Below are 57,671 nucleotides of genomic sequence, written 5' to 3'. Positions count from 1 at the left end.
TCCAGGATGAGACACTTCACAGAAAAGTATAACCTCACCTTAAGGGCTGTCAAACTCTCATCCGGCGAGTTGTAACATTATAATGAATCCCTCGTCGCGGTATTCCGCACACGCCTAAAGCATGGGTGACCGCCTTTTGCCCAGGAACTCCAGGGTCTTCTGCGCCTGGTCGTGGCCCTGCTCGGCAGCTTTCTGGAACCAGACCAGCGCCTCTATCTTGTTCTGCTTCACCCCGAATCCGTTGAAATACATGAGCCCGAGGATGAACTGGGCCTGATCGAGCCCCTGCTCGGCAGCCTTACGATACCACTTGAACGCCTCTTTGCGGTCCTGCTTGACCAGTTCCCCTTTGTCATAGATCTGCCCAAGGAGGAACTGGGCATCGGCCTGCCCCTGTTCGGCAGCCTTGCGATACCACTTGAGCCCCATCTTCAGGTCCTTCTTGACCGAGATCCCCTTGACATATGCCTGGGCCACGGCAAACTGGGCGTCGGCATTCCCCTTGTCCGCGGCCCGCCGGAACCACTTCAGAGCCTCCCCGTTGTCCTGGGGAACACCGTCGCCGCGATCATAGAGGAGCCCGAGATTGTACTGGGCCAGGGCATATCCCTGCTCGGCAGCCTTGCGATACCATTTTAAGGCTTCCTTTTTATCAAGGAGAACGCCGTCACCTTTGTCATAGAGGTGCCCCAGCAGGTACTGGGCACGGGAAATCCCCTGCTCGGCAGCCTTCTGATACCACTTGGCCGCCTCTTGCTTGTCCTTCTCAACCCCTTCGCCGTTATCGTACTTTACCCCCAGGTTCAGCTGGGCATTGGCATGTTTCTGCTCGGCAGCCTTCCGGTACCATTTTGCAGCTTCCGCGCGGTCCTGATGCACCCCTTCGCCCCGGTCATAGATCTGTCCGGTGGCAAACTGGGCATCTGCCAGCCCCTGCTCGGCTGCCTTGCGATACCACTTGGCCGCTTCCTTTTTGTCCTGGCGAACCTCGTCCCCCAGGGAGTACATCAGCCCGAGCGTTACCTGAGCCTTGCCGAAACCCTGTTCGGCCGATTTGCGGTACCATTTGACCGCTTCCCGCCGGTCTTTCTTGACACCCTTGCCGTTGGCATACATAAGACCGATCTGAAAAAGGGATTTTGCACTGCCGTCGGCCTTGAATTCGCGGAAGGCTGTAGCAAAATCCCCCTCGTTGTACGCCTTCTGTGCCGATACGCTGTCAGCGTACACAGGCATCGCCGTCGTCAGCAACGCAAGCAGGATTGATGCATGGATTCGTTTCATTTCCTCGACCTCACAGCAGATATGCCTTCGAAATCGGAATTGTAGCGCTTTTGGCTGCGGGCAACAACAGTAAATTCTTTCCTCTGGCTCCCGCACAGGCTAACACGCCATGAATCGTTCAGATGCAATCCACGGCAGAAGGTGATATACATTCATTCTAAGGAACCATCAATCACCAGCAACATCGGAAGAAGGAGCCCGCGTGACCGCTTCCCGACGCATCATTGTTGCCGCTGCCGTCGTTATCCTTGTGGCCGTGGCGATCATCATACTGTTTCGACACCCTTCCCCCTCATCGTCCACACTCACGGTTTCAGGAACTGTGGAAGCCACCACAGTGACGGTGGGGTTCAAGGTAAATGGCCGGCTCAAGGAGCGGCTGGTCGATGAGGGCGCGACCGTAAAGGTGGGCCAGCTCCTGGCCAGACTGGAGACCGACGACCTCGAGCAGGAGGTTGCCCTGCGCCGGGCAGAACTTGAGGCAGCCATGGCAGTTCTTGCCGAACTGGAGGCAGGTTCGAGGAGCGAAGAGATTGCCCAGGCCCGAGCCGCCCTTGACAGGGCTGAAGCCGAGGAAAACCGGCTGACAGCCGATTTCGCACGACAGGAAGAGCTCTACCAGCGGGAAGTCATATCAACCCACGATTTTGAAGCTGCGCGTAGCGCCTTTTTGATGGCCAAGGCCCAGGCGCGCGAATTGCGCGAACGGCTGGGCATGGTCAGGAAAGGTCCGCGCATCGAGACCATCAGGCAGGCACGGGCCAGGGTGGGAAGCGCTCGGGCGGCCCTGGAGCTGGCCAGCAATCGCCTGGATGATGCCGCCCTGTTTTCCCCTACTGCAGGAAGCGTCCTGGCCAAACACCAGGAACCGGGTGAACTGGTGAATACGGGCACGCCGGTACTGACCATCGGCGATCTCGAATCGGTCTGGATCAGGGCCTATATCCCCGAAACCGACTTGGGCAGGGTGAAGCTGGGCCAGACAGCCCGGATCACCGGCGATACCTTTCCGGGTCGTGCCTACCAAGGTACCGTCAGTTTCATCTCCCCCGAAGCGGAATTCACACCCAAGAACGTCCAGACCGAGAAGGAGCGGGTCAAGCTCGTCTACCGCATCAAGATCACCGCCCCCAACCCGCACCATGAGCTGAAACCGGGGATGCCGGTAAACGCCGAACTGACACTCAAGTAACGCGTGGTGCCCCGTATGGATGCGGTCAGGATAGACAACCTCTGCAAACGCTTCGGCACCAACACGGCCGTCGACAACCTGACCCTCTCCGTTGCGCAAGGGGAACTGTTCGGCCTGGTCGGCTCCGACGGCGCAGGTAAGACCACCACCATGCGCATGCTCGTCGGCATCATGGACCCCTCTGCTGGCTCGGCATCGGTCATGGGGCGGGATACGGTCCGCGAGTCCGAAGAGCTCAAGGACGACATCGGCTACATGAGCCAGCGCTTCGGCCTCTACCAGGACCTGACGGTCCTCGAAAACATCCACTTCTACGCCGACATCTTCGGCATCCCGAAGCAAGGCCGGGAGGACAAGGTCGAACGCCTCCTCGCCTTCAGCAACCTGACGCCGTTCAAGCGCCGGCAGGCAGGAAACCTCTCCGGCGGGATGAAGCAAAAGTTGGGACTTGCCTGCGCCCTGATCCATACCCCCAGGGTGCTCTTTCTCGACGAACCGACCAATGGCGTCGATCCGGTCTCCCGCCGCGATTTCTGGCGCATCCTCTACCAGCTCCTCAAGGAGGGGGTCACCATCTTCGTCACCACCGCCTATCTCGATGAGGCGGATCGCTGCAACCGGGTCGGTCTCATCCACAAGGGGAGGCTTTTGGCCTGCGACACCCCGGATCGTCTGCGCAGCCTCATGAGGGGGACCATCCTGGAAATCAGGTCCGATAATGCCCGGCTCACGGCACGGCTGTTACGCGACCGTTTTCCCGACACGTCTGTCGGTCTCTTCGGCGACCGTGTGCACCTGGTCTCCGCTGATCCGGATCGGGTGACGGACTTGGTGAATGGGCTCCTTACGGCAGCGGGGGTCACCCTCCAGGGGATACGCCCCATCGAACCGAGCCTGGAGGATGTGTTTGTCTCCGTCCTGCAGGAGGAAGAGTCAGGAGCCGGGCATGACCAAGGATAACGAGGAGTTCGCCGTATCGCTGCGCGATCTCTCGAAGCGCTTCGGCGATTTCCAGGCGGTCAGCCATGTCAGCCTGGATGTGAAGCGGGGGGAGATATTCGGCTTCCTCGGTCCCAACGGCGCCGGCAAATCGACCACCATCCGGATGCTCTGCGGCATCCTGACCCCTTCCGACGGAACCGGAACCGTGGCAGGTTTCGACATCAACCGGCAGGCCGAAGAGATCAAGTCCAACATCGGCTACATGAGCCAGCGTTTTTCCCTCTACGAGGATCTGACGGTAGAGGAGAATATCGACTTCTACAGCGGCATCTACCGGATTGCACCGGACAGGAAGCGAGAGCGCAAGGAATGGGTCGTCGAGATGTCCGGGCTTGCCGAACACCGGCACTCCAGGACCGCCACGCTCTCCGGCGGCTGGAAGCAGCGGCTGGCGCTGGGGTGCGCCATCCTCCACGAACCTCCCATCATCTTCCTCGACGAGCCGACCTCCGGGGTGGACCCGATCAGCAGGCGCAATTTCTGGGACCTGATCTACCGCCTGGCCGGCGAAGGGGTCACGGTCTTCGTCACCACCCACTACATGGATGAAGCCGAATACTGCGACCGCCTCGGCCTGATCTACCGCGGTGAGCTGATAGCCCTCGGTTCGCCGGGAGAACTGAAAACAGACCAGATGGGGGAGGAGATCGTGGAACTATCCTGTGACCGCCCGCAGGATGCCCTGGAGATCATTGAGGCGCTCCCCGGCGTGCGCCATGTCGCCCTATTCGGCCGGGGGGTGCATGCGGTGGTCGAAGATGCCGGCGCAGCGATCCCGCTCATTGCCGACAGTCTCATGCAGGCCGGATTCCCGGCTCTGCGGCCGGAGCGGATCGTCCCCTCGCTGGAGGATGTCTTTGTTTCGCTCATCGAAGCGCGCGACCGGGCGGAAGAGCCACAACGGGAATTTGCCCGCTAGGAGAGCCCTGAGTCATATGAAGCTGCAACGGGTACGGGCCGTCGCCAAAAAGGAATACCTGCACATCATCCGCGATGTGCGCAGCCTGATCATGGGGCTAGCCCTGCCGATGCTGCTCCTGTTCATGTTCGGCTACGCTCTCACCCTGGATGTGGACAAGGTGCCGCTGGTGGTCTGGGACCAGAGCGAAACCCCGGCCAGCCGCGATTTCATCGGTCGTTTCAGCGGCTCACGCTACTTCCAGCTCGTAGAGCACGTCAGCGACTACCAGGCCGTGGAACGGGCCATTGACCGGCGCGACGCCCTCATCGCCCTGGTGCTGCCGGTCGATTTCGGCCGGGCAGGCACGTCCGGCAAACCTATCCGCATCCAGGTCATCGTGGACGGCAGCGACTCGAATACCGCCACTATTGCCCTCGGCTATGCGGAAAACATCGTCCGGCTCTATGCTGCCGACATCGTTGTTGCCCAGAGCCGGCGCATGACCGGAACCGCACCGCGACCGCCGCTGGACATACGGCCGCGGGTCTGGTTCAACGATGACATGATCTCGCGCAACGCCATTGTCCCCGGCCTCATCGCCGTCATCATGATGGTTATCGCCGCCTTTCTCACCTCCCTGACCATTGCCCGCGAGTGGGAAACCGGCACCATGGAGCAGCTGATCTCCACCCCTCTGCGCGGCCCGGAGCTGATCCTCGGCAAACTGCTCCCCTACTTCGTCATCGGCCTGATAGACCTGGCACTGTCCGTGGTGGTGGGGCGTTTCGTGTTTGACGTCCCGCTCAGAGGAGAGCTCTGGCTGTTGCTCGGCATGGCGATCCTGTTCCTGTTCGGCGCCCTCTCCCTTGGGATGCTGATCAGCATCGTCGGGCGGAGCCAGTTCGCCTCCAGCCAGTTCGCCATGGTGGCGACACTGCTGCCAGCCTTTCTCCTTTCCGGCTTTGTCTTTCCCATTGCCAACATGCCCAAGTTCCTCCAGATCGTCACCCATATCATCCCGGCCCGCTATCTGGTCACGATCCTGCGTGGCATCTATCTGAAGGGGGTGGGGCTTTCCGTCCTCTGGCGTGAAGCGGCATTGCTGGCACTGTTCGGAATTACGGTGCGGATCCTGGCAATCCTGAAGTTCCGGAAAAAAATCGAGTGACCATGTTGCGAGGTTTCACGTGTTCGACCGCCTGAAGGCCATGCTGATCAAGGAGTTTACCCAGATCCTCCGCGATCCCAAGATGCGCTTCGTCATCTTCGGCGTGCCGGTGGTGCAGATCGTCCTGTTCGGCTACGCCGTGAACACCGACGTCAAACACATCACCACAGCAGTCTATGACCTGGACAAGAGCGCCACCAGCCGTGAGCTGGTTGCCCAACTGCAACGTTCCGGCTACTTCGATATCACGGAACAGATAGAGCGTGTCGGACGGATACGGGAGCTCATGGACCAGGGGGAGGTCCGGGCGGCAGTCCAGATCGACCCCGGTTTCGAGGACGACATCAGGGGAGGCCGCACAGCCTCCCTGCAGATCATCGTGGACGGCACCGACCCGAATACCGCTGGCATCGTCCTCTCCCATGCGGTCAAGATCGCCAGCCGTTTCAGCGACCAGATCCTGACCCAGCGCATGGTCCGGCAGGGAGACCTCCTCCGGACGCTGCCGCAGGTCGACCTGGAAAGCCGGGCCTGGTTCAACGATAACCTGGAAAGCCGCAACTACTACGTTCCCGGCGTGACCGCCCTGATGGTGCTCATCACCACCATGATGCTCTCCAGCATGGCCGTGGTGCGGGAAAAGGAGATCGGCACCATGGAGCAGATCATCGTCACCCCGATCCGGCGCTGGGAGTTCATCCTCGGCAAGACAATACCGTTCATCATCATCGGCTATATCAACCTCTCAATCGTCGTCCTGATGGCGCGGTTCTGGTTCCAAATCCCCTTCCGCGGCAGCCTGCTCCTGCTCTTTGCCGCAACCGGTCTCTACCTGATGAGTACGCTCGGCTTCGGACTCTTCATCTCCACCATCAGCCGGACCCAGCAACAGGCGATGATGAGCTCCTTCATGTTCACCTTTCCGGCCATGCTCCTCTCCGGTTTCGCCTTCCCCATCGAAAACATGCCGCCCGCCATTCAGTACGCGACCTACATCAATCCGCTCCGCTACTTTCTGGTCATCATCCGCGGAATCTTCCTCAAGGGGGTCGGGCCGGACATCCTCTGGCCCCAGCTCCTGGGGCTTTTCATCCTTGGCTCGATCATACTCGCCTTTGCGGTACAGCGTTTCCGCAAGCAGCTGTCATGAAACCGGGCGGCCTCCTTGACAGTAGGGGGGTATTTCTGTATAACCATGCTAGCTGTCCGACCTCGCACCAATCGGGGACCACATGTTCATCATTGCCAACTTCATCAATGCCATAGCCTACATCCTGGACTTCGCCCTGACGATCTACATGTATATCCTGATCGCCCGGGCCATTCTCTCCTGGGTGAACCCCGACCCCTACAACCCCATTGTCAGCTTCCTTTACCGGAGTACCGAACCGGTCCTGCAAAGGGTCCGCCGTGTGCTCCCCAATACCGGAGGACTCGATCTCTCACCGCTTCTGGTGATCCTTGCCATCTTCTTCCTGCAGAAATTCATGGTAGCCTCACTCTTCGAACTGGTAAACCGTATCAAATTCGGCTTCGGGGGCTAATAGTGCAGATATCGCCGCTCGACATCCAGCAGCAGCAGTTCAAAGGGAAGATGCTCGGCGGGCTCGACCCCGACGATGTGGATTCCTTCCTGCAGCAGGTCTCCCAGGAGATGGAAGGCCTCATCCGGGAAAATACCGAGCTGAAGGAACAGCTGCGCAAGGCGTCGCTTGAACTGGAAGATGTCCGCCTGCGCGAGACCTCGCTGCGGGAAACCATGCTGGCAGCCCAGAAGATCTCCGAGGAGATGAAGGCCAATGCGCAGAAGGAAGGGAATCTGCTCATCTCCGAGGCCGAACTCAAGGCAGACCGGATCGTCGCCGAGGCGGAAAACCGGCTCATGCAGCTGAACAACCAGATCCAGGAACTGCGCCGGGAAAAACTCCAGTTTGAAACATCGTTCAAGGCCATTCTTGAAAACCACCTCAAACTCCTCAACGTCAACGGGGAATGACCCGTCCCAGCTCCCGTTCAAAGTGAGCCGGGCCGCAGACGGCGTCTGCTTCGTCGTCCATGTCCAGCCGCGTGCCAGCCGGACCGAGATCTGCGGGCTGCAGGGAGATGAACTGAAGGTGCGTCTCACCTCCCCCCCCGTGGACGATGCCGCCAACCGGCAGCTGGCCGAATTCATCGCCAAGAGCCTGGGGCTCGCCAAGTCCAGGGTTACCATCGTAGCCGGCACCAAATCCCGTCACAAAACAGTCCTTGTCACCGGTGTCGAACCCGGCCTGCTCCGTACCCTGCTCCCCTGCCCCCCCTGACCCTGGCGCATTTTTCCCGTTGAACACTCTTGACAAAATCGTCATGGAATCATTATAGTTACGAGAGAAAATTGCTTCAGGGGGTAGAGATCGAAATGCCTGTCTACGAATACCAGTGCACCGCATGTGACCACCAGTTCGAGTTGCGCCAGAAATTTTCCGACGAGCCTGCGAAAGAATGCCCTTCCTGCGGCGGCGAAGTGAAGAAACTCATCTCGTCTACCGCGTTCACCCTCAAAGGTGGGGGCTGGTATGCTGAAGGATATGGCAACGGATCGAAGAGCCCGGCCCCGTCCTGCCCGGCCAGCACCGGCGGCAGCTGTGCAGGGTGCCCTTCGGCGGCAGCAGCCTGAATCACGTGCAGCTTGACGTCAGTTTTACTAAACCTCCCGTTCGTGGAGGTTTTTTTATGCCGGATTTCCCCTGGCCACTTTACAAACCAATTCCATATCCCGTATGATGCAGGCAAAATTTCGCGAGGAGCATGAAGCCCATGGCACAACTGATCGACGGCAAGGCAATTGCGGCAAAGATTCGAAGCGAAATCACCGCTGAGGTTACCGACCTCAGGGCAAAGGGGATCGTCCCCGGCCTGGCAGTGGTCCTGGTGGGTGATGACCCGGCCAGCGCAGTATATGTTCGGATGAAAGAAAAGGCCTGCCAGGACGTGGGTATCTTTTCCGACGAGTACAAGCTCCCGGCGGATACCAGCGAGCAGGAACTTCTCCGCCTCATCGACAAGCTCAACTGCGATCTCCGCATTCACGGCATACTGGTACAGCTCCCGCTCCCCCGACAGATCAATACTGAGAAGGTGCTGGAGGCGATCTCCCCGCACAAGGATGTGGACGGATTCCACCCCTACAACGTCGGCCGCCTGATGGTTGGCAAGCCGCTGTTCCGTCCCTGCACCCCCTATGGCGTTATGGTGATGCTGAAAGAGACCGGTGTCGACCTGGCCGGCAAGGAAGTGGTCATTGTCGGTCGCTCGAATATCGTCGGCAAACCGGTTGCTGCCATGTGCCTGGCCCAGCATGCCACAGTCACGATCTGCCACTCCAAGACCAGGGATCTGGCCGCCAAGGTAGGACAGGCGGATGTCCTGATTGCCGCCGTAGGCCAACCTGAGATGATCAAGGGAGCATGGATCAAGGAGGGTGCGGTGGTCATCGATGTGGGTGTCAACCGGGTCGGGGAAAAGAAACTGGTGGGAGACGTGGAATTCGCTGCAGCCAGCGAACGGGCATCGGCCATCACCCCGGTTCCGGGAGGGGTTGGCCCCATGACCATCACCATGCTCCTCTACAACACGGTCGAGTCGGCAAAACATACCTGCAAAGGCTGAAAATACCGCTGAAAGCGGTTGCCTCACGCAACCATTTGAATATGATAAATATAGGGCGGATCAGATCTGGATCACCTGAGAGGAGTATCATTCATGCAGGTAAAAAAGGCGGTCTTTCCCGTTGCGGGCCTCGGCACCCGCTTCCTCCCAGCCACCAAGGCATCCCCCAAGGAAATGCTCCCGCTCATCGACAAGCCCCTGGTGCAATACGTGGTCGAAGAGGCGGTTGCCTCAGGGATCGAGCAGATCCTGTTCGTTACCGGTCGTGGCAAACGTGCACTGGAAGACCACTTCGACATTGCCTTTGAACTGGAAGCCCACCTCTACGATAAAGGGAAAGAAAAGGAACTCTCCCGCATCCGTGAGATTTCCGACATGGTCGATATCTTCTATGTCCGCCAGAAAGAGGCGCGCGGACTCGGCCATGCCATCCTCTGTGCACGGGACTTCGTGGGTAAAGAGCCCTTTGCCGTGCTTTTGGGCGATGACATCATCGATTCGGAGCGGCCATGCCTGGCCCAACTGCTGGATGTCTACCGGAAATATCGCGGACCGGTGCTCGCGCTGGAAAAAGTCCCAATGGAACTCATCTCCTCCTATGGCTGCGTCCGGGCGAATCACATCTCCGACCGGGTCTACGAGGTGATCGACATGGTGGAGAAACCGAAGCTGGAGGAAGCTCCCTCAGACCTGGCCATCATCGGCAGGTACGTGCTCACCCCGGAGATATTCCCGATCCTGGCAACCCAGGAGCCGGGCAAGGGAGGGGAGATACAGCTCACCGACGCCATCCTCAAGCTTTCACGGGAGGAGGCGATCTATGGCTGCCAGTTCGAGGGGATCCGGCACGACTGCGGAGACAAACTCGGCTTTCTCAAGGCTACCGTGGACATGGCCCTGAAAAGGGAAGAGTTCAGCAAGGATTTCAGGGAATTTCTGGAGATGCGGATTTCAAATCAATAGAGCCTGCCGCGGCTGGACCCGCTGACAATACCATAATGGAAAAACGCGATGAGATGGAACTCGTCCTTGCCGTAGCCTTTGGGGAGAGCTCCGATCGGGCCGATCTGCCGTAACGCGCGACGCACCTCGTCATCGAGGATGATGCTCCCCGAGCTCTCCAGGACTACCGCCTTTTGTATCTCGCCCTTCCGGTTGAAGGTGATCCTGACCGGGACCACCCCTTCTATTCCCAGCCGTGCAGCATCGGGTGGGTATCGCCAGACATTATAGACCGCGGTTTCAAATCTCCGCAGGAACGAACCGAACAGGATATCATCGGTATTGAGAAACTTGGTGTCATTTTCCTTCACCTCGTCCTCATATTTCCTGCGATAGTTCTCCTCTAGCCGCTCCAGACGGTTGGCGGAAGGAAGGAGCTTTGCCAGATCGGGCAAGTCCTCTTTCTTCGCCCTGAAGAGGCTGTCTCCGGGCATCTCACTTTTCGCTGGCTTTTGCCTCGAAGGTTCGGCGATCCGGGGTGAAGGCACGGCTTGCGGCTGCCGTGGCGCCACAGGAGGGGGAGTGATGCGATTACGCAGCTGGTCCCCGCGCGGGGCAGATTCGACCGGCACCCGTTGCCTGGTCTCTGCCTGCCGTTTTGCCTTTTCGTCCCCGCGAGGGAGTTGCTCTTTCAGTTGCGGCAGATCCTCAAGGTCAACCATGATCGGTTCGGTCTCTTTCTTCTGCTCGGCCGGGGGAAGGTAGACAAGGAGCAGCAGAAACAGGACATGCAACAGAAACGATATGGTCAGCGTTATGTTAAGGGATTTTTCTTCTGAACCGAGTGACATGCATTCTCTGTGCGGGCTGGGATACACTGCGGAATGAATTGTATGCCTACCTCTGCCAAAAAGCAACCCTCCGGGGGGTATTGCACCATCAATCCACTATTTGAAAAAACTTTGACAGTGCACCGCCAATCACCTATCATCCGCAGGACTTCAGCGGCTGCCAGCCACCAGACCAGAGCATACCCCAAGGATTTGCATTCATGACAGGACAGACAACCATGTGGCTCGGCTTCGGGATCGTAATAACGGTAATGTTCGTCCTCGACCTGGGCGTCTTTAACCGGAAAAGCCATGAGATCCGTTTCCGCGAGGCCCTTGCCTGGACACTCACCTGGGTTACCCTGGCGCTGGCGTTCAATGTCTGGATCTACTACAGTATGGGACCCACCAAGGCGATCGAGTTCTTCACCGGCTATCTCATCGAAGAATCGTTGTCAGTGGACAACCTGTTTGTCTTCATCATGATCTTCTCCTATTTCCACATCACCAAGGTCCATCAGCCCAAGATCCTCAAATGGGGTATCATCGGCGCCCTGCTGATGCGGGCCGTCTTCATCTTCACCGGCATCGAGCTGATCGAACGGTTTCACTGGATGATCTATCTGTTTGGCGTCATCCTGGTGGTAACCGGCATCAAGATGGCCTTTGGAGGGGAAGAGAAGATCGAACCGGAAAAGAACCTGCTGGTCAGACTGGTCCGCCGGTTTGTCCCGATTACCAAGAGAATTCGCGATGACCGCTTCTTTATCCGCCGCCAGGGGATCTTGGCCGCGACTCCCCTCTTCCTGGCCCTGCTGGTGATAGAGTCGAGCGACGTGATCTTTGCCGTCGACTCCATCCCGGCAGTCCTTGCGGTCACCCACGATCCCTTTATCGTCTATACCTCCAACGTATTTGCCATCATGGGGCTCCGCTCGCTCTACTACCTTCTTGCCCACGTCATGGAAATGTTCGTCTATCTCAAGCTCGGCATCTCGTTCATCCTGACCTTTGTCGGCGTCAAGATGCTGCTGGTGGATGTCTGGCACATCCCGATCTATTTCTCCCTCGGCGTGATTGTCGGCTCCCTGGCCATTGCCATTCTCACCTCGATCACCATCGGACGTCATCGACATCAGACGCAACACTGAAAAAAAGGAGGGGCCAAAAGCCCCTCCCGGATTCCGCACAGAGGTTGTCTCGATTCAGGGAGTCGCCTCCTCTTCTCGTTTGCTGATCCGTACGCGAACAATGGCGGTTGTCTTCACCTCTTCGCAAATGAAACGAAATCCCTGCCACGACACGGATTCACCCCGTTCCGGGAACCTGCCCAACTGATCGAGAATGAGGCCGGCAAGGGTATCATACTGCAGGTCCTCACCCAGCTTGATCCCCAGCAGATCCTCCAGGTCGCTCAACGAGATGAGTGCGTCAACGATCAGCGAGCCATCGGCCAGTTTCTGCACCCGACGCGGTTCTCCGACATCATGCTCATCCTCAATCTCTCCCACCAGTTCCTCCAGCAGATCTTCGGTGGTAGCCAAACCGCTGATCCCGCCATATTCATCTACCACCAACGCCATATGAATCCGTTTGCGCTGCATCTCCTTCAGCAGTTCATTGACCTTTTTCCCTTCCGGGACATAAAAGGGCGGCCTGATGATCGCTTCGATAGCAAAATCCTGGTCATTGACCATCCTGCCGAGGAAATCCTTGCCATGGACAAAGCCGACAATCTTCTCAATACTGCCGCTGAATACCGGGTACCGGGAATACTGGTTTTCCAGAATAAAGCGAAGCATTTCTTCCCGCTGCCAGTCGAGATCGAGTGCCGCGATTCTGGTACGTGGTACCATAACTTCGCGCACTGCCGTGTGGGTAAAGTCAAAGATGTTTTTGATATATTCATGTTCGCTGGCGCTGAAGACTCCGCTTTCGTGGCCCTCGGCAACGATGAGTTGGACTTCTTCCCTGGTTATGAAGGCACGCTCTTCCCCCTTGATCCTGAACAGACGGAGAACGGCCTTGCTGGAAACGGTCAACACGCTCACCACTACCCCGCATAACCGCTCCAGAAACCTGATGGGACCGGCAACCCGCAGAGCCATGGTATCGGCATACTGGAGACCGATGGTCTTGGGAACCAGTTCCCCCAGAATCAGTGAAAAATAGGAGACCAGGGCAACCACGATGGTAACGGCGATCGGTTCAGCCGCATTGCTGATCAGTGCAACCGAAGAGAGACGTAGCGCAGGCCGAAGGTGTTCAACAGCAATAATACCGCCGACTGTCGAGGCGGTTGAACCGACGACGGTCACGCCGATCTGGACTATGGCAAGAAGGCGATGAGGGTCTTGCTGCAGCTCTTCCACCGTTTTTGCCCGTTGATCACCTTCTTCAACCAGTTGCGCAACCCGGCTTTTCCTGATGGAGATAATGGCAAATTCGGAGCAGGAAAAAAAACCGTTAATGATTATCAGGACGAAAATCAGCAGCAATTCCAGAGTCACGGTATCCAAGCATTCCTCACCTTCGGTTCTGCGTCTCTTGCAGCACGGATAGTTCTATCTGTGTATTTTTATCATCCACATGGCCTAATGTAAACAGAACCGTTGCTCTCACGAGCCGTTTTGCCCGAATTGCGGGGAAAAAGCTGTTGACAAATCAGACCTCCGGGTCTATAGATTTCCCATAATTCCTCGTTAGGAAGAGGCGTTAGCACAAACAGAAGCTACTGCCCAGAAACGTCGAAAGACGCCAATGTGGTAGACCAAGTCTGGCCGGATTAAGGCTTTACTTAAGGTAGCTGGTGAAAACCTACGTTGTGCTCTGCCGAAACTCAACCAGGGGGAAATGGTGGTGTCGTCGTGCGCAAAGGCCCTTTCTCCCCGGAAGGGCTTTTTTGTTTTGGAGACGGTCATGAACGGCATCGTCAGCGAACTGTTTGTCAGCTCTCTCTTGGGTAAGACCGTGCTCAGCGATCTCGGCCAGGAAATCGGTACGCTCCGCGATCTCATCATGGTACCCGGCGAAACCTTTCCCATTGTCTCCCACCTTCTGCTGAAAAATCGCCAAGGCCTGTGTACCGCAAGCTGGGAGCAGATTTCCCTCTTCAACCGGGCGGTTATCTCGTTATCACAGGCGTCTGCCACTTCTCTGCCGACCTATTGTCCCTCCGAAGGGGAGATCCTGATCAAACGCGACATCCTTGACAAACAGATCGTCGATGTTGATGGTGCCAAGGTTGTACGGGTCAATGACGTCAAGCTGGGACGCTTTAACGACCAGCTCTGCATATTCTCGGTAGACATCGGCTTTCGCGGGCTATTGCGAAGATTGGGCTACGAAGGGCTGGGAGAATCGGTGGCCCATCTCCTCAAGCAACAGATCCCCACCACTGAGATCAGCTGGCAGTTCGTGCAACCACTGGAGATGCACACGTCGCGACTGGCACTCACCGTGGCACGCGATCAGATGAAGGAGCTGCATCCGGCCGACCTTGCGGATATCATCGAGCAGATCCCGGTAACCAACATCCAGACCGTTCTGTCGACCATCGACACCGAGACCACCGGCGACACATTATATGAGCTGGAACCGGAATTCCGCAATATGGTGATCCAGCAGTTGGGAAGCGAGCAGGCCTCGGATATCCTCGAAGATATGGCACCTGATGAGGCTGCAGATGTTCTTGCCGACCTCCCGGAAGAAACGGCCCAGGAGCTTCTGGGGCTCATGGAAACCGACGAAGCCGAAGAGATCCAGGAACTGATGGAGCATGAGGAAGACTCTGCCGGCGGTCTCATGAATTCCGAGTTCCTCGCGCTCGCAAGTGACATGACCGTTGCCGAAGCCCTGCGCCAGGTGCGCCTCGTCGCTCCGGATGTGGAAACCATCTACTACGCCTATCTGCTGGATGCAGACGAGCGGATTGAAGGGGTCGTCAGTCTGAAGGAACTGCTCGTCAATCCGCCGGACTGCCCTTTGACGGAAATCATGATCGACAATGTCAAGAGCGTGAAGATCGATGCCGAACCGGAAGATATCTACGAGATTCTCTCTAAATACAATCTCATTGCCGTTCCCGTTCTCGATGAAGACGGGAAAATGGCGGGGATTGTCACTGTCGACGATATCCTGCAGCATTTCCTCTCTGCCATAACCAGACGCAAGCGCAATCTCTACCACTGAAAGCCGAGGAGTTGACGGCATGTTCACCGGCATCAGTCTGCTGAAATTTTTCAAGCCCCTGGGAAAGGTCAACAGAAAGAACATCCTGCTCTTTCTGGCCATACTCGGCCCCGGTGTCATAACTGCCAACGTCGACAACGACGCCGGCGGGATTACCACCTATTCCCTTGCCGGGGCGCATTTTGGCCATACCATCCTCTGGGTGATGATCCCCACGACTGTTGCGCTGGTGGTGATCCAGGAGATGTGCGCCCGGATGGGCGCTGTTACCGGCAAAGGCCTTTCCGACCTGATCCGGGAAACCTACGGTGTCAAGGTCACCTTTTACGTCATGGTTGCCCTGCTCCTCACCAACCTCGGCAATTCAGTATCGGAGTTTGCCGGGATTGCTGCCAGCCTTGAAATATTCGGCATCAGCAAATATCTGTCCGTTCCCTCCGGAGCCTTGCTGGTCTGGCTGCTCATCGTCAAAGGATCGTACCGGCTGGTTGAAAAGGTCTTTCTGGTTGCCTGCATGGTCTATATCGCATACCCCATTGCGGCATTCATGGCAAAACCGGACTGGCATACAATCATGACTGCAACAATTGTCCCCACGATCAAATCTGACAGTGCCTACCTGATGACCATCATTGGCCTCGTCGGCACCACCATTGCCCCGTGGATGCAGTTCTACCAGCAGTCATCGGTGGTCGAAAAGGGAATTACCATCGAACACTACGGGTTCTCCCGGCTCGATGTATTCATCGGATGTATCATGGCCATAGTGGTCGCATTCTTTATCGTTGTTGCCTGCGCATCGACCATCCACACCCAGGGCCTGCGGATAGAGACCGCTGCCGATGCTGCCGTGGCGCTGAAGCCTCTGGTCGGGAACTATGCCGCTAGCCTCTTTGCGTTCGGCCTTTTCAATGCCTCACTCTTTGCCGCCTGCATCCTCCCCTTGTCGACCACGTACTACATCTGCGAAGGGATGGGCTGGGAATCCGGGATCGACAAGGATTTCCGAGAGGCCCCCCAGTTCTTCTGGCTCTTCACGTTCATCATCATCCTGAGCGCCGCACTCATTCTCATCCCCAATACCCCGCTGATAACCATCATGTTCCTCTCCCAGGTGGTTAACGGTGTCATGCTCCCTTTCGTTCTGATTTTCATTCTGCTGCTCGTCAACAACAAACGACTGATGCAGAAATACCGGAACGGAATAATTTTCAATATTATCGCCTGGACCACGGTAGTAATCATGATCATCCTCACCCTGCTCATGACCCTGGATATGATTATCCCCAATGCAATCAACATGTTATTCGCGTTGTAACTGCCATTGGCCACCCTTTTCACCTTCACTTCTGACATCTGATATTTTTTTACCCAAACTTGACAATAGTTCTTGTCCAGCTATACTCTGGTTAAAGTTCTCTGATAATTGCTCTGGGGTGCAGGTAAGACGAGTTGAGGGCTCTGACTATTAATAACCTATCGACCCCCGGTTCAGACGCGGTGAGCAGGCCCTCATCGAAGAGGGAAGCCTGAAGTGTCTCCACGGGAAATGATGAAACCATGGTCAGTGACGTAAGCTGCTACGGTACTCTGGAGCAACGAATACAATTGGTGGTGACGGGATCACGACTGGATCTGTTATTCTCATCCGCCAGGCGCGTGAAACCGCTTGAAAAAGGGGGAAACCGACTGCACCACCCTCCGGGGATGATCGCCAAAGAGAGTTACCGAAGGCTGCAGTAAGGTCCTACCGACGGATGTCACAGAATGCCGATTACCACCAATTGTTGCTGAAAGAAAAAGCCCGCTCTTCGCGAACGGGCTTTTTCTTTTGAACGCATCGCTCTCCGATCAGCGAAGATCTGGCGGCACCCCCGCCTTTTGAGCATCTGCACTCAATTTCTCAAACCTGTTCTTAGCGGCAAGCTGCTGTTCTTCCAGCAGTTTTCTCGTATTTTCCAATATCCGGTATTCGGAACGCGACATCTGATCGGATTTGGCAAGCCGGGCATTGACCGCATCGATCTGGTCCTGGATAGATTTCAATTCTGCCTTGAGCATGGCAAACTCCTGTTGCCACACACGTTCGTCCTTTCCACCAAAGACTTTCCTGCTGTCAGAAGCTGCTGGAGACACCTCTTTGGGCAGACCATCGGACGTCCTGGGCTTCTCCTTGACGTTCGGTGCAGAAGATTCACTCTCTAATGTCTCATCGGCAGAATCCTCGCCGACGATTCGCGCCTTTTTCCGGAACTTCTGCGGAATTTTGCCATAATCCTCCGCAAAATTAACCACTCCCCGTTCATCTTCCCAGGTATAGATGGCTGCCATGGACGGCACAGCCATAATAACGGTCATGAGAACGGCAATCAGCACTGATGCTCTCATCCATCCCTCCACTCATTCAGGGGTATGCTAGCCCGGAGGCCAGGTGAACGTTCGACCTGCCAACAGATGGAAATGTATGTGGAATACCGATTGACCGGCACCGGCGTTATTGTTATTGACGATCCGGAAGCCATTCTCTGCTATTCCCTTGCTACGGGCAATTTCGGCAGCGACCAGGAAGATATGGCCGACCAGTTCCCGGTCGGAAACCTGCATATCAAGGGAATTGACAAAATGGCGCTTGGGAATGAGCAGCAGATGGACAGGTGCCACAGGGGATATGTCTTCTATAGCTATGATCAGTTCGTCTTCGTACACCTTTTTTGCCGGCAGTCTTCCATCAACGATTTTACAAAATATGCAGTCCTCCATACCCCTCCTTTCATGCGTGCTCAGTGCACTGACCAATGTTTTCGCCATCTCTGACAAGGTAGATCAAAAACTCCCGGTTTCCTTTCGGTCCCTGGATCGGCGATTCAACGACCCCGATGACGCACAGAGAGAGAGACCCGGCAAGCTGCGTCACCTTGGCAACGACCGCCCGGTGCTTCTCTTCATCACGAACCACGCCCCCCTTCCCCACTTCTCCCCTGCCGACCTCGAACTGGGGCTTGATGAGCGCAACTATCCGCCCCGTGGGCTTGATTAGCATTATAACGTGCGGAAGAATCTTGTCGAGCGATATAAATGAGGCGTCGATCACTGCCAGGTCAGGGATTTCGTCGAGTCGCGCCGGTTCAAGATAGCGGATATTGGTTTTTTCGAGGTTCACAACCCGCTCATCCTGACGAAGGCTCCACGCCAACTGGCCGTAGCCGACATCGACGGCGTAGACCTTTCGCGCGCCGCGCTGCAGCAGGCAGTCGGTGAAGCCTCCGGTGGATGCCCCCACGTCGAGGCCCACCGCCCCTGTCACATCGATATGAAATGCATCGAGAGCTTGCTGCAGTTTGAGGCCACCCCGGCTCACAAACGGATGGTCCGCCCCTTTCAAGCGGATCTCCGTCTCCGCTGCGACCGAGTGTCCGGCCTTTGTCTCAACATGATCGCCAACAACCACCAGACCCGCCATGATGAGGGCACGAGCCCGTTCGCGAGAAGGCGCCAGTCCACGTTCCACAAGCAGTTTGTCGAGCCGTTCCTTCTTCGGGTTCACTGCTGTTCCTTTGCTTCACTCCACAGATGCATGGCAAGAAAGATTGACATCAACACAAACCTCAGTGTATTAAAGCTGTTACATATTCCATCTCAAAGGAGTAAGTATCATATCTCGCCATGAAAACGAAGAAAATTAGAAAAATAGTGGTTCTTTCCGCAGCGCTGTGGTGCTTTTCCAGTGCCGAACCGACTTTGGCCTATCAGTCGCACGAAGCCCAGGAGTTCATGGCAGGCTTTACAGCCTACAAAAAGGGGGATTATTCCCTTGCCATCGGCAAACTCTCTCCGCTTCTCAGTCAGCCAGATTCCCAACTGAGGGAACTGACACTGCTGTTCCTGGCCCGATCCTATTTCAAGGATGGCAAGAGTGACGAATCGGCCTTCCTTATCCGGACCTGGGAAGAAGAATTCCCGCACAGCACACTGAAGGCCAGCATCGAGCAGGATGTCGCCAAGAATGCCCAGAAGCTGGATGTTACTGCCTATCGAAACATAAAATTGAAACGGGAACAGGAACGGATTGCGCGGGAACAGGCTGAGGCAGCTCGTCTTGCGGCAATCAAGGCGGAAGAGGAACGCAAGGCACGGGAAAAGGCAGAAGCGGAGCGGATCGCCCGAGAAAAGGCGGAAGCCGAGCGGATCGCCAAGCTGAAAGCAGAGGAAGAACGCAAGGCTCGCGAAAAGGCAGAAGCGGAGCGGATTGCCAGGGAAAAGGCAGAAGCAGAGCGGATCGCCAAGCTGAAGGCGGAAGAAGAACGTAGGGCTCGCGAGAAGGCAGAAGCAGAGCGGATTGCCAGGGAGAAGGCGGAAGCGGAACGGATCGCACAGGAAAAGGCAGCTGCTGAGCGGATCGCGAGCCACAAGGCCTATATTTACACCGCAGTCAGCACTCCCGCTTCCTTGCTTGCCGTCCCCGCTGATGAACAGGTCGTCGAGGTGGCAAAGGAAACGACCTTCCCGATTGTCGTCACCAACCCCGGCGTTGTGCCGGACCGCTTCGCTCTCTCGCTCGTGGCCCCATCCTCATGGAACGGAGCCTTCGTGCAGGGAGGAAAACATATCACGGAAACTCCTGAAATCCCGCCCGGCGGCAGCTTGAAACTATCCGTTGCGCTTACCCTGCCCGCAAACCTGGTCGACGGCCAGAACGCAGTTGTGCCGCTACGGATGGTATCGAAGATTGCAGACGAGCGGCCCGTGATCCAGGAACTTCATCTGACTGCCTCTGCGCCGCTCGTTCGGGCCATCGTCAAGTCGATCGACCGGGACGAAAATGACCCGTCACGGGGCCATTGCCTGGTCTCGGTGCTCAATGTCGGGAGCGCCGCGGCAGAGCGGCTGGTCGTATCGCTCAACCACTCAAAGGCATATACGGCTGTCCAGGGCACGGATGCCCCGTTCAGCAAGGTCTCTCACACCACCCTCAAGAGCAGGCCTCTCAAGCTGCAGTCGGGAGAGATGCAGGAATTCCTTCTTGACTTCCAGTTGAAGGACGAAGGACGCGCCAAGGAAGGGATTGCCTGCCAGACGGCCGTTTCCTTCGAATAGCCGTAGAGAATGCCCCACGAGAAAAGGCTTCACGGAGATTCCGTGAAGCCTTTTTGTTTCAATCGCTAACGTTTTAAAACTACTGGATTAGGAAGTCGGCCGCCGTCAGTGTTACTGAGGCACCACCTGCTACGGTCATGCTTACTGGAACAATGCTAAGTGAAGCCATGACTGGATTGTATCCATACTCTATATCCAAGAGCTTGACAGGAGCAGTACTTCCAAGAGCGACACCAGTCCCCGATAGATCAGCAAAACTGACAACTGTCGAATTCGCATCGGACTGTTGATAGTTCGGAATCAGAGTACCTAGTAACGCTACTGGTGTTATCGACTTGTAATAACAGGCAGAATTCGATACAGCATCGTTGACGATATTAAAGCGGATATCTGTGACGTTTCTCCCGGCGATCTTGGTCAGGGCGCTGGCGGTCAGGGAGACGCTTTTCGTGCTGGTGCCGATTTCGGGGAGGAACGAGACGATCGCGGAGGTTGTGGGATAGATGCCATAGGAAGCGGTGACAGTCGCGTTGCCAGTGGTAGTACTGTCACTGGACTTGAGATAGACATATGCTTTACCTGCTAAGGCACCACTCGCAATGACACCAGGAGTGGCCGATGTTCCATAAGTCCCTCCTTCAACCTTAATGACCCCTGCCCCCCCTGCAGCGTTCATGTTGATGAGGGTTCCGGATGACAGCGATGGGTAGAACGATGCAACAACGAGAATCGGATCAGCAGCAGTAACAAGGTAACTCTTGCTCGCGGTCAGGACCATCACGGGGCTGGTAATGCTGGCAAATTGGACGGAAACATCAGAGCTGTTGACAGTGCCGTATGTTGCTCGAACCACAACGGTGCCAGTACTGGCACCACTCGGAGTAAGAACAGCCGTTGCCTGGCTGTTACTGGTAGGCACATTCTGAGACGTGGCTCCACCAATCGATGCTATCGCGCCACCCGACACCACACTGAAGGTAACCAGACTTCCGTCTGCAACTGCAGGAGATACGGTTGCCGTCAGCGTTATCGGATCCGAGTTCATTGCCGCCGGGCTCGAAGCCGTCAGACTGACGGTTTGAGCGGTAAAACGGACCGTTTTCGTAGTGCTATTGGTCGTGCCGTAGGTTGCATAGATCTCTGTCGTCCCAGCAGTATCACTGGTGAGTTGAGCCGTTGCAACGCCATTCGTGATCGTCGCGGTGGTGGTCGATACCTGGGAAATGGCACTGAACGACCCCGGGCCACTGTTGATTTTGAAGGTCACCGTCCCGCTCGTAACCGTGGGCGAGACAGTGGCAGTCAGAAGGATTGCATCAGTACCGGTGCTTGCGGCCGAATCCTTCGACGAGGTAAGTGCAACCGTTGTCGTAGTCGTACTGCCGCCCCCACCGCCACCACAGGCTGTCAGAACGAAAAGTATGCCCAGGAACAAGAATCCTGCCTTCATCATCCTTCGCATGCAGGGTAACCTCCACAATAAATTTTTACTACTATACCAAGATGCCTGAGAAATTGAAAGCCTGCCCATCTGGCGGAAACGACACAGCCACCAAAAAAAACGGGGAGCCCGTGCGGCTCCCCATCTCTTCAACATACTGTTCAGGCAGTTTTCAACTCGTAGTGTCCATAACCTTTTTAAGAATATCCCACCCTTTGAGCAGATCGAGCGCCCGCAGAATCTGATAATCATTCTTGATCTGCTCATCGCTCTTATAGAGCGGCAGTTTCTCTTTCTTGTCGTCCTGACCTTTTTCAGGCTCCTTATCCTCGAAATGGTTCTCCAGATCCTTTTCACGGATATGCATGGAGTCCTTCTTTTCGGCAGCGGCCGGTATTTCCAGCTTCTCCACCGTAATATCCGGGGTTATCCCCTTGGCCTGAATGGAACGGCCACTCGGAGTGTAATACCTTGCAGTGGTAAGGCGCAGGCCTGAATTGTCGGAGAGTTCAATGAGTGACTGCACCGATCCCTTGCCGAAACTCTGGGTACCCATGATCACAGCGCGTTTGTGATCCTGCAGAGCACCGGCAACGATCTCCGAGGCACTGGCGCTGCCACCGTTGATCAGCACTACCATGGGGTAGTTCGGCTCTTTGGTTCCAGCCCGGGAAGAATACCGGACTTTGGAGTCTTTTTCCCGTCCCTCGGTATAGACAACCAGTTGCCCTTCGGCAATGAAATGTTCTGCAACGCGAACCGCCTGGTCCAGAAGCCCGCCGGGGTCGTTGCGGACGTCAAGCACGAGTCCCTTCAAGGAGCCGCCATTTTCGCTTCTGAGGGCATTCAATGCCTTGGCGAGGTCCGTGTCCGTCTTCTCCTGGAACTGAGCGATCCTGACGTAACCATAGCCGTTATCCAGGGTCTTGTACTTGATGCTCTTCACCTGGATGATATCACGTACCAGCGGGAACTCTTTCGGCTTCTCGAATCCGTCGCGCATGATGCTGAGGATTACTTTGGTTCCCTTCTGCCCACGCATCCTTTTCACCGCTTCGGTAATGGAGAGGTCCTTGGTGAATTTGTCGTCGATCTTCAGGATCTGGTCACCGGCCTTGATCCCGGCCTTATAGGCAGGCGTATCCTCGATGGGAGAAATGACCGTCAACATCCCGTCCTTGATGGAGATTTCAATCCCCAGGCCACCAAAAGCACCCTTGGTATCGATCTTCATCTCCTTGTAACTCTCGGGAGTCATGAAGGAACTGTGCGGGTCAAGGGAAGCGAGCATCCCGTTGATCGCACCGTAGATCAGTTTTTTGGTATCTACCTCTTCGACATAACTCTTCTTGACAAGGGCCAGAACATCGGTGAAGAGCTCAATCGATTCGTAGTCATTTCCTTCTGCGGCACAATGGCGCTGGGCACCGACCCCCACCACAATGACAAGGGCAACTCCAACGGTAAGCCAGAGAGCAAGCTTGCGTGTCTTTCCTTTTCCGAACATCATTCCTCCCGTTTCAGCTCCTATTGCTGCACAATGGAAAATCGTTTCTCGACTGACATCTTACATCTGTTATCTGAACCAGGGCGAAGGATCGATCGGCTTTCCCTGATAGCGGAGTTCAAAATAGAGCATCGGACCACGCGAAGAGTCAATATCTCCCACACTGGCAATGACATCGTTACGGGAGACCTGCGAACCCACCTTTTTTGTAAGCCGCGATGCATGGCCGTAAAGGCTGAAGTACCCGCCGCCATGATCGACGATCACCATGTTGCCATACCCCTTGAAATAATCGGCAAAGATGACCTGGCCATCGAAGACCGAACGGATATCGGCCCCCTGGGGAGCAGCAATGGAAATGCCGTTATTGATCGTGTACGAATTATATTCGGGGTGCTTATGGCGGCCGAAACGACCGACGATCTCGCCTCTCACCGGAATTGCAAGCCTTCCGCGCTGGGCGCCGAACCCCTTGTCTGCAACAGGAGGAAGCGGCTCTCGATCGCCAAGGGTCTGCTTTCTGTCAGATTTTGCAGTATAGCTCTTTCTTTGCCGTGCTTCAAGCCTTTCTATCATGTTTTGCAGGCGCCGCGCATTGGCCTGGAGTTCACGGAGAGCTTCCTGATGGCTCTTGCTGGTTTCCCGAACCTGGCTGAGATAGGCAGCTTTTTTTGACTTTTCCTCTTCGATCTCCTGCTTCTTTGCGGCAATGCCGGTTCGGATATTTTCCTTCCGTGCCGCATCCCGTTCCAGAACCCCCTTCAAGCCCTTCAACTGATCGAGTTTAGCCGAGTAATCGGCAAAAAGTCTGCGGTCTCCCTGGAGGACTCCCTGCATATATTTCTGGTTTTCCAGCATTTGCGGGAAGGATTCCGACGCGAAGAACATCCTGGCACTGCCCAATTCACCAGCCTTATACAATGCAGTAAGACGGTGGCGGATATGCTCCCTTTTCCGTTCTGTTTCTGCTGCTACCAGTTGAATTTCACGTTGGGTTTTTCCAAGAGCTTGCTCAACTTTTACCAAATCTTGATTGAGAACTTTGAGACTGGCCTCTTTCTCTTTCAAGGTCTTGTCAATTGTCACCAGCTCGTTGGAAACCTTTTTCTCTATTTTTCTGTTCTTTTTGAGCAGGGTCTTTTTTTCCCGAATCTCCTGCCGGATGCCCTGCAGGTCATCACGAACATCAGCCATGGCCGTTGCTGCCAAATTGGCAGAAAAGGACACAAGCATCAGAATGAAAATCGCCCGAATCATGGCTAGAATGTTATGAACCGCTTGAGCGATGTCAGGCTACCGAGGAAACCGAGAAAAATTCCGAGAAACAGTATCCCTACCAGGTAGGAAGGCGGGAGGAAGGTCAGACCGGCAGAAGTAGGGCCGAAACTGAGGAAGTCGCCTGCATTGTAGAGCAGGCCGTAATAACAAGCCCCAAGAAGAAGCAAAGCCGTGCAGGCACCGGCAAGCCCCTGCATGATGCCTTCTATGAGAAAAGGTGCCTTGATAAAAAACCGGGTTGCGCCAACAAGGCTCAGAAGCTCCAATTCGTCGCGACGGGAATAGATGGTCAGCTTGATGGTGTTGGACACAATGAACAGGACCGCGATCAAAAGGAAACCACCGAGCAGTGTCACAACCAGCCGAGCGAACTGCATGAAGGTGGTCAGCCGGCGGACCCATTCTTCGCCATATTGGACCTCACCAACGCCAGGGACCTTTTTCAACTTCCCGACAAAGAGTTCAACATCGTCGCTGTTCCTGCTGGCGCGCTTCAAGGTAATTTCCAGCGACGCCGGCAGCACATCCGGCACAACCCCTTCCAGAAGCGACTCCTGCCCTTTCAACCGGGCACGGAAGCGCTTGAACGCCTCATCCTTGGAGATATATCGGATAGTCTCAGCACCCGGCAAGGCAAGAATCTTCGTACGTAAAACAGAAAGCTCGTCTGCAGTCGGCTCTTTATCGAGATAGACGGTAACCTGGACCTGCCGGCTCCACTCCTGTGCAGCCCCTTCGAGATTCACGAGCACCAGCAGAAACAGGGAGAGGATAAGCAGTGACAGAGAGATGGTTACTACGGTGACCAGACTGATGAAGGGATTTTGACGGATATTGAGAAAAGCCCGCCCCCAGAAATAACGGAATCTGCCAAAGAACCCCTCGTTGGTCAGCCGAGGCCTGGCTGCATGTTTAGTGCTGCTCACGAGAGTCCTCCACGATTCTGCCCTTTTCCAGGACTACGAAGTCTTTATGGCAATTGTCCAGAAGACGTCGATCATGGGTAGCGACCAGCAGCGTTGTTCCCTTGATATTTGCTTCCCTGAAAATATCCAGTATCTGTTCCCTGTTCGTGTCGTCAAGATTCCCTGTCGGCTCATCGGCAAGAAGAATCTTGGGATCGTTGACCAGTGCCCGTGCCAGGGCCACTCGCTGCTGCTCCCCTCCGGAGAGCCTCAAGGGGTTCGACTGCAGCTTATGCTCAAGCCCCATCCTTTTCAAAACATGGAAAACCTTACGACCAATGTCCTTTTGCCCCCATCCGAGGACTTCGAGAGTGATGGCGACGTTTTCGAACACCGTACGATTTGGCAACAACTTGAAATCCTGGAATACCACCCCAATGGAGCGACGGAGCATGGCGATTTGCGTTCGACCCATGCGGGTGAGGTTCTGGCCGTCTATCAGTATCTGCCCGCTCGTCGGTTGCACCGCTGCAAAAATGAGTCTCAACAGGGTCGACTTTCCCGCTCCCGAAGCTCCGGTTATGAAGAGGAATTCTCCTTTGCGAACATGGAGACTGATCCCTCCGAGCGCAGCAACATCCCCCTGATAGGAAACGGATACGTTATGCAACTGAATCATCTCATTGCCTCTCAGCAGTCGACTGCATTCTGATTTCGACCATCAGATAAAGCAGAATTGGTTACGGGGAAGTTCATCAGGACAGAGAGGCCCTTTACCACTCATTATAGGGCGTGGCATTGGAACCGATCAGATCGGAACCACTGTGGACATCGTAGACCGATCCCTCCACCTTGCTGCCATCAGTAGGCTGAGGGGGAGGAAGGACAATCCATGTATCGGTTTTGTCGGTAAAGGGATCTTTGGGAAGACCGCGCAGGTATTTTTTGTCCACCATCTCCTGTAACGAGTCGGGATAACGCCCCTGATCGGCATAATACTGATCGATGGTTGTCCGCATGTTGTAGAGATTTTCACGCAGGACAGCTTCCTTGGCGCGGATAATCCCCCATTTGTAGTTAGGCACCGCGATTGCCGCAAGGATGCCAATGATGCTCACAACGATCATCAGCTCGATCAGGGTAAACCCCCTGGCATGTTTCAACAGCCTGACTACTCTCATTCCTGCTTACCAGTCCTTGTATTTGGTCCCGTCAATGGCTGTTTCCTCACTCAATGAATAGACATCGTAGACATCCTCAGCTTCGGTTGACGAGGATTTACTGTCCGGTTCGTCCTTATAGGCGCGAATACCCCATTGTGGCTCCTCTCCGGGCTTTGGAGGGTTGAACGGGTCTATTGGTATCCTGCGCAGAAATTTCTTCTTCATACCACCCGGCACACCGAAATCTTCTCCTTCCACCAACAGCTTCAGATCCTTAGGATATCCTGACTTGTTAACCACATCAGATATCTTTTTATCGGTTACAGCCTTGTCATATGCTTTTTTATAATCATCGATGGCCAGCCGTATCGTTCTCAGATTGCGCCGCAGCTCTATTTCTCTGAGCCGTTTGCCGGTCATCTGGATGGATGGAATGATAAGGGCGGAAAGTATCCCGAGGATTGCCAGAGTGACTATCAACTCGATAAGGCTTACCCCGCGGACTCCGCGCAGAATGTTCCCTGATCCCATCATGCCTCTGGTCACATTATTTCACTTCAACTACAGAATTGTAGGGGAGAACATCGTATTGCTTCCCACCCTGGCCGGTAAAATTGATCGCCATGAGGCCGAAACTGGCCGGCCCCTGGTTCCTGGCCCGGAATGTGACCGTTGCAAGAGTTCCACTGCCGTTGACACCTCCGGAATCTGCCGGACGGTTCAGGGCAAAGGTTACCTGGCCTGTGTTCTTGTCATCGGTGACCCTGAATGTCACCGCCTTACCGTCCTGCCTGAGCAGATTCCCCTCTGCCGCTCCGACATATTCCACAAATATCGGGTCATAGGCAAGAATGAACGGGGCATTCTGCAGACCGACCACATCGGCTGCCTTGATTTCAACGATAAATTGATCTTTTACCTTTACCGTCGACGGCGCACCGATGGTGACAGACAGCCGCGCCGGTTTCGTTTGCGGCAGGGGTGCATCGGCAGCCTTGACTGCGGCCTGGGATGGCGTGTCCGTCGACTGTGACGGGACAACCGGGATGATCGGGGCAACAACAGCCGGTTGGGCGGTCGGGCTAGCGGTAACAGCCGGTGTTGCAGCAGCGGTGACACCGGTCGACGCTGCCGCAGAAGAAGCCGGTGCAAGGGGCGTAGGCAAAGGAGAAGCAGCAGTGACAGGTGCAGGCGACGCCAGCGGCGCAACGGAAGGTTGCGGTATAGCGGCAGGGGCAGACGCAGGTGCTGCAGCGGGTTGAGGAGCAAATGCTGGTGTAGCGGCAGGTGCCGCGAACTCGGGCTCTTGCTCAAAGGAAGAATATGGCCGATGTACCGTGGGTTCATCTTCACGGCCCGACCAGAAGATCGCAGCATCTCCTTCAGGCACGGTCAGCGAACGAACGATCCGTGGTGTGATGGCCAGGATCAGTTCAGACTTGTCGTTGGAATCGTCCTTACCCGAAAAGAGCGCCCCGATAAGAGGGATATCACCCAGGACAGAAACCTTCTGCTTCGAGTTCGTCTTGGCATCCTGTATCAGGCCTCCGATAACGCTCGTTTCGCCATCTTTCAGACTGAGAACCGTGTCAAGGTTACGGGTACCGATGGTGACCACGGTGGTCAATGAGGTAGAGTCGCCAATCTTTTCCCTTGAGAGGATTGAACTCACTTCGAGGCTCAATTTCATATTAACGTCGTTGTTGAGCTGGATGGTCGGTTCAGCATTGACCTTGACGCCGACATCCACGTACTGGACGTTGACACTGACCCCGCCACCAGTGGGCGAAGAGGTGGTCGTAATCGGCACCCTCGTCCCGACGTTGAATTTCGCTTTCTCTCTGTTCTTGACCCTGATCTTGGGTGATGCCAGGGTTTCCGCGTTGGAAAGGGTTTTACCGAAATTGAACGTCGCATTCGGTACCGTGACGTACCCTTGGAACTTGCGCCAGTTAAAGACCTGTAGAAGGTTGGACGCAGTAACGGTATTCGTTGTCGTCGAGTCGGTACTGGTTGATGTGGAATTTGTCAACACATCGGAAAAGAATTGCCCCCCTGGGGTCAAGGCATTCGTGGAGAGGGCGTATTTGCTCAGCACCAAGCCGAGACTCTCTGCATTCTTCTTTGATACTTCAATGACTTCAACCTCAAGGAGGACCTCGGCATCGGGAACATCGTTGGCCTCGATAATCTTTCTCGCTACCTCGATCACCTCGGGAACATCTCGGATAACCAGGGCATTCATCTCTTCGTTCACATAAATCTTTTTCACCTGCAGCATGGTCCGGATCAGGTTCACGGCCTTCTTGGCATCGAGTTTGTTCAGGTAAAAGGTCTGAACCATGAGGTCTTCATACTGTTTCTGTTTTTCCGGTGTCCTCGGATAGAGAATGATCGTCGTTTCGTTCAAAATCTTCTTGCTCAGCTTTTGCATGCCGGTGATGACATCAAGTACCTGCTGAAAAGATGCGTTTTCCAGGTAAATACTGACATTGCTGTCCTTGATTCCATCATCAAAGACAAAGTTGATCCCTGACAGCTGGGTAATAATATTAAAAACGTCTTTGAGTTTGGCATCCTTGAACTTGAGGGTGATCGGCTTGGTAGATTTCAGATTCAATTCCGAACCGTCGAGTTTTGATTTACGGCTTTTCAGCAGGCGCTCAATAGCTTCCTTTGCCTTTTCGTTATCCGGGTTGAACTGAAGGGCCTGCTGATAGGAGTTCAACGCCTCACGGGGCTTGCGGCTCTTCTCAAGCTCTTCACCTTCCTTCAGGTAAACCAGCGAATTCCTGAGTTTTAACACCAGTTCACTCTGCTGTTTGGCGCGGTCCAGAGAGGAATCCAGGGCAACAGATGTCTGGAACTCACTCAAAGCCGCATCGTACCGTTCTGCGGCCAGGAATGCATCCCCCTTCTTCAGATGGACCTGGGCGGCCTTTTCCCCGGCCTTGAGAAACCGCATCCGGTACTCGCCAACCTCAGGGTTTTCGGATGCAGCCGAAGCGAATTGGACAACAGCCTCATCGAGCTTTCCTTCAGCCTCAAACGCTTCACCTTTGCTGAAGGCGGTCCGACCTGCCCCGGCGCAACCGGAAATGGTAACGATGAGCGCAATGAGTACCAGATGTATGTACGTTGTACGCAAAAGTTGCATCGAGTAGTTCTCCTTACATGAAAACCTGACATGCACAAAGCAGGTGCGGCTCTTGTATTGTCACTTCCAGAGAAAGACTACTGTTTGCCCGGAAAACCAGGAAACGGTGGCTTCATCTGTGATGGGGCACTCAGTGGCTTATTCTCCACCAACGGGATGACCATCTCACCACCTGTAAGCGAGGTTATTACCATAGCCTCATCGGTGATACTGGTAACTTCATACTTACCCATCAGACGATCGCCCTTGTGAGCCAGGAATATCTCTTTATTACTGGAAAGGAAAATCGTCTTACTGTTCCCCTTTTTCAGAAAACCGAGAAAGGTAAAATTTGCCATATCCCGTTGCACCGGTGTCGGTTCCGCCAGTTGTGGCGGTGGTTGAGGTAGCGGTTTCACGACAGGTACGATCGGCTTCACAGGTGGAGGGGGCGGCGGCAACGGTATTATCTTCTGCTCTTCGTGGAACACCGGCCTGAACAGGTTGCGTTTGTATCCTGCAAAACGAGCAGACTCCTGGTCAAGGAGATCCAGACGCAAACGGTTATCACCACTTGCAACGTCTTGCAGATTGGGCGCAGACTTCCGTGGTGCAGCCGGCTTACCGGGAGTAAAGGTGAGGCTCGATACGGTTTTCTGCCGAGGCATCCGGAAATAGCTGGAGGCAGCAGCGACAACAAAAAGCAGTAACAAAATGGCGAGGAGAGCCTTTTTCCGATTCATTGCCCCTCCTGCCGCAGGTAAATCGTTAGTCCGACCCTCAGGTCAACCCGCTCCTCGGTCATCTTGGGATTGTTGAGAGCTATGGCGTCGACAATCACCATTTCGCGAAGATGCCCCAGATCGGCGATAAAACTCTTGATTGCAGCATACTTGCCCGTCACGTTGAACCCAGTCCCGTAGGCAATGAGGTTCTCATCCTTCACGATCTCAGGCTTGTAGGTAATCCCGGCAATGGAAACTGAATTGGTCGCAGCCAGTTCGTAGAGCTGCCCGACAATACGCGCCAGATCCTTTTTATTAGCGATTCGTGAGCGCCAGACATCCAAATCCGCCTTGCCCTGCTGATAGATGGTTACTTTATCTGCAGGTGAGCTCCCAACGTTTCTGCGTCGGGAAAACCACTGATTCTGAAGCTCTGTCAGTTGCGGAATCTGATACAGGGAAGAATAGAGGAAGAGCCCCGCATCGGCACATACCAGGACAAGGATGAAAATCAGGACTTTCGGCCGGGTACGAATGATTTCCTTTATGGCGGAATATGCTCGTTTCATTGCATCTTGACCTGACAGGTAATATTGAAAGATATGCCCTTTTGAGCATCCCCTACCTTGGCATCAGTCTGGGAAAGAAGGAATATTTCTGAAAAATGCTGCGACTGTTCCATATTCTCCAGCAATTGCCGCAAACGCATAAATGAAAGCGTAGCTCCAGACAGCTTCAAAACCTTGGTCTTGGGATCAGGCTCTATCTTTGTCACTGCAACTCCATCAGGCACAACCGATTCCAGATAGTCAAGCAGTGTGACCCAGTTGAAAGTCTTGCGGGAAATAACCGAATTGGCAAAGTGAATATGTGACATCAAACGTTGGTAGTCCGGCTCGGTGAAAGCAGGACCACTGCTGACAGCAGTCTTTTTCTGCATGGCAGTCAGTTCGCCAGAAATACGGCTGGCTTCGCCAGCTCTACTCGAAATCCCCAAGATATTTAGCGTGAGAATTCCAAACAGAACCAGAAAAACCAGGGACAAGGCAAGATTCAACTGGCCGTGGTTGATATAGGTCCTGGTGGAAAGATTGATCGTAAGGCGCATCAGAGGTTCCTCAAGGCTGCACCGCAAGCTGCTGACATGGCGTAAAGCGCATTCCTATCAATCGTACTGCAGGTAGCGGAACGGGAAAGGACGCGTTCCACATCCAACAGCACCGGTTCCTGAGACGTTGCTTCAGACACCAAAACTTTGAATTCCTCAACTTGATCATATGAAGTGAGACAGTATACCTTCCCCAGAGGGACGCCGGGATGCTTGTCCTGATGGACAAGGAGGGAACTGCTGATCTCCCGATAAACCCGGTTAGGGGTGAAGGTCGCAGCGCTCAGTTCTTTGGTGCGGTAAAATTCCAGTGCACCCTCACGAAAAAGGAGGACACTGACGACCCCATTGAAATAGCAAATGAAACCATAGTCGTTGTCCAGGGAAAACCGGTCGGCAAAGAGCTCATAAATACCGAATGTCGTAAAATCAATATGATTTGGTTCAAGTCCTGCCTGAGCAAGTAACTCTTCGTACTGTACAAGAACCTGTCTGCAGATGAGGGAAACCAGCACGACGATCTCTCCGGTTTCACGTTCCTGTACCTGCTGAAAGTCAAAATGGGCATCGTTGATATCAAAGGGGAAATTTTTCTTCAATTTCCACCGAATAATATCTCCCGCCTCGTCACGACTCTTGAAACGGGTATCGAGGTCGAGCAGAATTACCCTGCCTGCGGCATCAGGCAGGGAGACAGACGTCCTGACCGTTTTTGTCAGAAGCCTGAGGTGCGTGTCGCGGACGGTTGTAACGAACTTCCCCGGATCAAGGATATTGGCCTCTCTGAGAGAAATGTGAATGGTATCGGCATGCAAAGGCGCTGTGTCAAAGGCCTCGACTACTGGCTTTGTCCGCGAACCGGAAATCAGTGCCAACCGGATCCCGTCAGGGTATATTTCAAGGCCTAGAGACTTTCGGGCAAACATGACTACTCCACAAAGGTTACGCGGTTGATTTCCCGCAAGGTAGTTTCTCCGGCGATGACCTTCTCGACAGCAGATTCTCTCAGAAAACTGGTCCCGGCTTCCCGCGCAGCCTTCTTAAGCAGTATTGCTGAACTTTTATTGACGATCAACTCCCTGAGTTCGTCATTGAGATCCAGCAGTTCAACGATTGCTGAGCGCCCCCGATAGCCGGTATGATTGCATTCGTCACATCCACGTGCATCATAGAAGGTTGCAACCCGGCACATCTCCGGATCAATCCCTGATTCCACCAGCACCTCGTCGGTGAGTGTTATCGGATATTTGCATTTTACGCAGAGTTTTCGCACCAATCTCTGGGCCATGACACAGTTCAGGCAGGAGACGAAATTATAGGGGTCTATACCCATGTGGATAAAACGACCAAGCACGTCAAAGACATTGTTGGCGTGAACTGTCGTAAAAACCAGGTGCCCGGTAAGAGCTGACTGAACAGCTATCTGCGCCGTTTCCGGATCTCTGATCTCGCCAACCATAATCTTGTCCGGGTCATGGCGGAGTATTGAACGAAGGCCGCGCGCAAAAGTAAGACCCTTTTTCTCGTTTACCGGGATCTGTACGATCCCCTTGAGCTGGTATTCGACCGGGTCCTCGATAGTGATGATCTTCTCTTCTCCCGTGTGAATCTCCGACAGAGCCGCATAGAGCGTCGTAGTTTTCCCAGAACCGGTAGGGCCGGTAACCAGTACCATCCCGTAGGGCTCACGGATCATCTTGCGGAAACGCCTGATCTCCCGGATGTCCATCCCGAGTGTATCGAGGGTAAGCCCTTTCAAGTCCTGGGCAATGCTCTCCTTGTCGAGAATCCTGATGACCGCATCCTCGCCAAAGGCGCTCGGCATGATGGAGACGCGGAAATCGATGGATTTATCATTGATTTTAACCTTGAAGCGCCCATCTTGCGGGATACGCCGTTCAGAGATATCGAGCTCGCTCATGACTTTGAGCCGCGAGATGATTGGTCCCTGGAAATGCAGATCAATGGGGTCCGTCGCCTTATACAGAACCCCGTCTATGCGATACTTGATTATGACGCCATTCAGAGCGGTTTCTATATGTATGTCGCTGGCTCGTCGGTTCAGGGCATCAAGAATTGTGGAATTGACCAACTTGATGATTGGGCTGGTATCGGCGGAGATCTTCTCCACGGAGAGAATCTCTTCTCCTCTCTCCGTCTCCGTCACCAATTGAAGCATGAAATCCTCAGAGACCTCTTTAAGGACCCTGCTCGTCCCTTCCCCCCGTTTCAATACCTGTGAGATTTGAGAGTCTGCGGCAAGCTTGATGATCAGAGGGCGATCTAGAAGGATTTCAAGCTCGTCGAGCTTTACCACGTCCGTGGGGTCGGAAATGGCGACTACCAGAGAATCCCCCTCCTGTTCCAGAGGGACAAAGTGAAAACGATACATTGTATCGGGAGGAAAGGAGTTTAGCAGGGTTTCATCAATCCTGAAACCTTGGAGGTCGATGTAATCCAGTGCAAACTGGGCCGCAAGCGTTTTTGCCAAAACTTCTTCCGTAATGAGACCATCATTGAGGCAAATCTCGCCGAACCGCTGCCCTGTGCTTTTCAACTTGTCGATGACGTAATTATACTGGTCGACAGTGAGATCACCGCTCTCCAGCATCAGATCGCCGAGTTTTTTCCGGGTGAAGTATTGTGCCATTATCCGCCTACCGCCCCTGCGATCTTGAAGATTGGCAGGTACATGGTCAAGATGATTACCCCAATTACGATCCCCATAACAATCATGATCGCGGGCTCGATCGCCGTAGTCAGGACATGGAGTCGTTGCTCAATTTCATCCTCGAAATATTCGGAGATATCCGAAAGCATTTCTTCCAACGCTCCTGTTGTTTCCCCCACCGCAATCATTCGCAGCGCAAGTGGAGGCATGATCCTGGTACCCTCAAAAGCTGTTGAAAGACTAACACCTTCCTCGATTTTGGCAACCGCATCCAGCATCCGACGCTCAAGCACGCGGTTATTCAATGTGCCAACCGACATCCGTAGCGACTCTACAATGGGGATACCGCTGCCGATTACCGTAGCAAGGGTTCTGGTGAATCCGGTCAGTGCATATTTGACATGAAGGTCCTTGACCAACGGAATCCTAAGCAACCAACTATCCACGACATAACGCCCGCTGCTTGTCGTACTCCAGCGCCTGAACAGTGCCACTCCGCCAATGGCAAGCAAAACCATTACAATGAAATATCGCTTTAACCAACTAGTAAAACTCATTAATATCTGTGTTGGTACCGGAAGCTGAGAACCGGCATCGGCATATATCTGACTGAACGTTGGAACTACATAGACTAATAGCAGGGTAACTGCCGCAAAAGCCACAGTTATGAGGATTGCCGGATAATATAGAGCCGATCCCACCTTCTTCTTGATCGCCTCAGCCTTTTTGACAAACGTTGTATAGCGGCGGATCGTCAGGGGCAAATCACCGGTTCGTTCTCCGGCGCGCACCGATGCGACATACAGATGAGAAAATGCTCCGGGGTGCTTGGCGAGTGCGTCGGAAAGCGACGCTCCCCCTTTGATATCCTCCCGCACTCCGGTAAGAATATCTACCAGCTTGCCTTTCCCACCGCGCTCGAGAATCGCATCAAGTGCCTGGATAATAGGTAATCCCGCTTTCATGAGAACAAGGAATTCCTGGTTAAAGGAAAGGAGTTCCTTGGTATCCACCTTCCGACGATAGATCCCAGAATCCCAGAGAAACTGCAAGGGTTTCTTTTTTACAGAAAAAACAAAAAACCCTTGTTCTTCAAGGGTTTGCTTGAGCATAACCGGATCGATGGATTCTATTTCCTTTTCCAGGATCCGTCCATCGGCAGTACCGAGTTTACATGAGAAAAGTGGCATAAGTATTGGTATATAGCATACTCACGGGTAAATAAAAACCGAAAACCAATCGTCAGGCCTTTACCAGCCTATCTGCAGGTAATCATGCTTATTTGTTATGACAAGAAAGGCAGAGGCGTGTCATGGGATATCGGAGGTGATAATGATGCTGCTGTGGATCATCAGATTGAATATGCATATCATGGCATGTTATGGCACAGGCGATCTCTTTGTCAGCATCGAGCGGCAAGTTTTCGCGATTCAACGTCGGTTTTTCCCCTACCCCATGACCAAAATCGACCCCGTGGCACTGCTCGCAAACCGTATCGAAATCCACTTTGAGTTTTCGCTTGCTTGAACCAAGAGTAAACCAACTATTGAGGCTTTCTTCCGATTCCACATGGCATATCTGGCAACTTCCTTTCGTGCCATGGGGATTCATTTTGATATCAAGTGCCGGTTCCACACCAAGGACGGCACGGGGCGCAGCAAGCACCACAAATCCCAGCACAACAATGCCATTTCGCATATAATCCTCTACAGGTACGATGGTCAGTATGTTTTGGGATTGTGGTCAACACCGTGGCAGGTCAGATAACATTCCCCTCTGAATGCACCCATCCCTTTTTCGTTGAATTTAAGCATACCACTGGAACTTACCGAAACAACATCGGTATCGAACTTGAGCAGGTATTTATATTCCGTACTGCCATGGGAACTGTGGCAGGTATGGCAGGATGTCCCCCCGCTGCTGGCTGTTCCACCCTGCTTTCCTCGAATGTGCTGGGAGTGGTATTTGAAACTTTCATTCCCGAGGATACTGGACCGGTTGTGACAACGATAGCAGAGGGCATAGGCGAAAGCGCTTTCGGACTCATTATCCCTCGTTGAAAAATTGTCCCTGAGGATATGCTGATAACTGGAACTATGGGGGCCACGCGGACCAGCAGGATCATCGTTCCCATGACAGTCGCTGCAGGTTATCGTGGAAATCTCCGACGGGCTGATACGTTTTTCGCGATACGGTTTCAACAGACTGACAACGGTGAGATTCCGCCCTTCGGACTCCACTGGGTGGAAAGAAGGGTTCATAGTGGAAAACTCGATACGCTTATTCGTAGAAAGACCGGGGAGGTTCGCACTATCGGAGTGGCATCGATAACATAATTCATACTCTTTCGTTATATCTGCAACTATATTACCAATCTGCTTGCCCTTGATCCCGGCAAATCTGTTTTCACTCGAAACCTGATGGGGACTATGGCAATCCACACAGTCCGCATGCCGAGGTGTGCGGGCATCGGTCTCCGGCAGTCGCTCTTTACTAGAATGTATCCCTTTAGATTCGAGAATCGGATGGCGATAGTTTTTTTTCAGTTCTGATTCGATGTCCTTTAATTCTCGGCTAGATCGATAGCTCCCTTTCACTCTGCGTTGTAGGCTCCCATGACAAGTCAAACAGCCATCAAGGCCTCCGCCACTACGAAAATCAAAGCCGACATGACAACTCCCGCATCCATACGGCAGTTTTTGCCGATCCAAATGGGATGGCAGAGATGATGAGGCAGCCTGGACAGCATGGCTTAGCAGCATCAGCGACAGAGCAATTAAGACATTCCATTTTGCCATACAGTTCATCCTGTGCCGAATCATTGTAAGGGGAATGATGAGGTGGGTATATTATGACAGTCCAGGCAGACCGCATCATGGTCCGAAGTGGCATTCCCTGCCCCACCATAAACCCAGAACGGAGCAATCTTTCTACCGACATTGGGAGGAGTCAGATAGGTATCCTCCGATGATTGATTCTGATGGGGGTTGTGACAGGTCGTACATTGCATCCGCTTTCCCGCGTCAAGTTTGACCTGCGGGATACTGGGAAATCGGTAATTCTGGGTTGCCTTCTCCGGGTCAGCCTGAATGGCGTTCAAGACTGCATTGTCATACACAAATGAAACAGGGTGATGCCCAAACTTTATCTTGTTCGCATCAAACAGGGCAATCCCCGTAATACGGTCATTAACCCCCATATTTATTGACTGATGGTTGAGAATGGCTCCCAAGGAGACACCACCGGCAGTAACACCGTCATGACAGCTGAGGCAGAGGCGGGAGGAACCGTTTGGCTCGCCGAACTGCGCGGCAGACGTGCGTCGGATAATAAGAGTTGAGGAGGAATACCGGCCAAAGGTCACCGATGGATTGCTTCGGTTCCAGAGAGTTGTCTGTGGCGCTGCCCGGTGCGGCGTGTGGCAGAAAATGCAGATTTCAGTGTTATGCTCATCTCCGTATGCAACCGGCGGCTGCGCCTGGTAGGTAATATTTTTGTTCAGGGATGAGAGATTGTGCTTGTTTCCCCCGGTGACAAGATCAGAAATTTTTGGGCCTGCAGCGGAAACAGTAGATGCGATACCCCACAAGAGTGTCGCAACCCCGGCATAACGAATGAATTTATTCATGCTTCCCACCTGCTTTCAGGTATTGAAAAACCTGAATGCGCCGATTGAAGGTATCAGCAATGAAAATGCGGTCTTGATTATCGATAAAGATGCCACTGGGCAGAGAAAATTCTCCGGGCCTGTCACCATTTATCCCGACAAACAGCAGCAATTTGCCCTCTCCATTGAATATCTGAAAATTGTTATGATTTGCATCAACAACATAGACGTGGCCATCGCTGTCGAGAGCCACCCCTTTGGGACGAGAAAAAGTACCGGGGACATCTCCAACTTCGCCGATTCGCTCTATCAGCTTTCCATCAACGCTATATTTTTTGACCGTGAAATTCATGGCATCGGTGACATAGACGTTACCCAATTTATCTGTCGCAACAAATGACGGAGTATTTAAATCCTCGCTGGGTGATGGCACAGGGAATGCACCTTCGTACACATCATTTGAATTAAATTTATGCAATATATTCGCCAATGCATCTACGATAAATTTCTCTCCAGCAGGACCGATGGCAATGCCTCCAGGCCTCTTGAACCCTACCGGTGAGATCAGTTCCTTAATAAATTCGCCATCCTTCCTGAACTTGAACACCTTGTTAAGCAATGAATCAGATATGTAGAGATTATCATCCCGGTCTAGGGCAACAGCAACGGGGCTCGCCAACTGGTCACCACCAGCCTTGCTGATATACGACACGTCCCTGTCGACGAGATCATATCGATGAACAACCCCCATGGATGTATCAGCTATATATAATACACCCTTTGAATCTGTAGCTACACTATACGGGGTAAGCAATTCCAGAATTATCCGATTATCGCCAGTAACTAATTCAGAAAATTTCTGAAATTCGTTCTTTTGAGGATAAATATCTTCTGGACCTTTTATATCACACAAATATTTGATTCTGGGAGGATCCGGCGGTTGGGGCCAAACCAGATTCACAGCTTGATCGCTCAGCAATAATGGTTCTACCCTACTACAAGCTGAACAAAAAGCCATCACACTGCAGAGCAGCAAACATCGTAGCATTTGGGAAAAAACATCCCTTTCAGGCATTTATCATTCCACAAAACCAGAGTGCAAAAAAGACAAGGATGCCACCTCCCCAACGGATTGCTGTTCGTGGGGCAAAAACCGACTGGCGAGGAAATCCTCCCCAAATAAAACCAATAGAGCAAACAACCCAGCCCCAGAATCCAACTATCGCAAGAACAGCCCACTGTTCCTTGATCATCGCGAAAAGCTCCCGCTCAGTTTGCCGATAAGTGTGCCAATCTTCAGTTTCCAAACCATGAGAACCGCTTCAAAGACAATTCTGCGTGACATTTTCGAAGTCCCGGCATGACGATCTATAAAAATTATGGGGATTTCACCAATGAGAAATCCCCGCTCCATACAACGATAATTCATTTCGATCTGGAATGAATAACCGTCTGACCTTACCTTGTCCAAATCAATCGCCTCTATGACCTTACCTTTAAAGCATTTAAAGCCGCTTGTGCAGTCGGCAAGATGCAATCCTGTTATCAAGCGGGTGTACACACTCGCAAAATAGCTGAGCATCAGTCTGCGTAAAGGCCAGTTTACAACACTGATCCCATTGAGATAACGAGATCCGATAACCACGTCATACCGTCCCATCATTGCGATAAACTCTGGAAGAATAGCTGGATCGTGAGAAAAATCAGCATCCATTTCCACTATGTAATCAGCCTGCATGCCTATGGCGATACGAAAACCTTCCCGATAAGCTGAGCCAAGCCCCAATTTGCCCGCTCTATGCAGAACACTCACTCGATCTTGAGCAGAAGCAATGCCATCGGCTATCTCACCGGTGCCGTCCGGAGAGTTGTCATCAACGATCAAGACATGTATCCCGTCATCCTGACGTAAAACCTCAGCGACCAATTTTTCAATATTGTCCCGCTCATTGTAAGTCGGTATAACTACGACTGTTTTCAACGACGTTAACCTTTAGCAGTAGGATAGATAATCTTGGCCTTTCCCCGTAAACCATCCATCCATTCATTGAAAAGTCGTTCACGCTCTTGCGTGGTCAGCTGCTTTTTGATCTTTTCCTTTGCTTCATCAAAAGGAATCTGGCGCGGCTCCTTCTTATCATCAAGCTTCACCAGATAAAAACCCTTGAGAGACTCCACAACGCCACTCACTTCCCCAATTTTCATGGACTTAATCTGCTTCTCGAACTCTTCTTCCATCTGTCCGGCATGCATAACGCCAAGATCTCCGCCCTTGATACGCGTCATATCATCGGAATACGCTGCGGCAATATCGGCAAACACCGCACCATTCTGGATCTTCTGCAGTAAATCCTCAATTTTTTTCCTGTATTCCGCACGTTGGGAGGCTGTTGACGATGGTGGCACCTTGACGAGTATTATGCTAGCCCGGTACTCTTCCGGCTTTTTGTATTTTGTACTATTCTCCTGATAATATTTTGCTACCTGTACATCAGTCACATTGATCCTGTCGTCAACCTCTTTGAGATTGATCTTCTTGGAAAGAGTATTCCTTTCTACAAATCTGGTCATTGACTTTTCTGAAAATCCCGCACTCGCAACCGCCTTTTCATATTCCTCCAAGGTAGGGAATTTCGCGACCAACGTACCTATTTCCATCTCCAGTTCAGCTTTTGATAATTTCATTTTCTTATCTAAAGCGTCTTGATACTGTAATTCCATATCTACGAGGACATTCATGGCCTTTTTTTCGATCTCTTTCATTTTTTCGGGGGATACACCACCATGGAAGGAGCGTTCCAAGGGAATGATTTTCGATATCTCTTGATTGAGTTCAGCCTTTGTGAGTTCGGCTCCGTTCACAATTGCTACGACACTCGCACCGTCTCCGGCATTGGCAGTACCCCAACCACAGAAAAGACAGAACATCAACAGTAAGGCCAGGAAAAATCGCATAGAACCCTCTTTCACAGGTATTTCAAGAAGAATAGTCGATTTACATTCGGCAAGTCAAGTAGAAGGGGAAAGTGGCATCCAGCACAAAAATAAAAAGGCCATGGCGTTAACCATGACCTCAAACTAATTGGCGGGGTCGACGGGACTCGAACCCGCGGCCTCCGGCGTGACAGGCCGGCGTTATAACCGACTTAACTACGACCCCCTGGAACTGCACAACAATAACATACAAATTGGTGGGCGAAACAGGGATCGAACCTGTGACATCCAGCTTGTAAGGCTGGCGCTCTCCCAGCTGAGCTATTCGCCCTGTTAAATGGCGGGGTCGACGGGACTCGAACCCGCGGCCTCCGGCGTGACAGGCCGGCGTTATAACCGACTTAACTACGACCCCGTACCAGGCGCTTCAAAAGAAGCTGATTTATAGCAAAGGCACGTCTACTGTGTCAAGGCATTTTTTGCCACACAATCAATGTGAAATTGGTGCAACTGGCCGTGGCTTCCCATCAACATCACCCTGCTTTATATGCCATGAAGAACTGAACCCGCTCTTGAGTGCATGAACGAGAACCTCATCCATATGATTCACAAGGCGAACCGATATTCCTTTACGGAGATCGGCGGGGATTTCAAGCAGATCCTTTTCGTTTTCATAGGGGAGAATTACCATCTTTACCTGAGCTCGTCGAGCTGCAAGAAGTTTTTCCTTAACTCCACCTATGGGAAGCACTCGACCGCGTAATGTGATCTCACCGGTCATGGCGATTTCGTTGCGAACGGGTACTCCTGTTAAAGCCGAAGCAATTGCAGTCGCCATAGTAATTCCTGCCGAAGGACCGTCCTTAGGGATAGCTCCTTCTGGGACATGAATATGCAGATCATAGTTGCGATAAAAGTCCCTGCTCAACCCAAGCAGTTGTGCACGGGATCGGACATAGCTCAATGCGGCATGCGCCGATTCCTGCATGACTTCACCGAGTTTCCCCGTGATGGTCAGTTTACCGCTTCCTGCCAGGACAGCGACCTCTATGCTCAGAAGGTCACCACCGGCCTCTGTCCAGGCAAGGCCTGTTACCACACCAATCGAATCGGAATGTTTGTGACAGGTTCTGGTAAATTTACGGCCACCGAGTAATTCCCGGACTTGCGTGGGCTTGATGATAAATTTCCTTTTTGCACCTGCAACAATAGACCTGGCAACTTTACGGCATATCCCTGCAATCTCTCGTTCAAGATTGCGTACCCCTGCTTCACGCGTGTAATAACGAATAATTTCAGCAAGGGCACTCTCGTTGAACTGTACCTCATGGTCGTGCAACCCATGTGAATGTAATTGTTTTTTCACCAGATACTCTTTAGCAATATGCAACTTTTCCTGCTCTGTATAGCCGTCCAGCTTGATCACCTCCAAACGATCGAGTAGAGGACGCGGTATTGAATGCAGCGAGTTTGCGGTTGTAATGAACATTACCTTTGAAAGATCATAATCGAGATCCATGAAATGATCTGAAAACGCATTATTCTGTTCTGGGTCAAGGACCTCCAAAAGAGCGGAAGCAGGATCACCGCGAAAATCGGAGGAGAGCTTATCTATTTCATCAAGAAGAAAAACCGGATTATTGCTACCGACCTTTTTCAGACTTTGGATAATCTTCCCCGGCATAGACCCTACATACGTCCGGCGATGGCCACGAATCTCCGCTTCGTCTCTGACACCGCCCAGAGACATCTTTACAAAATCACGACCTGTCGCCCGAGATATTGAACGAGCAAGTGAGGTTTTCCCAACACCAGGAGGACCGACAAAGCACAGGATTGGGCCTTTTATCGAGTTCACAAGGGAGTGCACTGCCAGAAATTCCAGAATCCGCTGCTTAACCTTATCCAGGCCATAATGATCAGTATTGAGTACCTGCTCAGCAACGTGCAAGTCAGACTTCTCATCAGCGAATTTTCCCCAAGGCAGCGCAAAGAGCCAGTCGAGATAATTCCTGAGAACAGCTGCTTCTGCAGACATAGGAGACATATGGTGCAATTTTTTCAATTCTGTCAATGCCTTGGTACGTGCCTCTTCTGTCAGGGGCAGATTTTGCGCTTTATCTTCGAGCTCTTTCAACTCCTGCTTGTAATCATCCTTGCTGCCTAGTTCTTTTTGAATGGCCCGCATCTGCTCGTTGAGATAATACTCTCGCTGGGTTCTTTCGATCTGCTTTTTAACTCGACTACGAATTTTCTTATCAATCTGGAGGATTTCTATCTCACCCTCCATGAAAACCAACAACTTTTCCAACCTGTCAACCGGCGAAGCCATTGCCAGGAGTTCTTGTTTGTCGGGCAGCTTTAAAGCTATATGCGAAACAAGATTATCTGCAAGTAATGCCGGCTCTTTTATGCTACGCAATGCTTCAAGTGTTTCCTGTGGGGCATTATTGGTGAGCTTCAGATAACTCTCAAAAGTGGTGGTAACTATGCGTACCAGGGCTTCCGCTTCAACAGAGTCATCTGTCTTTTCAGTAACTTCAGCAACATCAACCTGGAGACATTCCCGTTGGTTGATAAATGCGACAATCTCCCCCCTGGTCTTCCCCTCTACCAAGACCTTGACGGTTCCATCAGGAAGTTTCAGCAGTTGTAATATCTGGCAAATGGTCCCCGACTGAAAGATCTCATCAACGGCAGGCTCTTCGGTTGTAGCGTTTTTTTGCGCGGCGAGAAAAATGTTCTTGCCGCTTTCAACCGCCAGTTCCAAAGCCCGCACCGATTTATCACGCCCCACAAAAAGAGGGACCACCATGTGGGGGAAAACAACAATATCCCTTAACGGCAAGAGAGGGAATCTTTTAAGATCCCCTCTCTTGCTGGAGCGCCGTGTTTTTTTCACAGGTTTATCACTATTAATCATGCTGACTCCGCCATATTTTCGTAAACAATAATCGGCTTCTCCCTGCGGGAGATAACGTCTTCGTTGATAACAACCTCTTTCACCATGGTTTGCGAAGGGACTTCATACATTATGTCAAGCATTGCATTCTCGAGGATCGACCGTAAACCACGCGCACCGGTTTTCCGTTTCAATGCTTCACGAGCAATGGCAACCAACGATCCATCGGTAAATTTCAGTTTCACATGCTCCATCTCAAAAAGCTTCTGATATTGCTTGATAAGGGCATTCTTCGGCTCTTTGAGGATCTGAACCATGGCTTCCTCGTTGAGCTCAGCCAAAGTAGCCAAAACAGGGAGCCGGCCGACGAATTCCGGGATGAAGCCAAACTTCAACAGGTCTTCAGGCGTAACTTCGGCCAGCAATTCGCCGCTTTTCTTTTCCGACTTTTTCTTGACCTCTGCACCGAACCCAAGCGTCTTTACGCCAATCCGCTGCTGGATAATATTGTCAAGCCCGGCAAATGCTCCTCCGCAGATAAAAAGAATATTTGTCGTATCGACCTTGAGGAACTCCTGCTGCGGATGCTTTCGTCCCCCCTTCGGCGGTACACTGGCAACCGTCCCTTCGATGATTTTCAGCAGAGCCTGCTGAACACCCTCGCCGGAAACATCGCGTGTGATGGAAGGAGAATCTGACTTGCGGGCAATTTTATCGATTTCGTCGATATAGATGATACCTTTCTGGGCCTTCTCTACATCGTAATCTGAAGCTTGCAGCAGATTGAGAATTATGTTTTCAACATCCTCCCCCACGTACCCAGCCTCTGTCAGATTGGTGGCATCAGCCATGGCAAAGGGGACCTTAAGAATACGGGCCAATGTCTGGGCAAGTAGAGTCTTGCCTGATCCGGTTGGCCCGAGAAGCAGGATATTACTCTTCTGCATCTCAACATCCGTGGGCTTGCCCATTGCTTCTATACGCTTGTAATGATTATAGACGGCAACGGCAAGGATCTTCTTCGCACGCTCCTGGCCAACCACATACTCGTCAAGGACATCCTTGATCTCATGCGGCTTGGGTAGTTTACGAACATCAGGACTCATTGCCTCTTCAAGCTTGGTCTCTTCGGCAATGATGTCATTGCATAGCTCGATACACTCGTCGCAGATATAAACCGTCGGCCCGGCAATAAGCTTCTTCACCTCATCCTGACTTTTTCCGCAAAAAGAACAGATCAGGTTTTCGGTTCTGTCATCTCTTCTGCTCACCTGGAACCTCCGGCAAGGTTATTTCTGGTCATAATCGAATCAATAATACCATAGTTACTTGCTTCTTCACCAGACATAAAGTAGTCCCGCTCGGTATCCGTTTCGATCTTTTCCAGCGCTTGCCCGGTATGGAATGCGAGGAGTTCATTCAGTTTTTTCTTAAGTCTCAGTATCTCTTGGGCCTGTATCTGGATATCAGTTGCCTGCCCTTGGAAACCGCCTAAAGGCTGATGGATCATAATTCGAGAGTGACTCAAACTGTAGCGTTTCCCCTTTTCACCGGCAGCAAGCAACATAGCCGCCATCGATGCCGCCTGCCCGACACAGATCGTCGCCACAGGCGGTTTTATGTACTGCATGGTGTCATAGATGGCAAGGCCGGAGGTAACCACACCTCCTGGCGAGTTTATGTAAAGATGGATATCCTTGTCCGGGTCTTCTGCTTCAAGAAAGAGCATCTGCGCAATTACAAGGTTTGATAGATGGTCATCTATAGCACCACCAAGAAAAATGATCCTGTCCTTTAACAGCCGGGAGTAAATATCATAAGATCGCTCACCCCTGCCGGTATGCTCCACGACTATCGGCACCAGCATCACATCTCTCCTTTTCTGATCATGTATAGCCTCAATCAAAATTAGCTCTTTGCGGCTTCGGTTATTTCCGCTTTTGCCATGAGCATCGAAAAAACCTTTTCGTCGATAAGATATTCGACAAGCGATTCATTTGCCTGGGCATTATTCGTGTAGAACTCTTTTAATCTATCGTAATTATGACCACTTTCTTCAGACATTTTTTTCAGTTGCTGCTCAATATCGGCTTCTTCGACCTTGACACCCTCTTGGCGAGCAAGCGCGCTCATGATAAGAGAGCTTTTCACCTTATGTTCAGCTACATCACGAAACTGGGTCTTGTACTGATCATCATCCATCCCCATCATAGCTAATGACATCCTCTGGGACTCTAGGCGCTTTTTTGCCCCATCGAGCATGCTCTCCAATTGTCTGTCAACGAGAGTTTGAGGCACTTCGCAATCATTCTTTTCAACAAGAGCCTTCACGAGTTGCTCACGCAAGTCAGATTCGATCCGATCCTTTTCCTGCTTTTCTATAGTCTCCTCGAGACGATTGCGAAGCTGTTCCATATTCTCAAAGTCACCCATCTCTTTTGCAAAATCATCATCTAAAGCAGGAAGTTCCCGTGTTTTTATCTCTTTCACCATAACAGAAAATGAGGCTTCAACGCCGGCAAGTTCCTTAGCATGATAGTCTGAGGGAAAGGTAACTTTGATATCTGCTTCCGCTCCGCCATTGAGCCCAATGAGTTGCTCCTCGAATCCAGGGATAAAGGAACCGGACCCAAGCACCAGCGAATGGTCCTCCCCCTTTCCACCAGGAAACGGTACGCCATCGATAAATCCTTCAAAATCGATGACAACCATATCCCCCTGGGCAGCAGCATGGTCAGCCGCAGCCGGTGCAAATTGAGCCATATTCTCACGGATCTGCTGAAGACGCTCCTCTACCTTCACCGGATCTGCAACAAAAGTTTCTTTTGTAACTTGCAGCCCTTCATATGCCACATTTCCAATTTCAGGTACAACTTCTACCGTTGCAGAAAATTTCAGGTCTTCACCAGCAACAACACCGTCACTTTCAAGGAGAGGGTGGGCAACCGGTACAAGCTTATTATCCAGCAAAGCCTTGGGATAGGACTCATTGAACAGATTGCGAAGCACATCATCAGCCATCGCATCACTGTAATACTTTTCGATATATGATTGCGGGGCCTTCCCTTTTCTAAAACCCTTTACCGCAGCCTGTTTCCGAATCTTCTCATAAACCTTGCCGATTTCATGAGATACACGCTCTGCAGGCACTTCAAACTTGATTTTCTTTTTGACTGAGCTGAGCTCTTCAATTGTAATCTGCATCTAAGGTCTCCTGGCACATGGAATCTTGTTACACCGAATGGGTCACAGTAACTCTCTCTGTGTGGATCCTGCAAGAAATCCCACTGAGGCATGAAGCAAGTAAGGTTGGTAGGCTATTGAAGGTTATAAAGTGACTGGTTGGTGCGAGAGAGGGGAGTCGAACCCCTACGGTTGCCCGCTGGATCCTAAGTCCAGTGCGTCTGCCAGTTCCGCCACTCTCGCCTGTTCATCGGATCTGAAGAAGTCTTCCGGCCATGATAACAATGAACATACCGTAAACACTTCACGACATAACAATAAGCCCCGCTGAGCGGGGCTGAGTTTAAATGGGGTGGCTAGTGGGATTCGAACCCACGTATGTACGAGTCACAGTCGTAAGTGTTAACCGCTTCACCATAGCCACCGTAATAAGGTCTTGGCACGCCTGGCACGATTCGAACGTGCGACCTACGGATTAGAAGTCCGTTGCTCTATCCAGCTGAGCTACAGGCGCAGAGTTGGTCGGGGTGAGAGGATTCGAACCTCCGACCCCCTGCTCCCAAGGCAGGTGCGCTAGCCAGGCTGCGCTACACCCCGTAGAGATAGGACTTATAGCATACCGAAATATCCGATGCAAGCATTTTTCAGCCGCTACCCCGTTGTGTTCACGATGAATAATTACCTCAATCCATCTGTTATGTTTTTTCCTTCGATAGAAAATCAACAAATTTTTGAAACGCATTTGAGCGATGGCTTATTCTATTTTTTATGCTGATGGGGAGTTCGGCAAGGGTTTTCCCAAATTCGGGAACAAGAAACAGTGGGTCATAACCAAAACCCGCGCTCCCTCTTGGCGCATCGAGGATAAGACCGGAGAGTTGACCGTCAAAAGTTACGCATTCCCCTGCAGGAGTACAAAAGGCAAGACAGCAGACAAACCGAGCCTGACGGAACGCAGAAGCAACGCCCGTCAATTCGCGCAACAGCTTCTCGTTGTTTTTTGCATCGTCTGAACCAGCTCCGGCAAACCGGGCAGACAAAACCCCTGGATTACCATCAAGGGCATCCACCTCGAGCCCCGAGTCGTCCGCAAGTGTTGGAATCCCCGTAAGATTCGCTGCATAACGGGATTTGAGCAGTGCATTCTCAAGAAACGTTGTCCCGTTTTCTTCCGGAAGTACCAGACCTGGGAAATCGGCAAGAGAATAACACGTTTCAACGTTGGGTTTGAGGAGTTCAGTAAACTCCTTGAATTTACCGGCATTGGATGTTGCAATGAGAATTGCCTTCACGTCGAGAGGACCTTTCTTTGAATCTCGAACAAACACGCAGCCCCTGAAAACGCCAATGAGCGCATTGCATCCATCTGTTCAATCGTAAACGGCTCACCCTCGGCAGTGCCCTGGACCTCAACCATCCTCTGCGAAGAGGTCAACACAAAATTCATGTCCACTTCTGCCATTGAATCCTCACCATAATCAAGATCCAGCAGAGGAATCCCATCGACGATTCCAACACTCACAGCCGCTAACGCTTCACGGATTGGGTTACCGGCAATTATTCCTCTGCCCTGCAATACGCGAACAGCCTCCATCAAGGCCACATATGCACCGGTTATAGATGCCGTTCGAGTACCGCCATCAGCTTGGATCACATCACAATCGATCAAAACCGAACGCTCCCCCAATAGCGTCAAATCAATGACGCTACGCAAGGATCGTCCGATGAGTCGCTGAATTTCATGAGTCCGTCCACTGACTTTTCCTCTTGACGATTCACGAGCCGATCGAGTATGGGTCGCTCGTGGCAACATTGAATACTCGGCCGTGACCCATCCCGTCCCCTTTCCCCTGAGAAACGGAGGAACTGTTTCTTCAACGGACGCGGTACAAATGACTTTTGTCTCTCCAAACTCGACCAGTGCAGACCCTTCAGCATATCTATTGACATTGCGGGTCATAGCAATCAGGCGTAGTTCGTGCGCTTCTCGACCATCCTTACGCATACTGCTTCCTTCCTTTATATGTTTGCTGAGTAGTAACAAAGGCTGTGCTGAGATGTCAATGTGAAGTTTATGAGAGCCTCTAAAGTCCACCCTGAGCATGCTCCACCTCGACGTGACGAAAAAAGGGGGTGCGCTTTCAAAGCACACCCCCTTTCCATATCCATGGTTATCTTTAACTCTTAGCCTAGAAAATGATTATGACTCCTGGCTCTGTTCGTCAAAATCGTGGGGTCGAGAACTTCGCCGCAGCAAGTGCATTTCCATGCATCAAAGGATCTTACGTAATCGTAAAATTTTTCGTTGAACATACGGCCTTTGCATTTTGGACATTTCATAATTAGTACCCCCATTGCATCATTTAACAACAGACGACAGGGATATATTCAGCATGCATGCCGAAAACATCAAAATTCCCACACAGAAGTGTTCAATACCCAGACAGGTAACTAAAACGATGTATCATTTCAAGATATTACCGTACATAAATGTGTATAATAAAAATTCAATATACTTAGATGCCATACTTCAGATTGCAAGATAATCTGCCAATCACAACACAATCCGACAATATTATGACGGTCTACTCTGTTTCGCGCCAACAGAGACCATCCCTGCACTGCAACGATGATCTTTCTATCATGAAATCCCACAAAAGCATCCACGGCAATCAAACGTATTATTTTCATGATGTTAAGGCAAATCAACCGTTGCTGCGGACCGCTGTATACAGCAATGAATATGCCCTGCCACACCGTCAACATAATGACGTAAATATAAAACCACGTGGGAGCATTCAATCTTTAGATTTGACTTTTTAAATACCATGCGTTTCTGGTGGATATTAACCGCTTTACCTAATCTTCGGACAAGGTTTGCAAAATGTACATATGATATTGGATATTTGCAATACTGGTTCTGCTGGCTCGATTGACCTCGCAACAATTCGCCAATGCAGGAAGCGTCTAGATATACCATTTACACTATTCACACGCATTTTTTGGCTGACACCGTTTTTCTCCAATAGACCCTAACCGTACCCCTAATGTCGATCCGTAATTCAGACACGGAAGTCTACCGACAAAAGAGGGTTAACGTCATTGACGAGCAGATCAGGATTGATGTATTCTCAGCCGATGAGTAAGCGTACCCAAGACAATATAATATGGGAAAACCTGTGCGAACAGTGCGGAACCTGTTGCTTTAAAAAACTGGAAGACGATGATGGGACCATCTTTTTCAGTGCCGTTCCGTGTCGCTACCTGGATGTCGTTACGAGGCAATGCAAGGTATATGAGAGAAGATTTGAAATTAACCCAGACTGTCTCCAGTTGACTCCCGAACTAGTTGAACAACTCCATTGGCTTCATGACGACTGCGGCTACCGGAAATCCCTTGGTATCAAGCGGCGTCCAGGCAGCACTTGCAAAAACCGTCGAGAAACGAGACGTTCTGATCATGACTGAAAATCTTCAACCATCAACCAAGCCCGCCCTCGCGATAATTAAAGGCGGGAAGCTGTCCGCGCAGGAGTTCTCCTCTCTCCCGTTTTTACAAAAAATCGACCGGATCAGAGAGTTGCCAAGCAGAAAGCGACTCGACCTTCTCACCGAAGATCCTGAAGGGAAGGAGCTTACGAAAGCTTTTGCCCCCCAGGAATTCTATCTCATGATAAAAGAGATTGGTGAAACAGACGCGGTCTCTTTGCTGTCCAACTGTTCACCTGAACAACTGGCTTTCTGCCTCGATCTCGAACTGTGGGAAAAATGGGATTTCAGGTTTGATCAGGCCTGCACTTGGCTTGACTATATTTTATCGATCGGCGAAGAGCATTTGTGGGCTCATCTGAGAGAACTCGACTGGGAATTGATTCAACTGATTCTGCTCAATAGCATTGAAGTCGGAGGAGGCGTTGGAGAACTCTCGACTGACGCCGAACGATTGGGCGATTGGGACCACAGCATTGACAACCTCTACTTCATCACCTTCCGCGACAGTAAGCATGCCCGCCTCATGGGAACCCTGATTGACATCTTGTACCGACACGACCATCAGCTCTATATGGATCTCATGGAGGGGTGCAGATCAAGCATAAAAAGTGAACTTGAGGATCTCTGCTATCAGTTTAAAAGTGGCCGTCTCGCAGATCTGGGTTTCCCAGATTATGATCAGGCCATCGAAATCTACCTTCCCATTCCTCCCGAAGCATTTGCACTCAGTGATGGGAAATCAGCCATAACAGCCGATGTGTATGCTGCAGTCTTGTTGTCGTCTCCGGACAATGGCGATGGAGATACCCTTCTTTCCCGCATCCTGCAGAGGAGTTCTTCCGTTGCCCTGCAGCAGGAACTAGGCTACCTTTTCAACTGTGCCCTTATTGCTGAAAACGGAACCATGCCAGATGATGATACGATCAGGACCATCAGTAATCGTGTCTACGGCTGGCTGAACATTGCCCTGGAGCACCTTGCTGGAAACAACGAAGCCAAAGGGAGAGAAATTATTCACAAAGAATATATCAAGCGGCTGTTCAGACTCGGTTGCGGGATAATTCATGAAGTCGTCCGCCTAGCAAAAACCGTCCAAAGTGACAACTATGCCACATCCAAGGCGCTACGAGGTTTTACTGCTCAGCGTCCCCGCTTCTATCGTGGTCTCGATCCAGACCATGCAGACGGCTATAGAGAATTTCAGACCATTGATGACGTTCGACGGGCAAAGGAATTTCTGGTTGCTGCAATAGCCGTACAAAAGACCAACTCACCCCCCTGACAGAAAAAGACAACCTCATGAGGGCCGCCGCAATGAACCGATCCTTCTTAGCACTCTGCCTTGTGCTTTTTTCTTTAGCTTGCCCTGGCTGCGCTTTTATCAACGTAGACATGTTGAAACCACTTCAGCCGCTTCAAGAGAAGGTAATCGAGGGAGATGGTACGCCAAAAATTCTTCTCATCGACATCACGGGCTTTGTCTCGGAACGAGATCAGGGGGCAAGCCAGTTGAGCCAAGAGAAGCCATCAACGGTCGCACTCGTCAAGGAAGCCCTGCAAAAGGCCGATACGGACAAGGAGATTGCCGGCATTGTTATGAGAATCAACTCTCCAGGAGGGACGGTTACCGCTAGTGACATCATCCACCATGAGATTCTCACATTCAAGACACGTCATCCTATTCCTGTCTACGCCAGTATTGTTGGGCTTGGGACGTCAGGCGGCTATTATGTTGCCACAGCAGCTGACCGCATCAGTGCTCATCCGACAGCGATCACCGGGAGTATCGGAGTAATCCTGTTCCGGTTTAATCTATCGGGACTTCTTGCAAAGGTTGGCGTTGCTGAAGAATCCATCAAATCGGGTGATAAAAAGGATATACTTTCCCCATTCAGAGAGAGCACTGTCGATGAACATCGCATCATCCAGGAGATCATTGACAGGCTGTATTCACGTTTCACGGATGTTGTCCTGTCCCGACAGGGAAACCGCCTGAACAAAGAGTCCCTCAAGCCACTTGCTGACGGGAGGATTTTTACGGCAGATCAGGCCCTAAATGCACATCTTATCGATAAAGTCGGATATCTGGAAGATGACATTGCCGACATGAAACAACAACTCCAGATTCCGGAAGCGCGAATCATACGCTATTACCGCCCAGGAAGCTTTCAAAGCTCGATCTACTCGTCAGTGAATGGGACAGCCGTCCCCACTGTAAATCTCGTAAACATCAACGCTGATGGTATTGACATGTTTCAGGGCACCCAGTTTCTCTACCTTTGGCAACACTGAAGCAATTCTTGCAAACAGTCCACCCGTCAGTATGAAGAACTCTCACACGCTCGCCTTCATGCATCCAGTCCCGAGGTTCCAGTAATGACACAGTATCTCACTGTTATCGGCGCATCCATAACATGTGGAATTCTCGGCTGGCTGCTCGCCACATTGAGACTGCGCCTCCTCCATGAGAAAACCAACACAGCGAACAGCCTGGAAAATGCCAGGCTTATTGAGCGTCTCCAGGCACGAGACCAGCAGGTAGATGAACTGAAAACCGCCAAGATGAGGGTCGAAGCCGAATTGCACGATGCAATCTCCGCACGTACATCACTTCAAACAACCATTGCTGAAATGGAGATTCGTCTTTTGGGTGAACGACAAATTGCCCAGGAGAAGCTGGCCATACTCAATGAAGCCCAGGCAAAACTCTCCGATGCATTTCAGGCATTGTCAGCCCAGGCATTACAAAACAATAACCAATCGTTTATCGAATTGGCAAAGGCAACACTGGAAAAATTTCAGGAAGGGGCACGAAACGATCTGGAATCCCGGCGCATCGCAATCGACGAGCTCGTTCGGCCGATGAAAGAGTCTCTCGAAAAGGTAGACCTGAAGATACACGAACTGGAAAAGACTCGGGCAACGGCATTTGATACCCTTGCGGAACAGCTCAGGACACTGGCCTCAAGCCAGTCCCAGCTTCAGGGCGAGACTGCCAGATTGGTGAAAGCACTACGCGCACCGAACGTGAGAGGTCGCTGGGGGGAAATCCAACTAAAGAGAGTGGTTGAAATCGCCGGAATGCTGAATTACTGCGATTTCTTCGAGCAGGAAAGCGTTACCGGTCCTGATGGGCGGCTTCGTCCCGATATGGTCGTAAAACTTCCCAGCGGGAGGAATATCATCGTTGATGCAAAGGCACCTTTGCAGGCATATCTGGAAGCGCTGGAAGTCAGTGATGATGATGAGAAAATACGACATCTGCAGGATCATGCTAAACAGATCCGTACCCATCTCGTAAAACTGAGCGCCAAATCGTACTGGGATCAATTCCAGCCAACTCCGGAGTTCGTCGTTCTCTTTCTCCCCGGTGAAACCTTTTTCAGTGCGGCACTGGAACAGGATCCCGCCCTGATAGAATTCGGTGTAGGGCAAAGGGTAATCCTCGCAACGCCAACCACCCTGATCGCTCTTCTCCGAGCAGTGGCGTATGGTTGGCGTCAGGAGCAGTTGGCTGAGAACGCGCAGGCCATCTGCGATCTGGGAAAAAATCTCTATGAGAGGATCGCTCATCTCGCCGGGCATTTCGACGATCTCCGTAAAGGCCTGGAAAGGGCCGTAGAATCATATAACAAAGCCATTGGTTCGATGGAATCACGAGTATTGGTAACAGCTCGACGGTTCAAGGAATTGGGTGCCGCTACCGATCGTGATATCGAAATGGGCACTAACATCGAAAAAATGCCTCGGGCTCTGCATGTATCGCTCGCTAACACCACGGATGAGCCATAATCCTGATGGAGCAGTCCTCACCTGCGGAAATCATGCGCCACGCCTCTATACAACAACTCAAGTTTCTGTTATGCTACTTTACATCCATCATGAAGGAGGCAACTGGTCATGGCTGAAGAAGAACGCGGAATGGGGTCCGGGATGGTTCTGCTGTCATTTCTCGTCGGCGCTGCGCTGGCGAGCACCCTGGTACTTCTACTCAAGCAGGGAGAAACAGAAGAGAATGAGACTTCTCAAGAAGATAGTCCTCTGTTCATCTAAACCCCATTGGACAGCACCCTTGAGCGCATCATAGCATTATTTTTTTCTTGCAAAGCCCCACCAACAGTGCTATAGAATGTCTTCTCAGATGCCGAAGTGGCGGAATTGGTAGACGCGCTAGATTCAGGTTCTAGTGAGGGTTCCCTCGTGCTGGTTCGATTCCAGTCTTCGGCACCACAAAATCAAAGGGTTACGGTTCGCTCCGTAACCCTTTTCGTTTACCTATTTAGCAACTTTTAGCAACGCCAGACTTCCCTCAGGCACCGCTTACATCCGATCCCGCATAAAGAAAAGGGCCATGCTTACGTCAACAAGCATGGCCTTTTTCTTTATGCTTAAGGTTTATTACTATTCTTCGCCCTTATGCAATTTGTATTCGATGCTATCGATGAGGGCCTGATAGGAAGCATCGATGATATTATCCGATACGCCCACGGTCCCCCAGCGACTCTCCTTATCCCCGGACTCGATGAGAACGCGTATTGCCGAAGCAGTCCCCTGCCCTGCCGGCAGGACCCGCACCTTGTAGTCCAAAAGCTTAACCTCTTTTAGCTTGGGATAGAACTTTTCCAGAGCCTTGCGCAGGGCATTGTCGAGAGCATTGACCGGTCCATTCCCCTCAGCAGCAGTATGCTCGATCTTGCCGCCGACCTTGACCATGATGGTCGCCTCTGAGATCGGTTTCTGATCCTCATGCCGTTTCTCGTCGATCACCCGGAAGCCAGTTACTGAGAAAAACTTCCGATGGGCGCCCAAGGCACGTTTCATGAGGAGCTCGAAGGAAGCCTCGGCGCCCTCGAACTGATACCCGCGATGCTCCATCTCCTTGATGTTGTCAAGTATCTCAAGGGTGACGGGGTCTTTGCTGTCCAGATTTATGTTAAACTCTTCTGCCTTGGCAAGGATGTTCGATCGACCGGACAGATCGGAAACCAGTACCCGGGTGGTGTTGCCGACCAACTCGGGACGGATGTGCTCATAGGTCTCAGGATGGCGCTGGATGGCACTGACATGCACTCCCCCTTTGTGGGCAAAGGCAGCATTCCCGACATACGCCTGATGCTTGGGAGGAGAAAAGTTTGCGAGCTCATAGACAAAACGGGAGAGGTCCCTGAGTTTCCTGAGCTGTTCATCACTGATGCACTCCTTCTTCATTTTCAGCTTGAGTGCCGGGATAATGGAACAGAGATTGGCATTACCGCAACGCTCACCAAAGCCGTTGATGGTCCCCTGCACCTGAATTATCCCCTGGTCCACGGCATGGAGCGAATTGGCAACTGCGCATTCCCCGTCATTGTGGGTATGAATGCCAAGCGGTGTCTTGATCTCCTTCTTTACCGCCTTGATGATCTCCACCACCTCAAAGGGCATGGTCCCGCCATTGGTGTCACAGAGCACGATACAGTCCACATTGGCAGTTTCGGCAGCCTTGAGGGTCTGCATGGCATACGAGGGGTTGGCCTTGTAGCCATCGAAAAAATGCTCGGCATCGTAAAAGACCTCGGGAGCATGGCGTTTCAGATATTCGAGTGAATCATGGATCAGCTCAAGGTTCTCGTCCAGTGAGATCCTGAGGGCCTCACGGACATGGAAATCCCAGGTTTTGCCAAAGATGGTAATGGCGTCGGGCTCTGCCTGGATCAGGGTTCTGATGTTCTGGTCCTTGTCAGGCGTCACCTTGGCCCGGCGGGTTGAGCCGAAAGCCGCAATCTTGGCTCGATCAAGTTTTTCCTTCTTGATTTCCTTGAAAAAGGCTACATCCTTGGGGTTGCTCCCCGGCCAGCCTCCCTCGATATAGTGGATGCCAGCCTCGTCAAGCCGATGGGCAATACGGATCTTGTCCTCGAGCAGAAACGAAATATCTTCCGACTGGGTCCCATCTCGCAACGTCGTATCATACAGCTTTACAAGACTCATAATCAGTCACCTTAATGAAAACTCGGGAATTGGGTGTAAAAATGCGGAAGTGCAGCCATGCCGCACTTCCGCACAGACATGTCAAGCAATCTTAGTTTCCGGCCAAACCAAAAGCATCGTGCAGTACCCTGACGGCAAGTTCGGTATACTTGGCATCAACAATTACCGAAACCTTGATCTCGGAGGTGGAGATCATCTGGATGTTGATACCTTCCTGGGCCAGGGCCTGGAACATCTTTGTGGCAACACCAGCGTGGCTCCGCATGCCAACGCCGACGATGGAGATCTTGGAAATATTCTCATCAGTAAGAACTTCCTTGGCATTCACCTCGGCAGAGACTTCCTTGGTAATAGCCAGCGCCCGCTTGAAATCAGCCTTGGTGACCGTAAAGGTAAAATCGGTGAATCCGTCTTCGCTGACATTCTGTACGATCATGTCGACGGAAATATTCGCATCGGACAACGGAGTAAGCAACTTGGCTGCAATACCCGGCTTGTCGGGTACATGCATGACCGCAATCTTGGTTTCATTCTTGTCGTAGGCAATACCTGAAACGAGCACTGCTTCCATATCTTTATCCTCCTTGGTCACCATGGTTCCTGGATTTTCATTAAAACTTGAGCGGACATGCACGTCCACATTATATTTCTTCGCAAACTCCACCGAGCGGATCTGCAGGACCTTCGCTCCCAGACTGGCCAGTTCCAGCATCTCGTCGTAAGAAACCTTCTCAACCTTGCGGGCATCACTGCAGATATTCGGGTCAGTCGTATAGATACCGTCTACATCCGTAAAGATTTCACAGACATCGGCCTTCATGGCAGCTGCCATTGCAACCGCAGAGGTGTCCGAACCACCGCGCCCGAGGGTAGTGACGTTCCCCTCCTTGTCGATCCCCTGGAATCCGGCAACAACGACGATGACCCCATCCTTCAGGTCTGCGCGGACATTCTCATCGGGGATATCCTCGATCCGGGCCTTGCTGCAGGCACTGTCGGTAATGATCGGCACCTGCCAGCCATGATAGGATTTTGCTTTATACCCCATCGACTTGAGACACATGGCCAGGAGCGCAATAGAAACCTGCTCGCCTGAGGCAACAAGCACATCGTATTCGCGCAGATCAGGGAACTCGCAAATTTCATTGGCAAGAGCGACCAGCTTGTTCGTCTCGCCAGACATTGCAGAAACGACAACCACCATGTCGTTGCCGGCGTCATAGGTTTTTGCGACCCTCTTGGCAACGTTCCGGATACGCTCTATGGAGCCCATGGAGGTCCCGCCGTACTTTTGCACCACTAGCGCCATCTCACATCCTCCTTATCAACTGATAATCACAGCAATGCTGAGAGTTTCCCAATATGTGTGGGAGTTAGTATTTAGCAAGATTTATCAG

General features: G+C 52.2%; 56 protein-coding genes, 8 tRNA genes and 1 other RNA gene. 22 read left to right on the top strand and 43 right to left on the bottom strand.

Going from position 1 to position 57,671, the window contains the following annotated elements; genetic code table 11:
• Positions 1-114: 114 nt before the first annotated feature.
• Positions 115-1,284 (bottom strand): hypothetical protein, encoded by a 1,170-nt coding sequence (locus GJT30_00570; protein MSM38105.1) that lies wholly within the window; start codon positions 1,282-1,284, stop codon positions 115-117.
• A 202-nt stretch (positions 1,285-1,486) separates the two neighbouring features.
• On the opposite strand from GJT30_00570, the gene GJT30_00565 reads away from it, so the two are divergent.
• The 11 genes from GJT30_00565 to galU all read left to right on the top strand — a co-directional run bounded on the left by GJT30_00565 (position 1,487) and on the right by galU (position 10,158).
• A complete protein-coding gene (locus tag GJT30_00565; GenBank protein ID MSM38104.1) occupies positions 1,487-2,476 on the top strand; it encodes an HlyD family efflux transporter periplasmic adaptor subunit in 990 nt (329 codons plus the stop codon).
• Positions 2,477-2,491: 15 nt separating this feature from the next.
• On the top strand, positions 2,492-3,436 hold the full coding sequence (locus GJT30_00560) for an ATP-binding cassette domain-containing protein (protein MSM38103.1): 945 nt from the start codon (positions 2,492-2,494) through the stop codon (positions 3,434-3,436).
• Positions 3,423-4,397 (top strand): ATP-binding cassette domain-containing protein, encoded by a 975-nt coding sequence (locus tag GJT30_00555; protein ID MSM38102.1) that lies wholly within the window; start codon positions 3,423-3,425, stop codon positions 4,395-4,397. Before GJT30_00560 ends, GJT30_00555 begins: the two co-directional genes overlap by 14 nt.
• 16 nt (positions 4,398-4,413) lie before the next feature.
• Positions 4,414-5,547, top strand: coding sequence for an ABC transporter permease subunit (locus GJT30_00550; protein ID MSM38101.1), 1,134 nt, complete (start codon positions 4,414-4,416; stop codon positions 5,545-5,547).
• 19 nt (positions 5,548-5,566) lie between these two features.
• Positions 5,567-6,697: an ABC transporter permease subunit gene (locus GJT30_00545; protein MSM38100.1), complete on the top strand. Its 1,131-nt coding sequence runs from the start codon at positions 5,567-5,569 to the stop codon at positions 6,695-6,697.
• Between the two features lie 82 nt (positions 6,698-6,779).
• On the top strand, positions 6,780-7,091 hold the full coding sequence (locus GJT30_00540) for a YggT family protein (GenBank protein MSM38099.1): 312 nt from the start codon (positions 6,780-6,782) through the stop codon (positions 7,089-7,091).
• Positions 7,092-7,093: 2 nt separating this feature from the next.
• Positions 7,094-7,543: a DivIVA domain-containing protein gene (locus tag GJT30_00535; protein ID MSM38098.1), complete on the top strand. Its 450-nt coding sequence runs from the start codon at positions 7,094-7,096 to the stop codon at positions 7,541-7,543.
• Positions 7,503-7,850 (top strand): YggU family protein, encoded by a 348-nt coding sequence (locus GJT30_00530; protein MSM38097.1) that lies wholly within the window; start codon positions 7,503-7,505, stop codon positions 7,848-7,850. The genes GJT30_00535 and GJT30_00530 overlap by 41 nt, the downstream gene beginning before the upstream one ends.
• A gap of 95 nt (positions 7,851-7,945) precedes the next feature.
• Positions 7,946-8,203 (top strand): zinc ribbon domain-containing protein, encoded by a 258-nt coding sequence (locus GJT30_00525; GenBank protein ID MSM38096.1) that lies wholly within the window; start codon positions 7,946-7,948, stop codon positions 8,201-8,203.
• A gap of 140 nt (positions 8,204-8,343) precedes the next feature.
• Positions 8,344-9,195, top strand: coding sequence for a bifunctional methylenetetrahydrofolate dehydrogenase/methenyltetrahydrofolate cyclohydrolase FolD (gene folD / locus GJT30_00520; GenBank protein ID MSM38095.1), 852 nt, complete (start codon positions 8,344-8,346; stop codon positions 9,193-9,195).
• A gap of 93 nt (positions 9,196-9,288) precedes the next feature.
• A complete protein-coding gene (gene galU, locus GJT30_00515; GenBank protein MSM38094.1) occupies positions 9,289-10,158 on the top strand; it encodes a UTP--glucose-1-phosphate uridylyltransferase GalU in 870 nt (289 codons plus the stop codon).
• Here the strand turns inward: galU and GJT30_00510 are convergent.
• Positions 10,152-10,988, bottom strand: a complete 837-nt coding sequence (locus GJT30_00510) for a TonB family protein (GenBank protein MSM38093.1) — start codon at positions 10,986-10,988, stop codon at positions 10,152-10,154. The two genes, galU and GJT30_00510, sit on opposite strands and share 7 nt — an antisense overlap.
• A gap of 200 nt (positions 10,989-11,188) precedes the next feature.
• On the opposite strand from GJT30_00510, the gene GJT30_00505 reads away from it, so the two are divergent.
• A complete protein-coding gene (locus GJT30_00505; protein MSM38092.1) occupies positions 11,189-12,118 on the top strand; it encodes a TerC/Alx family metal homeostasis membrane protein in 930 nt (309 codons plus the stop codon).
• Between the two features lie 54 nt (positions 12,119-12,172).
• On the opposite strand, the gene GJT30_00500 is transcribed toward GJT30_00505, so the two are convergent.
• Complete coding sequence (locus GJT30_00500; GenBank protein MSM38091.1) at positions 12,173-13,486, bottom strand: DUF21 domain-containing protein; 1,314 nt, start codon at positions 13,484-13,486, stop codon at positions 12,173-12,175.
• Positions 13,487-13,886: 400 nt separating this feature from the next.
• Here GJT30_00500 and GJT30_00495 point away from each other — a divergent pair, with 400 nt between their 5' ends.
• From GJT30_00495 to ssrS, 3 genes are all read left to right on the top strand, one after another.
• The gene (locus GJT30_00495; GenBank protein MSM38090.1) at positions 13,887-15,158 is read left to right on the top strand and encodes a CBS domain-containing protein; all 1,272 of its coding nucleotides are present in this window, start codon (positions 13,887-13,889) and stop codon (positions 15,156-15,158) included.
• Between the two features lie 19 nt (positions 15,159-15,177).
• Positions 15,178-16,476 (top strand): divalent metal cation transporter, encoded by a 1,299-nt coding sequence (locus GJT30_00490; GenBank protein MSM38089.1) that lies wholly within the window; start codon positions 15,178-15,180, stop codon positions 16,474-16,476.
• A gap of 107 nt (positions 16,477-16,583) precedes the next feature.
• A non-coding RNA gene (gene ssrS / locus GJT30_00485) (6S RNA) lies at positions 16,584-16,759 on the top strand.
• Positions 16,760-17,009: 250 nt separating this feature from the next.
• Here ssrS and GJT30_00480 read toward each other — a convergent pair.
• From GJT30_00480 to GJT30_00470, 3 genes are read right to left on the bottom strand one after another with little or no spacing between them, the layout of a single operon-like run.
• Positions 17,010-17,546, bottom strand: a complete 537-nt coding sequence (locus GJT30_00480; protein ID MSM38088.1) for a DUF4124 domain-containing protein — start codon at positions 17,544-17,546, stop codon at positions 17,010-17,012.
• A 27-nt stretch (positions 17,547-17,573) separates the two neighbouring features.
• Positions 17,574-17,918 (bottom strand): HIT domain-containing protein, encoded by a 345-nt coding sequence (locus GJT30_00475; GenBank protein MSM38087.1) that lies wholly within the window; start codon positions 17,916-17,918, stop codon positions 17,574-17,576.
• Positions 17,919-17,928: 10 nt separating this feature from the next.
• Positions 17,929-18,702 carry a TlyA family rRNA (cytidine-2'-O)-methyltransferase gene (locus GJT30_00470; GenBank protein MSM38086.1) on the bottom strand — a complete coding sequence of 258 codons (774 nt, stop codon included), beginning with the start codon at positions 18,700-18,702 and terminating at the stop codon, positions 17,929-17,931.
• A gap of 119 nt (positions 18,703-18,821) precedes the next feature.
• On the opposite strand from GJT30_00470, the gene GJT30_00465 reads away from it, so the two are divergent.
• Entirely contained in the window at positions 18,822-20,252 is a 1,431-nt protein-coding gene (locus tag GJT30_00465; GenBank protein MSM38085.1) for a hypothetical protein, read from the top strand.
• 79 nt (positions 20,253-20,331) lie between these two features.
• Here the strand turns inward: GJT30_00465 and GJT30_00460 are convergent, their stop codons facing one another.
• The 35 genes from GJT30_00460 to GJT30_00290 all read right to left on the bottom strand — a co-directional run bounded on the left by GJT30_00460 (position 20,332) and on the right by GJT30_00290 (position 49,152).
• Positions 20,332-21,519 carry a hypothetical protein gene (locus GJT30_00460; GenBank protein MSM38084.1) on the bottom strand — a complete coding sequence of 396 codons (1,188 nt, stop codon included), beginning with the start codon at positions 21,517-21,519 and terminating at the stop codon, positions 20,332-20,334.
• Positions 21,520-21,865: 346 nt separating this feature from the next.
• Positions 21,866-23,200 (bottom strand): PDZ domain-containing protein, encoded by a 1,335-nt coding sequence (locus GJT30_00455; protein ID MSM38083.1) that lies wholly within the window; start codon positions 23,198-23,200, stop codon positions 21,866-21,868.
• A 69-nt stretch (positions 23,201-23,269) separates the two neighbouring features.
• Entirely contained in the window at positions 23,270-24,457 is a 1,188-nt protein-coding gene (locus GJT30_00450; GenBank protein ID MSM38082.1) for a peptidoglycan DD-metalloendopeptidase family protein, read from the bottom strand.
• A gap of 2 nt (positions 24,458-24,459) precedes the next feature.
• Positions 24,460-25,404, bottom strand: coding sequence for an FtsX-like permease family protein (locus GJT30_00445; protein ID MSM38081.1), 945 nt, complete (start codon positions 25,402-25,404; stop codon positions 24,460-24,462).
• Positions 25,391-26,062, bottom strand: coding sequence for a cell division ATP-binding protein FtsE (gene ftsE / locus GJT30_00440; GenBank protein ID MSM38080.1), 672 nt, complete (start codon positions 26,060-26,062; stop codon positions 25,391-25,393). The genes GJT30_00445 and ftsE overlap by 14 nt, the downstream gene beginning before the upstream one ends.
• A 94-nt stretch (positions 26,063-26,156) precedes the next feature.
• Positions 26,157-26,564 (bottom strand): prepilin-type N-terminal cleavage/methylation domain-containing protein, encoded by a 408-nt coding sequence (locus GJT30_00435; protein MSM38079.1) that lies wholly within the window; start codon positions 26,562-26,564, stop codon positions 26,157-26,159.
• Positions 26,565-26,570: 6 nt separating this feature from the next.
• Positions 26,571-27,077, bottom strand: coding sequence for a prepilin-type N-terminal cleavage/methylation domain-containing protein (locus GJT30_00430; GenBank protein ID MSM38078.1), 507 nt, complete (start codon positions 27,075-27,077; stop codon positions 26,571-26,573).
• Between the two features lie 16 nt (positions 27,078-27,093).
• Complete coding sequence (locus tag GJT30_00425; protein ID MSM38077.1) at positions 27,094-29,703, bottom strand: type II secretion system protein; 2,610 nt, start codon at positions 29,701-29,703, stop codon at positions 27,094-27,096.
• Positions 29,704-29,780: 77 nt separating this feature from the next.
• The gene (locus GJT30_00420; GenBank protein MSM38076.1) at positions 29,781-30,425 is read right to left on the bottom strand and encodes a hypothetical protein; all 645 of its coding nucleotides are present in this window, start codon (positions 30,423-30,425) and stop codon (positions 29,781-29,783) included.
• On the bottom strand, positions 30,422-30,976 hold the full coding sequence (gene pilO, locus GJT30_00415; GenBank protein MSM38075.1) for a type 4a pilus biogenesis protein PilO: 555 nt from the start codon (positions 30,974-30,976) through the stop codon (positions 30,422-30,424). The genes GJT30_00420 and pilO overlap by 4 nt, the downstream gene beginning before the upstream one ends.
• Positions 30,973-31,515: a fimbrial protein gene (locus GJT30_00410; GenBank protein ID MSM38074.1), complete on the bottom strand. Its 543-nt coding sequence runs from the start codon at positions 31,513-31,515 to the stop codon at positions 30,973-30,975. Before GJT30_00410 ends, pilO begins: the two co-directional genes overlap by 4 nt.
• Positions 31,515-32,441, bottom strand: a complete 927-nt coding sequence (locus GJT30_00405) for a pilus assembly protein PilM (GenBank protein ID MSM38073.1) — start codon at positions 32,439-32,441, stop codon at positions 31,515-31,517. Before GJT30_00405 ends, GJT30_00410 begins: the two co-directional genes overlap by 1 nt.
• A gap of 2 nt (positions 32,442-32,443) precedes the next feature.
• The gene (locus GJT30_00400) at positions 32,444-34,168 is read right to left on the bottom strand and encodes a pilus assembly protein PilB (protein MSM38072.1); all 1,725 of its coding nucleotides are present in this window, start codon (positions 34,166-34,168) and stop codon (positions 32,444-32,446) included.
• Entirely contained in the window at positions 34,165-35,376 is a 1,212-nt protein-coding gene (locus GJT30_00395; GenBank protein MSM38071.1) for a type II secretion system F family protein, read from the bottom strand. Before GJT30_00395 ends, GJT30_00400 begins: the two co-directional genes overlap by 4 nt.
• 88 nt (positions 35,377-35,464) lie before the next feature.
• On the bottom strand, positions 35,465-35,884 hold the full coding sequence (locus GJT30_00390; protein ID MSM38070.1) for a cytochrome C: 420 nt from the start codon (positions 35,882-35,884) through the stop codon (positions 35,465-35,467).
• Between the two features lie 23 nt (positions 35,885-35,907).
• Positions 35,908-36,984: a cytochrome C gene (locus tag GJT30_00385; GenBank protein ID MSM38069.1), complete on the bottom strand. Its 1,077-nt coding sequence runs from the start codon at positions 36,982-36,984 to the stop codon at positions 35,908-35,910.
• 20 nt (positions 36,985-37,004) lie between these two features.
• Positions 37,005-37,814 (bottom strand): cytochrome C, encoded by an 810-nt coding sequence (locus GJT30_00380; protein ID MSM38068.1) that lies wholly within the window; start codon positions 37,812-37,814, stop codon positions 37,005-37,007.
• The gene (locus GJT30_00375) at positions 37,807-38,841 is read right to left on the bottom strand and encodes a 6-bladed beta-propeller (protein ID MSM38067.1); all 1,035 of its coding nucleotides are present in this window, start codon (positions 38,839-38,841) and stop codon (positions 37,807-37,809) included. Before GJT30_00375 ends, GJT30_00380 begins: the two co-directional genes overlap by 8 nt.
• 19 nt (positions 38,842-38,860) lie before the next feature.
• On the bottom strand, positions 38,861-39,046 hold the full coding sequence (locus tag GJT30_00370; protein ID MSM38066.1) for a hypothetical protein: 186 nt from the start codon (positions 39,044-39,046) through the stop codon (positions 38,861-38,863).
• Positions 39,043-39,774 carry a glycosyltransferase gene (locus GJT30_00365; protein ID MSM38065.1) on the bottom strand — a complete coding sequence of 244 codons (732 nt, stop codon included), beginning with the start codon at positions 39,772-39,774 and terminating at the stop codon, positions 39,043-39,045. The genes GJT30_00370 and GJT30_00365 overlap by 4 nt, the downstream gene beginning before the upstream one ends.
• A 5-nt stretch (positions 39,775-39,779) precedes the next feature.
• Positions 39,780-40,748 carry a hypothetical protein gene (locus tag GJT30_00360; GenBank protein MSM38064.1) on the bottom strand — a complete coding sequence of 323 codons (969 nt, stop codon included), beginning with the start codon at positions 40,746-40,748 and terminating at the stop codon, positions 39,780-39,782.
• A 128-nt stretch (positions 40,749-40,876) separates the two neighbouring features.
• Positions 40,877-40,953: transfer RNA gene (locus GJT30_00355), tRNA-Asp, on the bottom strand.
• Positions 40,954-40,982: 29 nt separating this feature from the next.
• Positions 40,983-41,058, bottom strand: a tRNA-Val gene (locus GJT30_00350).
• Between the two features lie 7 nt (positions 41,059-41,065).
• A tRNA-Asp gene (locus GJT30_00345) sits at positions 41,066-41,142 on the bottom strand.
• Positions 41,143-41,217: 75 nt separating this feature from the next.
• Positions 41,218-43,650 (bottom strand): endopeptidase La, encoded by a 2,433-nt coding sequence (locus GJT30_00340; protein MSM38063.1) that lies wholly within the window; start codon positions 43,648-43,650, stop codon positions 41,218-41,220.
• Complete coding sequence (gene clpX, locus GJT30_00335) at positions 43,647-44,900, bottom strand: ATP-dependent Clp protease ATP-binding subunit ClpX (GenBank protein ID MSM38062.1); 1,254 nt, start codon at positions 44,898-44,900, stop codon at positions 43,647-43,649. Before clpX ends, GJT30_00340 begins: the two co-directional genes overlap by 4 nt.
• Complete coding sequence (gene clpP / locus GJT30_00330; GenBank protein ID MSM38061.1) at positions 44,897-45,496, bottom strand: ATP-dependent Clp endopeptidase proteolytic subunit ClpP; 600 nt, start codon at positions 45,494-45,496, stop codon at positions 44,897-44,899. The genes clpX and clpP overlap by 4 nt, the downstream gene beginning before the upstream one ends.
• 41 nt (positions 45,497-45,537) lie before the next feature.
• Positions 45,538-46,833, bottom strand: a complete 1,296-nt coding sequence (tig, locus tag GJT30_00325; protein MSM38060.1) for a trigger factor — start codon at positions 46,831-46,833, stop codon at positions 45,538-45,540.
• Positions 46,834-46,972: 139 nt separating this feature from the next.
• A tRNA-Leu gene (locus tag GJT30_00320) sits at positions 46,973-47,055 on the bottom strand.
• 105 nt (positions 47,056-47,160) lie between these two features.
• Positions 47,161-47,236 (bottom strand) — tRNA-His (locus tag GJT30_00315).
• A gap of 13 nt (positions 47,237-47,249) precedes the next feature.
• Positions 47,250-47,326: transfer RNA gene (locus GJT30_00310), tRNA-Arg, on the bottom strand.
• Positions 47,327-47,331: 5 nt separating this feature from the next.
• Positions 47,332-47,409 (bottom strand) — tRNA-Pro (locus GJT30_00305).
• Between the two features lie 98 nt (positions 47,410-47,507).
• Complete coding sequence (locus GJT30_00300) at positions 47,508-48,104, bottom strand: XTP/dITP diphosphatase (protein ID MSM38059.1); 597 nt, start codon at positions 48,102-48,104, stop codon at positions 47,508-47,510.
• On the bottom strand, positions 48,101-48,817 hold the full coding sequence (locus GJT30_00295) for a ribonuclease PH (GenBank protein ID MSM38058.1): 717 nt from the start codon (positions 48,815-48,817) through the stop codon (positions 48,101-48,103). The genes GJT30_00300 and GJT30_00295 overlap by 4 nt, the downstream gene beginning before the upstream one ends.
• Positions 48,818-48,996: 179 nt before the next feature.
• Positions 48,997-49,152 carry a hypothetical protein gene (locus GJT30_00290; GenBank protein ID MSM38057.1) on the bottom strand — a complete coding sequence of 52 codons (156 nt, stop codon included), beginning with the start codon at positions 49,150-49,152 and terminating at the stop codon, positions 48,997-48,999.
• Positions 49,153-49,950: 798 nt separating this feature from the next.
• Here GJT30_00290 and GJT30_00285 point away from each other — a divergent pair.
• From GJT30_00285 to GJT30_00260, 6 genes are all read left to right on the top strand, one after another.
• Complete coding sequence (locus GJT30_00285) at positions 49,951-50,280, top strand: YcgN family cysteine cluster protein (protein ID MSM38056.1); 330 nt, start codon at positions 49,951-49,953, stop codon at positions 50,278-50,280.
• Positions 50,273-51,586, top strand: coding sequence for a hypothetical protein (locus tag GJT30_00280; protein ID MSM38055.1), 1,314 nt, complete (start codon positions 50,273-50,275; stop codon positions 51,584-51,586). Before GJT30_00285 ends, GJT30_00280 begins: the two co-directional genes overlap by 8 nt.
• Positions 51,587-51,618: 32 nt before the next feature.
• Entirely contained in the window at positions 51,619-52,596 is a 978-nt protein-coding gene (sppA, locus tag GJT30_00275) for a signal peptide peptidase SppA (GenBank protein ID MSM38054.1), read from the top strand.
• An 84-nt stretch (positions 52,597-52,680) separates the two neighbouring features.
• Positions 52,681-54,096 carry a DNA recombination protein RmuC gene (gene rmuC / locus GJT30_00270; protein ID MSM38053.1) on the top strand — a complete coding sequence of 472 codons (1,416 nt, stop codon included), beginning with the start codon at positions 52,681-52,683 and terminating at the stop codon, positions 54,094-54,096.
• Between the two features lie 108 nt (positions 54,097-54,204).
• On the top strand, positions 54,205-54,357 hold the full coding sequence (locus tag GJT30_00265; protein MSM38052.1) for a hypothetical protein: 153 nt from the start codon (positions 54,205-54,207) through the stop codon (positions 54,355-54,357).
• 90 nt (positions 54,358-54,447) lie between these two features.
• Positions 54,448-54,534 (top strand) — tRNA-Leu (locus tag GJT30_00260).
• A gap of 171 nt (positions 54,535-54,705) precedes the next feature.
• Here GJT30_00260 and GJT30_00255 read toward each other — a convergent pair.
• Together GJT30_00255 and GJT30_00250 are read right to left on the bottom strand one after the other, a co-directional pair.
• Entirely contained in the window at positions 54,706-56,274 is a 1,569-nt protein-coding gene (locus GJT30_00255; GenBank protein ID MSM38051.1) for a citramalate synthase, read from the bottom strand.
• A gap of 91 nt (positions 56,275-56,365) precedes the next feature.
• Positions 56,366-57,583: an aspartate kinase gene (locus tag GJT30_00250; GenBank protein ID MSM38050.1), complete on the bottom strand. Its 1,218-nt coding sequence runs from the start codon at positions 57,581-57,583 to the stop codon at positions 56,366-56,368.
• Positions 57,584-57,671 lie beyond the last annotated feature (88 nt).

This window comes from Geobacter sp. (assembly GCA_009684525.1).
Lineage (GTDB): Bacteria > Desulfobacterota > Desulfuromonadia > Geobacterales > DSM-12255 > Geoanaerobacter.
This window is presented reverse-complemented; position numbering and strand designations above follow the sequence as displayed.

Excerpts from the sequence above, each read along its gene's own strand:
- GJT30_00295 (MSM38058.1), bottom strand. The coding sequence starts at position 48,817 with ATGCGTAAGGATGGTCGAGAAGCGCACGAACTACGCCTGATTGCTATG.
- GJT30_00410 (MSM38074.1), bottom strand. The coding sequence starts at position 31,515 with ATGCGCCTTACGATCAATCTTTCCACCAGGACCTATATCAACCACGGC.
- pilO (MSM38075.1), bottom strand. The coding sequence starts at position 30,976 with ATGAAACGAGCATATTCCGCCATAAAGGAAATCATTCGTACCCGGCCG.
- GJT30_00405 (MSM38073.1), bottom strand. The coding sequence starts at position 32,441 with ATGTTTGCCCGAAAGTCTCTAGGCCTTGAAATATACCCTGACGGGATC.
- GJT30_00425 (MSM38077.1), bottom strand. The coding sequence starts at position 29,703 with ATGCAACTTTTGCGTACAACGTACATACATCTGGTACTCATTGCGCTC.
- GJT30_00540 (MSM38099.1), top strand. The coding sequence starts at position 6,780 with ATGTTCATCATTGCCAACTTCATCAATGCCATAGCCTACATCCTGGAC.
- GJT30_00360 (MSM38064.1), bottom strand. The coding sequence starts at position 40,748 with ATGCGATTTTTCCTGGCCTTACTGTTGATGTTCTGTCTTTTCTGTGGT.
- GJT30_00395 (MSM38071.1), bottom strand. The coding sequence starts at position 35,376 with ATGCCACTTTTCTCATGTAAACTCGGTACTGCCGATGGACGGATCCTG.
- ftsE (MSM38080.1), bottom strand. The coding sequence starts at position 26,062 with ATGATTCAGTTGCATAACGTATCCGTTTCCTATCAGGGGGATGTTGCT.
- GJT30_00450 (MSM38082.1), bottom strand. The coding sequence starts at position 24,457 with ATGATTCGGGCGATTTTCATTCTGATGCTTGTGTCCTTTTCTGCCAAT.
- GJT30_00560 (MSM38103.1), top strand. The coding sequence starts at position 2,492 with ATGGATGCGGTCAGGATAGACAACCTCTGCAAACGCTTCGGCACCAAC.
- GJT30_00340 (MSM38063.1), bottom strand. The coding sequence starts at position 43,650 with ATGATTAATAGTGATAAACCTGTGAAAAAAACACGGCGCTCCAGCAAG.
- GJT30_00250 (MSM38050.1), bottom strand. The coding sequence starts at position 57,583 with ATGGCGCTAGTGGTGCAAAAGTACGGCGGGACCTCCATGGGCTCCATA.
- GJT30_00420 (MSM38076.1), bottom strand. The coding sequence starts at position 30,425 with ATGAATCGGAAAAAGGCTCTCCTCGCCATTTTGTTACTGCTTTTTGTT.
- GJT30_00510 (MSM38093.1), bottom strand. The coding sequence starts at position 10,988 with ATGTCACTCGGTTCAGAAGAAAAATCCCTTAACATAACGCTGACCATA.
- GJT30_00380 (MSM38068.1), bottom strand. The coding sequence starts at position 37,814 with ATGAATAAATTCATTCGTTATGCCGGGGTTGCGACACTCTTGTGGGGT.
- GJT30_00265 (MSM38052.1), top strand. The coding sequence starts at position 54,205 with ATGGCTGAAGAAGAACGCGGAATGGGGTCCGGGATGGTTCTGCTGTCA.
- tig (MSM38060.1), bottom strand. The coding sequence starts at position 46,833 with ATGCAGATTACAATTGAAGAGCTCAGCTCAGTCAAAAAGAAAATCAAG.
- GJT30_00375 (MSM38067.1), bottom strand. The coding sequence starts at position 38,841 with ATGCTACGATGTTTGCTGCTCTGCAGTGTGATGGCTTTTTGTTCAGCT.
- GJT30_00505 (MSM38092.1), top strand. The coding sequence starts at position 11,189 with ATGACAGGACAGACAACCATGTGGCTCGGCTTCGGGATCGTAATAACG.
- GJT30_00430 (MSM38078.1), bottom strand. The coding sequence starts at position 27,077 with ATGGGATCAGGGAACATTCTGCGCGGAGTCCGCGGGGTAAGCCTTATC.
- GJT30_00390 (MSM38070.1), bottom strand. The coding sequence starts at position 35,884 with ATGCGAAATGGCATTGTTGTGCTGGGATTTGTGGTGCTTGCTGCGCCC.
- GJT30_00555 (MSM38102.1), top strand. The coding sequence starts at position 3,423 with ATGACCAAGGATAACGAGGAGTTCGCCGTATCGCTGCGCGATCTCTCG.
- GJT30_00385 (MSM38069.1), bottom strand. The coding sequence starts at position 36,984 with ATGGCAAAATGGAATGTCTTAATTGCTCTGTCGCTGATGCTGCTAAGC.
- GJT30_00280 (MSM38055.1), top strand. The coding sequence starts at position 50,273 with ATGACTGAAAATCTTCAACCATCAACCAAGCCCGCCCTCGCGATAATT.
- GJT30_00290 (MSM38057.1), bottom strand. The coding sequence starts at position 49,152 with ATGAAATGTCCAAAATGCAAAGGCCGTATGTTCAACGAAAAATTTTAC.
- GJT30_00475 (MSM38087.1), bottom strand. The coding sequence starts at position 17,918 with ATGGAGGACTGCATATTTTGTAAAATCGTTGATGGAAGACTGCCGGCA.
- GJT30_00570 (MSM38105.1), bottom strand. The coding sequence starts at position 1,284 with ATGAAACGAATCCATGCATCAATCCTGCTTGCGTTGCTGACGACGGCG.
- folD (MSM38095.1), top strand. The coding sequence starts at position 8,344 with ATGGCACAACTGATCGACGGCAAGGCAATTGCGGCAAAGATTCGAAGC.
- GJT30_00435 (MSM38079.1), bottom strand. The coding sequence starts at position 26,564 with ATGAGAGTAGTCAGGCTGTTGAAACATGCCAGGGGGTTTACCCTGATC.
- GJT30_00495 (MSM38090.1), top strand. The coding sequence starts at position 13,887 with ATGAACGGCATCGTCAGCGAACTGTTTGTCAGCTCTCTCTTGGGTAAG.
- GJT30_00285 (MSM38056.1), top strand. The coding sequence starts at position 49,951 with ATGAGTAAGCGTACCCAAGACAATATAATATGGGAAAACCTGTGCGAA.
- clpP (MSM38061.1), bottom strand. The coding sequence starts at position 45,496 with ATGCTGGTGCCGATAGTCGTGGAGCATACCGGCAGGGGTGAGCGATCT.
- GJT30_00525 (MSM38096.1), top strand. The coding sequence starts at position 7,946 with ATGCCTGTCTACGAATACCAGTGCACCGCATGTGACCACCAGTTCGAG.
- rmuC (MSM38053.1), top strand. The coding sequence starts at position 52,681 with ATGACACAGTATCTCACTGTTATCGGCGCATCCATAACATGTGGAATT.
- galU (MSM38094.1), top strand. The coding sequence starts at position 9,289 with ATGCAGGTAAAAAAGGCGGTCTTTCCCGTTGCGGGCCTCGGCACCCGC.
- sppA (MSM38054.1), top strand. The coding sequence starts at position 51,619 with ATGAACCGATCCTTCTTAGCACTCTGCCTTGTGCTTTTTTCTTTAGCT.
- GJT30_00465 (MSM38085.1), top strand. The coding sequence starts at position 18,822 with ATGAAAACGAAGAAAATTAGAAAAATAGTGGTTCTTTCCGCAGCGCTG.
- GJT30_00255 (MSM38051.1), bottom strand. The coding sequence starts at position 56,274 with ATGAGTCTTGTAAAGCTGTATGATACGACGTTGCGAGATGGGACCCAG.
- GJT30_00370 (MSM38066.1), bottom strand. The coding sequence starts at position 39,046 with ATGATCAAGGAACAGTGGGCTGTTCTTGCGATAGTTGGATTCTGGGGC.
- GJT30_00550 (MSM38101.1), top strand. The coding sequence starts at position 4,414 with ATGAAGCTGCAACGGGTACGGGCCGTCGCCAAAAAGGAATACCTGCAC.
- GJT30_00455 (MSM38083.1), bottom strand. The coding sequence starts at position 23,200 with ATGTTCGGAAAAGGAAAGACACGCAAGCTTGCTCTCTGGCTTACCGTT.
- GJT30_00480 (MSM38088.1), bottom strand. The coding sequence starts at position 17,546 with ATGAGAGCATCAGTGCTGATTGCCGTTCTCATGACCGTTATTATGGCT.
- GJT30_00490 (MSM38089.1), top strand. The coding sequence starts at position 15,178 with ATGTTCACCGGCATCAGTCTGCTGAAATTTTTCAAGCCCCTGGGAAAG.